Consider the following 55,334-nt stretch of genomic DNA (forward strand, 5'->3'; position numbering starts at 1 on the left):
ATTTCGGCTGGTTCTACTTCCTGACCAAGCCGTTCTTCTATGCGCTGGACTACCTGTTCAAGCTGTTCGGCAATTTCGGCATCGCCATCCTGGTCTTCACCGTGGCGCTGAAGCTCGCCTTCTTCCCGCTGGCCAATAAGGCCTACAAGTCGATGGCGCGGATGAAGGTGCTGACGCCGAAGATGCAGGAGATCCGCGAGCGCTATAAGGACGACCCGGCCAAGGCCCAGTCGGAGATGATGGCGCTGTACCGGTCGGAGAAGGTCAACCCGGCCTCGGGCTGCCTGCCGATCCTGATCCAGATCCCGGTCTTCTTCGCGCTGTACAAGGTGCTGTTCGTCACCATCGAGATGCGGCACGCGCCGTTCTTCGGCTGGATCCGCGATCTCTCGGCGCCCGACCCGACCAATCTGTTCAACCTGTTCGGGCTGATCCCGTGGGACCCGCCGGCGCTGCTGCACATGCCGGTCTGGGCGATCATCATGGGTATCACGATGTTCGTGCAGCAGAAGCTGAACCCGGCCCCGGCCGATCCGATCCAGGCCAAGATCTTCACCTGGATGCCGGTCATCTTCACCTTCATGCTGGCCAGCTTCCCGGCCGGGCTGGTGATCTACTGGTCCTGGAACAACCTGCTCTCGGTGGCCCAGCAGTGGTACATCATGCGGCATGAGCGCGAAGCGCGGCGCCAGGAGAAGGCGCTGAGCAAGACCGGCGCGAAGGCCAAGGGGTGAGCGGGGGCCTGCTGGAGGCGCGCGACGAGGCCGAGCGCGCCGAACTGATCGAGCAGGGGCGGCTGCTGTTCTGCCGCCCCTGCCAGTTCTTCTTCGCGGCCCAGCGGCTGGACCAGCTGCCGGAGCCGCGCCTGCCGGAGGTGGCCTTCTGCGGCCGCTCCAATGTGGGGAAATCCTCGCTGGTGAACGCGCTGACCGGGCAGAACAGCCTGGCGCGCGTCTCCTCCACCCCCGGCCGGACGAAGCAGCTGAACTTCTTCGACCTGGGCGGGCGCCTCACCCTCGTGGACATGCCGGGCTATGGCTATGCCCAGGCCTCCAAGAGCGTGAAGGAGGATTGGCAGGGGCTGATGTTCGAGTTCCTGCGCGGCCGGCCGGTGCTGCGCCGCGTGGTGCTGCTGCTGGATGCGCGGATCGAGACCAAGGAGAGCGACCGCGCCGCCATGAAGCTGCTGAACGAGGCGGCGGTGAACTTCCAGATCGTGCTGACCAAGGCCGACAGCGCCAAGCCCTACTGGCTGAAGCAGCGGCAGGAGGAGGCGGCGGCGCTGGTCAAGCAGCACACCGCCGCGCATCCGCTGGTCATCACCACCAGCAGCGAGACCGGGCTCGGCATTCCCGAGCTGCGGGCCGAGCTGACCGCCCTGGCCGAACCGGCCTGAGGCGAACCGCCCCGGGGCCTGTCCCCGGGGCGGTTCGCGCTTCAGAAGCGCAGCGCGCCGCCGACGAAGAAGCCCTTGGCCAGATCGGCCTCGCCGCCGCCCTCGCGCGTTTCCATCCGCTCGATCCGGTAGCCGCCCTGGACCGACAGGAAGGGCAGCACATTGGCCGTCAGCCGCGCCGAGGCGGAGCGGTAATCGCCACGGTCGCCGCTGGCCAGTTCGCCGGGCGCGTAGCTGGCATCAACCCCTGCCGACAGCAGCCCCGGGATCAGCCCGAGCGAGGCCGAGGCGCCGAGCCCGGCGCCGATCTCTCCATCGCCCCGCACCGGGCGGGTGTAGATGCCCTTGGCCTGCACACCCACCGTCAGCGGCCCGAGCCCGATGGACGGCCCGACCCCCAGATCCACCACATCGCCGCGCCCGTTGCGGTCGGTCCAGCCGGCGGAGAGGTCGACCGGCCCCAGATCGGTGCGGCCTTCGAAGCGCCGGTAATTCTCGCCCAGGCTGGCGGACAGGTCGGTGGCCAGGGCCGCCGGGGCCATGCCCAGCAGCAGCAGGGCAGGGAGGAGGACGATGCGCATGCGAAATACCTATGAAGCCGTGATAAGCAAGACGGCTAAGCGCTTAACATTGCTTGGACCTGGGGTGAAGCCATGCCCGGCCCGGCCCGCCATCCGCCACGCCTGCCGGGGCGTGGCCGTGGTCCTTACGCTTGCGGGCCTGGCGTGCCTGGCCGCCCCGGCAGGCCTTGCCGCGAGAGGCGCACCCTTCGCCCATGGCCCCCGGAGGCTTCCCGGAGACCGCCGGCGGCCCGGCTGGCCCGCCCTTGACCCCCCCGCCATGCTTCCCTATGGCGAAGCGCCACACGGGACCGGACAAGGCAAGGTCATGACCGACGACGCGCGCAACCAGATGGAAATCCTCGCCGGTTCGCTGCCCTTCCTGAAGCGATATGACGAGCAGATCGTCGTCGTGAAGTATGGCGGCCACGCCATGGGCGAGGAGGCGGCCGCCGCGCGCTTCGGCCGCGACATCGCCCTGCTGGAGCAGATGGGGGTGAACCCCGTGGTCGTGCATGGCGGCGGCCCGCAGATCAACGCCATGCTGAAGCGGCTGAATGTGCAGTCGACCTTCGTCAACGGCCTGCGCGTCACCGACGCGGCGGTGGTGGATGTGGTCGAGATGGTGCTCTCCGGCACCGTCAACAAACAGGTCTCCGATTGCATCACCCGCGCCGGCGCCATCTCGGTCGGCATTTCCGGCAAGGATGGCGGGCTGATCCGCGCCCGCAAGCTGACCCGCACCTATCGCGACCCGGAGAGCAACATCGAGAGGGTGCTCGACCTCGGCTTCGTGGGCGAGCCGGAGCAGGTCGACCCGCAGGTGCTGGAACTGCTGATCGCTGCCGACATCGTGCCGGTGGTGGCGCCCGTCGGCGTCGGCGCCGATGGCCAGACCTACAACATCAATGCCGACACGGCCGCCGGCGCCATCGCCGGCGCGCTCAGCGCCTCCCGCCTGCTGATGCTGACCGACGTGCCCGGCGTGCTGGATGCCGAGAAGAAGCTGATCCCGGAGATGACGGTGGCCGAGGCGCGCGCCGGCATCGCCCAGGGCTGGATCTCCGGCGGCATGATCCCGAAGATCGAGACCTGCATCTACGCCATCGAGCAGGGGGTGAAGGGCGCCGTCATCGTCGATGGCCGCGTGCCGCATGCCGTGCTGATCGAGCTGTTCACCGATGGCGGCGCCGGCACGCTGATCGTGCCCTGAGGCCAAGGGCAGCGCGGCCCTGCGCCGCGCTGCAGGGCCGCCGGGGCGGCCGAGGCTGCCGCCAGCGTTGACAGGGCCGGCAGCCACCCCGATACCCGCGCGACCTTTCTCCTCCGACGCGGGATGATCAGCCATGGACCTTGCCGCCACCATCGCAGCGCTGTGGGAGCGCCGCGCCGAGCTTTCGCCCGCCACCCGGGGCGCCGAGCGCGAGGCGATCGAGAGCGCGCTGGAGCTGCTCGATTCCGGCCGCGCGCGCGTGGCGGAGCCGGACGGGCAGGGCGGCTGGAAGGTCAATCAGTGGCTGAAGCAGGCGGTGCTGCTCTCCTTCCGCCTGGAAGACTCCAAGGTCATGCCGACCGGCTTCGGCGCCTATGACAAGGTGCCGCTGAAGTTCGCGGACTGGGGCGAGAACCGCTTCCGCGAGGCCGGCTTCCGCGCCGTGCCCGGTGCCGTGGTGCGCCGCTCCGCCTTCATCGGCAAGGGCGTGGTGCTGATGCCCTCCTTCGTCAATCTCGGCGCCTATGTCGACGAGAACACGATGGTCGACACCTGGGCGACGATCGGCTCCTGCGCCCAGATCGGCAAGAACTGCCACATCTCCGGTGGCGCCGGCATTGGCGGCGTGCTGGAGCCGCTGCAGGCCAATCCGGTGGTGATCGGCGACAATTGCTTCATCGGCGCCCGGTCCGAGGTGGCCGAGGGCGTGATCGTCGGCGAGGGCTCGGTGTTGTCGATGGGCGTGTTTCTCGGCGCCTCGACCAAGATCGTCGACCGCGCCACGGGCGAGGTCTTCATCGGCCAGGTGCCGCCCTATTCGGTGGTGGTGCCGGGCAGCCTGCCGGGCAAGGCGCTGCCGGATGGCAGCCAGGGCCCCGGCCTCTACTGCGCCGTCATCGTCAAGCGGGTGGATGCGCAGACCCGCAGCAAGACCTCGATCAACGAGCTGCTGCGCGACTGAGGAGCCGACGGCCATGGACCCGCTTCCGCTGCTGCAGGATCTGATCCGCTGTCCGAGCGTGACGCCCGCGGAGGGCGGCGCGCTCGGCGTGCTGGAAGCGGCGCTGCGGCCGCTCGGCTTCACCTGCACCCGGCTGGTCTTCGGTCCGGCCGGCGAGGAGGTGGAGAACCTCTTCGCCCGGCGCGGCAGCGGCGCGCCGCATCTCTGCTTTGCTGGCCATACCGATGTGGTGCCGCCTGGCGATGCCGCGCTGTGGAGCACGGACCCCTTCGGCGCCGAGCTGCGCGACGGCTTGGTGATGGGCCGCGGGGCCACGGACATGAAGGGTGGCATCGCCGCCTGGGTCGCCGCCATCGCCAGCCTGCCGGCCGACCTCCCCGGCAGCCTGTCGTTGCTGATCACCGGCGATGAGGAAGGCCCGGCCCGGTACGGCACCGTGAAGGTGCTGGAATGGATGGCCGAGCATGGCCACACGCCGGATCTCTGCATCGTCGGCGAGCCCACCAGCAAGGCGGTGCTGGGCGACACCATCAAGATCGGCCGCCGCGGCAGCCTGAACGCCGCCATCACCCTGCAGGGCGTGCAGGGCCACGCCGCCTATCCGCAGCGCGCCGACAACCCGGTGCACCGGCTGGTGCGGGTGCTGCACCGGCTGACGGCGCAGCCGCTCGATTCCGGCAGCGACTGGTTTGAGCCCTCGACCCTGCAGGTGACCAGCGTCGATGTCGGCAACCCGGCCACCAATGTCATTCCCGGCACGGCGCGGGCGCAGCTGAACATCCGCTTCAACGATCTGCACAGCAGCGACAGCCTGATCGCCATGCTGCATGCCGCCCTGCAGGCGGAGGAAGCGCGCTACACGCTGGAGGCCAGCTGCTCCGGCGAGAGCTTCCTGACCAAACCCGGCCCCTTTGTCGAGACGCTGCGCCAGGTGGTGGAGCAGGTCACGGGCGTGGCGCCGCAGCTCGACACCGGGGGCGGCACCTCGGATGCGCGCTTCATCACCCGCCACTGCCCGGTGGCCGAGCTCGGCGCCGTTGGCGCCACCATGCACAAGGCCGACGAATCGACGCCGGTGGAGGAGCTGCGCGCCCTGTCGCGCCTCTATGCCGGGCTCATCCAGGCGCTGCTGACACGCATCTAGACGGTTCCGGACGCGTCAGCGCGCCTGGGATCCGTCGCGGGCCCATGGCGCACCGGCCGATCGTTGCGGGCTGTGGCCGAACGGTCCTGTTGTGCTATGCTCGCGACAATGTCAGGTGCGTCCTGATCCGTCCCCGGGCTGCCCCCTCGGCACCCGCCCGTGGGCGGCGATCGGGCTGCGGGTCCGCAGCCCCATCCTCTTTCAGTGCAACATGCCCAGCAAAAGGCTGCGGCTCGGCCATGTCATGGGGCCCCAGCGGAGAGAGAACGAGCTGGCATGAGTGCGCGGATTCTGGTCGTCGATGATATCGCCGCCAATCTCCGGTTGCTGGAGGCGCGGCTGAACGCCGAATACTACGAGGTCGCCCTGGCCTCTTCCGGCCCCGAGGCGCTGAGCCGCGCCGAGGACTGGATGCCGGACATCATCCTGCTCGACGTGATGATGCCGGGCATGGATGGCTACGAGGTCTGCCGCCATCTGAAGGCAAGCCCGGCGACGGCGCATATCCCGGTGGTCATGGTCACCGCCCTGGTCGACGCGACCGAGCGGGTGCGCGGGCTGGAGGCGGGGGCGGATGATTTCCTCTCCAAGCCGGTCGACCATTCCACCCTGTTTGCCCGGCTGCGCGCGCTGCTGCGGGTGAAGCAGGTGATGGACGCGTTCCGGCTGCGCGCCGAGACGGCGCTGGATCTGGGTTTCGAGCCGACGCCGCCGCCCTCCGAGCAGATCGCCGGCGCCAGCATCCTGCTGGCGACCGAGGATGTGAACGAGGCCGAGCTGCTGACCGGCGTGCTGGCGGTGGATGGCGTGACGCTGCGGCTGACCGCGACCGCCGCCCAGGCCTGGCAGGCGCTGTCGGAGGGTGGCTTTGACCTGGCGCTGCTCAGCCTGTCGCTGGATGGCGGGGAGGGGCTGCGCCTCGCCTCGCGCCTGCGCGCCCAGGCCGGGACGCGCGACCTGCCGGTGCTGCTGATCGCCGATGCCGACCAGCGGGCGCTGGTGCTGCGTGGCTTCGACCTCGGCGCCAATGACCATGTGCTGCGCCCGGTGGACCCGAACGAGCTGCGGGCGCGGGTGCGCAACCAGGTGCGCCGCCGCCGCTACCAGGAGCGGCTGCGCGCCGAGCTGGATCGCTCGCTGGAGCTGGCGGTGACCGACAGCCTGACCGGGCTGCGCAACCGCCGCTATGTCACCCGGCACCTGGAAGGGCTGCTGCGCAACGGGCCGGCGGCATTGCTGATGCTGGATGTCGACCGCTTCAAGGCGGTGAACGACACCTATGGCCATGGCGTCGGCGACATCGTGCTGCGCGAGGTGGCGGCGCGCATGAAGCACCATCTGCGCGATGTCGATGTGGTGGCCCGTTTCGGCGGCGAGGAATTCGTCGTCGCCATGGCGGGCGCCACGCAGGAGGAGGCGCTGCAGATCGCCGACCGGCTGCGCCTGTCCATGGCGGAGAATCCGGTGCCGATCAGCCCGGAGCGCCGCCTGGGCATCACCGCCAGCATCGGCGTGGCCCTGGCCAAGGGGGGCGAGGCCCTGCCGCGGCTGATGGCAGCGGCGGATGCGGCGCTGTACCGGGCCAAGGCGAATGGCCGCAACCGGGTGGAGCTGGCCTGCGGCGAGGATTGGGCGCACCAGGACGGCGTCGCCTGAGCGGCACAGGCTGACCGGGAGCCCGGCCAGCCTGACTGCCCCGAAAAGCAGAAGGCCGCCCGGTGGGGCGGCCTTCGGCGTTCAGGCATCGCGCCGTGGCCGGCGCGGCACCTTACTTGATCTTGGATTCGCGGAACGCGACATGCTTGCGCGCGACGGGGTCGTACTTGCGCATCTCGAGCTTGCCGGTGGTGTTCCGGGTGTTCTTCTTGGTCACGTAGAAGTACCCGGTGTCAGCGGTGCTGACGAGCTTGATCAGAATCGTGTTCGACTTGGCCATGACATTCTTCCGTGGGCGCCGACGGGCACCCCAAGCCTGGCGGCAGAAGGCCGCGCACCCGGGTGCGACGCGAGAGGCCGCAACCTAGCCATCTGGGCCGGTCAGTCAAGGGAAAGGTGGCGCCGCGGCCCTGTCAGCGGGGCAGAGCGGCCCTGTAGGCACCGGGATTGTCGAGCAGCGCGCGCGCCGCCTGGAGGTCCAGCTCGCGCCCCTCGGCCGGCGGGCAGGTGCCGCGCAGCGCCGCCACCTCGCTGGCCGGCACCGGCGCGCGGGCGCGGCGCTGGCGCTGCAGCACCGCCCCCATCGGCGCCATGCCGGCCCCCAGCGCCTGCAGCCCGCTGCGCGCCGCCTCCAGCCCCAGCGAGGTGCAGAGCGCCGGCAGCACGCCAAGCCCCTGCACCGGCCAGCCGGCGGGCGCCAGGACACGCGACCAGGAGATCAGCACCTCCGCCCCGTTGGAGAGCGGGATGACCACCTGGATCAGCCCCTTGCCCAGCGTCGCGCTGCCCACCACCACGGCGCGGCCACGGTCGCCGAGCGCCGCCGCGACGATCTCGGCGGCGCTGGCGGTGCGGCCATCGACCAGCACCACCAGCGGCCGGCCCTGGGCCAGGTCGGTGCCGGCGGCGTCCCAGACCCGGCGGGCATCGGGGTGGCGGCCGATGCTCTGCGCCACCAGCCCATCCGACAGGAAGGCATCGGCCACGCTCATCGCCTGGCTCAGCACGCCGCCGCGATTGCCGCGCAGGTCCAGCACCAGCCCGCGTGGCGGGGTCGGCGAGGAGAAGGCATTGGCCAGCGCCTCGCTCAGCTCCTCCGTGCTGCTGGCGGAGAAGACAGGCAGGCGCATCCACAGGATGCCGTCCTGCAGCTCGGTCAGCAGCGGCTGCAGCGCCTGGCTGGCGCGGGCGCAGCACCACGCGCAGGCGCTGGCTGCCGCGGCGCAGCTCCAGCGCCACCTCGCTGCCCGGAGGGCCTTCCAGCATCTCCGCCGCCATGATGATGCGGCGGGCGCTGACCGGTACGCCATCGATGCTGCGCAGCTCGTCGCCCTCGCGCAGCCCGGCGCGGGCGGCCTCGCCCTCCGGCTGCAGCGTGGCGATCACCAGCCGGTCCTGCGCCCCGGCCGCGACCCGCAGGCCGAGGCCCGACTGGCCGACCCGGCGCTGCCGCGCCTGCCAGGCCTCCTCGGCGGTGATGTAGCGGCTATAGGGGTCGAGATGGTTGAACACCTCCTCGAACCCCGCCTGCATCACCCGCTCCACCCCGGCGCGGCGCAGGGCGGGGGAGGCGGTCCAGGCCTCGGCATAGAAGGCGGAGAGGCTGTCGGCCAGCGCATCGGCCGGGTTGCGCGGCGCGGCCGGGCGGCGCGCGCCCTCGGCGGGCGGCAGCGGCGCGTCGGGCAGCGGCGCCTCGCGCAGCGTGGCGCCGTCCTGGCGCAGCCTCAGCTGGCCGTTCTGCACATCGGCGGCGAAGCCGGTGTCGAGCGCGCCAAGGCCGCGCAGCGACCACAGCGCCAGCTCGCCTGGTGCCGCCACTTCCAGATGGCGCTCGAGGATGGCGGCAAAGGCCTCGCGCAGCACCAGACGGATCTGCGGCCGGGAGAAGCCGGTCTCCTGCTGCGCGGCGGCGGGAAGCGGCCAGGCCGAGAGGAGCAGCATGCCCAGCAGCAGCACGGCCAGCAGCAATCCTGACCGCGGGGCGAAGGCGGGGCGGGCTAGCGCGCCGTGCTGCCGCGCCCGGCGGTCGCGGCTCCCTTGCTGCGGTCCCTCTTCGTACCCTTCTCGTCCCTGGGCGCGATTCGCCGCACCCGGCTGCGCCGCGCGCCGGGGGGCGGCGCGCCTTGCAGCAGCTCGAAGACCAGCCCGCCCGTCAGCGGCATGGCGTCGGCCAGGCGCAGCTCCACCTCCTGCCCCAGGGTGAAGGCAAGGCGCGTGTAGCGACCGGAAAGCCGTCTTTCGGCTTCCTCGAAGATCCATTGATCGTCCGGCAGGGATGACAATGGCACGAGACCGCCCGCGCCATTCTCCTCAACCGTGACGAACAGACCGAAGCGTGTCACCCCCGAAATGCGCGCAGCGAACATGCTGCCGACGCGTGACGCCATGTGCAGCGTCAGATAGCGCTCCACCGCCTCGCGCTCCGCCGCCGCGGCGCGGCGCTCGGTGCGGGTGATGTGCTCGGCGGTGTCGGGCAGGCGGGTGATCTCCGCCTCGGTCAGCCCGTCGGGGCCGAGCTTCAGGCCGCGGATCAGCGCCCGGTGCACGACCAGATCGGCATAGCGGCGGATCGGGCTGGTGAAATGCGCGTAGCGGGACAGCGCCAGGCCGAAATGGCCGATATTGTCCGGCGCATAGGCGGCCTGGGACTGGGCGCGCAGCACCGTCTCATGCAGCAGCCGCGCCTCGGGCCGGCCTTCGACCTTCTCCAGCAGCCGGGCGAAGTGGATCGGCCGCAGCTCCCCCGCCGCCGGCAGGTCGAGATCGAGCGAATCGAGGAATTGCCGCAGCCCCTCCAGCTTGGCGTCGGAGGGGCGGTCATGCACGCGGTAGAGCAGGGGCTGGGACAGCCGCTCCAGCTCCTCCGCCGCGCAGACATTGGCGGCGACCATGAACTCCTCGATCAGCCGGTGGGAATCGAGGCGTTCGCGCGGCAGCACGTCGCGCAGCTGCCCATCCGGGTCCAGCAGCACGCGCCGCTCCGGCAGGTCGAGGTCGAGCGTGCCGCGTTTCTGGCGCGCCGCGTGCAGGGCGGCGAAGGCGCCGTAGAGATGCGCGATCTCCTCGCCCGGCAGCTCCGGCGGGGCGCCCTGGTCGCGCGCCGCCTGCACCTGCTCATAGGTCAGCCGGGCCAGGGAGCGCATCAGCCCGCGGCCGAAGCGGTGGCCGAGCTTCTGGCCGTTGGCGTCGAAGCGCATCTCGACGAAGAGGCAGCCGCGCTCCTCGCCCGGGCGCAGGCTGCACAGCCCGTTGGACAGGGCCTCGGGCAGCATCGGCACGACGCGGTCGGGGAAGTAGACGCTGTTGCCGCGGCCCCAGGCGGCGCGGTCCAGCGCGCTGTCGGGGCGGACGTAATGGGCGACATCGGCGATGGCAACGACCACGCGCCAGCCGCTGCCCTCCGGCGCCGCCCAGACGGCGTCGTCGAAATCCCGCGCATCCTCGCCATCGATGGTGACCAGGCGCAGGTCGCGCAGATCCTCCCGCCCGGCCAGCCCGACCGGCGCGGCGGCCTCGGCCTGGGCGACCGCCTCGGGCGGGAAGGCATCGGGAATGCCATGGGCGTGGATGCAGAGGATGGAAACGGCGCCCGCCGCCTGCATGGGTCCGAGGCGCTCGACGATGCGCGCCGGCTGCAGGCCGAAGGGGCGGCCGGGCAGGGGTTCGGCCAGCACCAGCTCGCCCGGCTCGGCACCGGCGGTATCCTCGGGCGCCACGCTCCATTCGGCCTTCTGGCGGCGGTCGGTCGGCTGCAGCCGGCCTTCCTGGTAGACGCCGAGGATCCGCGCCCCCTCCGAGCGGCCGAGCCGCTTGAAGCTGCGTCCCTCATAGCGAGAGGGGCCGATCGGCTTCAGCCGCGCCATCACCCGCTCGCCGGGCGCCAGCGCCGGCTGGCCCGGCCGCTCGGGCCGCATCAGCACCAGCGGCGGACGGCCCTCGCCCTGCCAGTGCAGCGGGCGGGCCATCGGCTCGCCATCCGGGCTGATGCCGAACACCTCGACCGGTGCCATTTCCGGCAGCGCCTCGCGGTGCCGCAGCTGCTTGCCGCCGGCGCGCAGCAGGCTGCCCTCGCGCTCCAGCTCGCGCAGCATGTCGCGCAGCGCCGGGCGCTGATCGGTGGTCAGGCCGAAATGGCGGGAGATTTCGGTCTTGCCGACGCGGCCGGGCGCCTCCCGCAGGAAGCGCCGCAGCGCGTCGCGCGAGGGCAGCGGGGCCGGGGGCGTCTCCCCGGCCACGCCTACGCCTTCGCCTTGGCGGCTGCCTTGGCCTTGGCCGGAGCCTTCGCCGCCGCCTTCGGCTTGGCCGCGACGCTCTTCGCCGCAGCCGCCTTCGGCGCGGCCTTGGTGGCGGCCGCCTTGGCCGGCGCCTTGCGGGCCGGCTTGGCCGTCTCGGTGCCCTCGGCCGCAGGGGCCGCCTTTGCGGTGCGCGCCTTGCCCTTGGCGGCGCCCTTCTTGGCGCCCAGCGGCGGCAGCTTCTTGCCCTTCTCGGCCAGCAGCTGCACCGCCTGCTCCAGGGAGATCTCCTCCATGGTCAGGTTGCGCGGCAGGCTGGCCACCATGCCGGCATGCTGGGCGTAGGGGCCGAAGCGGCCGCGCTTGATCTCCACCGGCTCGCCATCCCTCGGATGCGGGCCCATGCTGCGCAGCTTCGCCTTGGCGTCCGCCAGCAGCGCCACGGCGCGGTTGATGCCGACGGTCAGCACGTCGTCATCCTTGTCGAGCGACTTGTAGATGCTGCCCATCTTCACATAGGGGCCGAAGCGGCCGATGGCGGCGGAGATCTCCTCCCCCGTCTCCGGATGCAGGCCGACGATGCGCGGCAGGGCCAGCAGCGCCAGCGCCCGGTCGAGATCGAGTGTATCCGGGTCCATGCCGCGCGCCAGGCTGGCTCGCTTCGGCTTGGTCGGCTTGCCCTTGGCATCCGTGCCGCCCTCGCCGAGCTGCACATAGAGGCCATAGGGGCCACGGCGCAGCGTCACCGGCGCGCCGGTCACCGGATCGGTGCCCAGCTCCTTGATGCCGCCGGCCAGCGCGCCCTCCTGCTCGGCTTCCGCACCGGAAACCGACAGCGGGCGGGTGTGGCGGCATTCCGGATAGTTGGAGCAGCCGATGAAGGCGCCATTGCGCCCCAGCCGCAGGCCGAGCCTTCCATTGCCGCAGGCCGGGCAGGCGCGCGGGTCGCCGCCATCGGCCGGGGCGGGGAAGAAATGCGGCCCCAGCTCCTCATCCAGCGCGTCGATGACCTCGCTGATGGTGAGGTCCTTGGTGGCGGCGATGGCGGCGTTGAAGTCGCGCCAGAACTGCCGCATCACCTCCCGCCACTCGGCGCGGCCGCCGGAGATGTCGTCGAGCTGCTCCTCCAGCGTCGCGGTGAAGCCGGTATTGACGTAGCGCTCGAAGAAATTGACCAGGAAGGCGGTGACCAGCCGGCCGCGGTCCTCCGGCACGAAGCGCCGCTTGTCCAGCTTCACATAGTCGCGGTCCTGCAGTGTCTGCAGGATGGAGGCGTAGGTGGAGGGGCGGCCGATGCCGAGCTCCTCCATCTTTTTCACCAGGCTCGCCTCGGAATAGCGCGGCGGCGGCTGGGTGAAGTGCTGGTCGGCCTGGGCGGCGGAGAGCTTCGCCGGATCCTTCTCCCGCATCGGCGGCAGGGTGCGGGTGTCCTCCTCCTCGCCGGCGCTGGCACCGGCCGGGGCGTCGTCCACATCCTCGCGGTAGAGCTTGAGGAAGCCGTCGAAGGCGATGACGCTGCCATTGGCGCGCAGCCGCGCCCGGCCGGCCTCGTCGGCCAGATCGACCACGGTCTGGTCCAGCTCGGCCGACTGCATCTGGCTGGCCACGGCGCGCTTCCAGACCAGCTCGTAGAGCCGGCGCTGCTCGGGGTTCAGGAAGCGGGCCACCTGCTCCGGCGTGCGGGTCACGTCGGTGGGGCGGATCGCCTCATGCGCCTCCTGCGCGTTCTTGGCCTTGGAGGAATATTCACGCGGCGCGGCCGGGATGTAGTCGGGGCCGAAGCTCTCCTTCACATGGTCGCGGATGGCGAACATCGCCTCCCGCGCCATCTGCACGCCGTCGGTCCGCATATAGGTGATCAGGCCGACCGTCTCGCCCTGCATCTCCACGCCCTCGTAGAGCTGCTGCGCCAGGCGCATGGTCTGCTGCGCGCCGAAGCCGAGCTTGCGCGAGCTCTCCTGCTGCAGGGTGGAGGTGGTGAAGGGCGGCGGCGGGTTGCGCCGGCTGCGCTTCTTCTCGACGCTGGCGATGCTGAAGCGCCCGGCCTCCACCGCGGCCTTGGCGCGCATCGCGCCGGCCTCGTCCGGCAGGTCGAACTGGTCGAGCTTCTTCCCCTCAAGATGCGTCAGCCGGGCGGAGAAGGGGGCGGCGTCGGCGGTGAGGAAGCGCCCCTCCACCGTCCAGTATTCCCGGGCCCGGAAGACCTCGATCTCCGCCTCGCGCTCGCAGATCAGCCGCAGCGCGACCGATTGCACGCGCCCCGCCGAGCGGCTGCCCGGCAGCTTGCGCCACAGCACGGGGGAGAGGGTGAAGCCCACCAGGTAGTCCAGCGCGCGGCGGGCCAGATAGGCCTCGATCAGCGGGGTATCCAGGTCGCGCGGATGCGCCAGCGCGTGCTGCACGGCGCGCTTGGTGATCTCGTTGAAGGTGATGCGATGGACCTGCACCCCCTTCAGCACGCCCTTCTGGCGCAGCATCTCCTGGACGTGCCAAGAGATCGCCTCGCCCTCGCGATCAGGGTCGGTGGCGAGGTAGAGGTTGCGGGCGCCGCGCAGCGCCTTGGCGATGGCGGCGACCTGCTTCTCGCCCCGGTCCTCGGAGCTCCAATCCATCGCGAAGTCTTCCTCGGGACGGACGCTGCCATCCTTGGGCGGCAGGTCGCGCACATGGCCGAAGCTGGCCAGCACCGTGAAATCCTGCCCGAGATACTTGTTGATGGTCTTCGCCTTGGCCGGCGATTCGACGACGACGACGTCGGTCATGGCGGGTGCGGTGCGCTCTCTCTTGTCGCCTGCGGGCGTTGCGGCCTGGCGGTGTCTTTACCGTAATCCGCTGCGGACCACGCGGTTGCCTGGAAGGGTTTCGATCCGCCCTTCCAGCTCCAGATCGAGCAGGAGCGCCTGCACCGCAGCGGCAGAGAGGTGGCAGCGTCGCAACAGCTCGTCAACCACAACCGGAGAACTCCCTATCAGATCAAGCAGTTGTCCGGCCTCGTCGGAGGCGGCGGCCAGCGGCAGGGCGGCTTCCACCGGCGCCGGGCGGCGCGCCGCCACCCCTGGACGGCGCGGTGCGGCGGGCAGGGTGTCGAGCACGTCCTGCGCCCGCTCGGTCAGCTGGGCGCCGTGCCGCAGCAGGTCGTTGGAGCCGGCGCAGCGCGGGTCGAGCGGGCTGCCCGGCACCGCATAGACCTCCCGCCCGGCCTCCAGCGCCAGCCTGGCGGTCATCAGCGTGCCGGAGCGCAGCCCGGCCTCGATCACCACCACCCCCAGGCTGAGGCCGGCGATGATGCGGTTGCGGCGCGGGAAATGCCGGGCGATGGGCGCGGTGCCGAGCGGCGCCTCGGCCAGCACCAGCCCGCGCTCGGCGATCAGCGCCTGCAGCTCGGCATGCTCGGGCGGGTAGGCGCGGTCCAGACCGCCGGGGATGACGGCGATGGTAGCCCCGCCGCGCAGCGCGCCGCGATGCGCCGCCCCATCCACCCCGCGCGCCAGGCCGGATGTGACCACCAGCCCGGCTTCGGCCAGCGCCTCGGCCAGGTCTTCCGCCATGCGGCGGCCGAGGGCGGAGGCGTTGCGGGCGCCGACCAGCGCCACCTGCGGCTGCAGCAGCAGCGCCGGATCGCCGATGCAGGCCAGGGCCGGCGGGGCGCTGTCCAGCTCGGCCAGCAGGGGCGGGTAGCCGGGCTCGCCCAGGAAGAGGAAACGTCCGCCCATGCCCTCCACCTCCTCCATCTCGCGGTGGATGGCGTCGGCAGGGGGCGGGGCCAGGCTGAAGCCGCGCTGCGGCAGGGTGGGAAGGGCGTCCAGCGCGGCCTCGGCGGAGCCATGGCGTTCGAGCAGGCGGCGGAAGGTGAGGGGGCCGACCCCCTCCGTCCGCGCCAGGCGCAGAAGCGACAGCGCCGCCCTTGGCTTCACCTTTTCTTCTCGCCGATCCTCGGTTCGGTGCCGGCCATCAGGCGGCGGATATTCTCATGATGCCGGGCGATGATCAGCAGCGCCAGCACCAAGGCGAAACCGGCCAGCAGAAAATCACCCGAGAGGAGAGCGACGACCGGCGCCGCGGCGCAGGCGGTGAGCGCTGAGGCGGAGGAGATGCGCGTCACCCTGGCCATCACCAGCCACAGCACGGCGCAGATCAGCCCCACCCACCAGGCGGCGGCCAGCAGCACGCCGGCGCCGGTGGCCACGCCCTTGCCGCCCTTGAAGCCCAGCCAGACGGGAAAGAGATGGCCGATCAGCGCGGCGAGGCCGGCGACCAGCCCGGCCTCCCGCCCCCAGAGCGCCCCCAGCAGCAGCACCGGCACCACGCCCTTCAGCGCGTCCAGCAGCAGCGTCGCCGCCGCCACCTTCTTGTTGCCGGTGCGCAGCACATTGGTGGCGCCAATATTGCCGCTGCCGATCTGGCGGATATCGCCGAGGCCGGCGGCGCGCGTCAGCAGCAGCCCATAGGGCACCGAGCCGGAGAGATAGCCGAGCAGGGCCGCCAGCAGCAGCATCATGCGCCGAACACCCGGCGGCCGGCCTTCCAGGTGCCGAGCACCTTGCCCTCCAGCGCCCGCCCGTCGAAGGGCGAGTTCTGCGCCTTGCCGGGCAGCCGGCCGGATTCGACCTTCCAGGCCCGCTCCGGATGGAACAGCACCAGGTCGGCCGGCGCGCCGCGCTCCAGCCGCCCCACCGGCAGGCCGAGCAGGTCGGCCGGGCGGCTGGTCAGCAGCGCCAGCGCGGCGCTGAGCGAAAGATCGCCCCCATGCACCCGCGCCAGGGTGATGCCGAGCAGGGTGGCGAGCCCGGTGCCGCCGGCCGAGGCCTGGGCGAAGGGCAGGCGCTTGTCGTCCGGATCGGCCGGCTGGTGGTCGGAGGCGATGGCATCGATCGTGCCATCGGCGAGTGCGGCCACCACCGCCAGCCGGTCCGCCTCCCGCCGCAGCGGGGGCGAGAGCTTGGCATAGGTGCGGAAATCGCCGATCGCCGTCTCGTTCAGGTCGAAATAGGGCGGCGCGGTGTCGCAGGTGACGGCCAGCCCCTCCGCCTTGGCGCGGCGGATCAGCTCGAGCGCCTCGGCGGTGGAGACATGGGCGAAATGCACATGGCCGCCGGTGAGGCGGGCGAGCGCGATGTCGCGCGCCACCATCATCGATTCGGCCGCCGGCGGGATGCCGGGCAGGCCGAGGCGGGTGGCGAGTTCGCCCTCGGTCGCGGCGCCGCCGCGGGCCAGGCTCGGCTCCTCCGGATGCTGCACGACGAAGCTGCCGAAGGCCCGGGCGTAGGACAGGGCCAGGCGCATGGTGCGGGCGCTGGCGATCGCCTTGGTGCCATCGGTGAAGGCGATGGCGCCGGCCTCCTTCAGCAGGCCGAACTCGGCTATCTCCTGCCCGGCGCAGCCCTTGGTGGCGGCGCCATAGGGCAGGACGGACAGGCTGCCGGTGGCCTCGCCCTTGCTGCGGACGAATTGCACCAGGGCCGGATCGTCCAGCACCGGCTGGGTCTCGGGCAGGGCGCAGAGGGTGGTGATGCCGCCCGCCGCCGCGGCCTGGGCCGCCGATTCGATGGTCTCGCGATACTCGGCGCCCGGCTCGCCCAGGGCGGCGCGGAGGTCGACCAGGCCGGGGGCCAGCACGGCGCCGCCGCAATCGATCACCTCGGCCCCGTCGGGCTGGCCCAGGCTGCCGCCATGGTCGGCGATGACGCCGCGGCTGACCAGCAGGCTGCCCGGCGCGTCCAGCCCGGTGGCCGGGTCCAGTAGGCGGGCATTGACGAAGATCGTGTCAGGCATGGGGGTCATCACAGCCGGGAGTTCCGCCGCGCGTTGCGGGAGAGGATGTCGAGCACCGCCATGCGGACGGCGACGCCCATCTCCACCTGTTCGCCGATCACGCTGCGCGCCGGGTCGTCGGCGATGGCGCTGTCGATCTCGACGCCACGGTTCATCGGGCCCGGATGCATGACGATGGCATCCGGCCTGGCCACCGCCAGCTTGGCGGCGTCGAGGCCGTAGAAGCGGAAATACTCCCGCGCCGAGGGGATCAGCCCGCCCGCCATGCGCTCCTTCTGCAGGCGCAGCATCATCACGACATCGGCGTCCTTCAGCCCCGCCTTCATGTCGTGGAACACCTCGACACCGAGGCGGGTCGCCTCGGCCGGCATCAGGGTCGGCGGCCCGACCAGGCGGACGCGGCAATTCATCGCCAGCAGCAGATGGATGTTGCTGCGGGCGACGCGGCTATGCGCCACGTCGCCGCAGATGGCGACCACCAGATTCTCCAGCTGGCCCTTGCGGCGGCGGATGGTCAGCGCGTCCAGCAGCGCCTGGGTCGGGTGCTCATGCGTGCCGTCGCCGGCATTGATCACCGCGGCATCCACCTTGCGGCTGAGCAGCGCCGGCGCGCCCGACTGGGCGTGCCGCACCACCAGCAGGTCGCAATGCATGGCGTTCAGGGTGGCTGCGGTGTCGAGCAGCGTCTCCCCCTTGTTCACGCTGCTGGTGGAGACCGTCATGTTGACGATGTCCGCCCCCAGCCGCTTGCCCGCCAGCTCGAAGCTGGTGCGGGTGCGGGTGCTGTCCTCGAAGAACAGGTTGATCAGGGTGCGGCCCTTCAACAGGTCCCGCTGGGTCTTCCCGCTGCGGTTCAGCAGGGCATAGGATTCCGCCAGATCCAGCAGATCGGCGATGTAAGGCGGCTCCAGGCCTTCGAGGGCCAGGAGGTGCCGGTGAGGATATGGCAGCATGAGGACCAGTCCGGCTAGAGGCGGGGGACCATACCGACCTGCGGCGCCCACCGGAAGGCCCTGGCCGGGGGAGGCGGCTACTCCTCGGGCGGCGCCAGGCGCGGCAGGCTGAGCAGCAGGCGCAGCAGCTCGCCCTGCCGGTTGGTGCCGGTCTTGGCCAGCAGCGACTGCACCTGGCTGCGGATGGTGGTCAGACGCACGCCGCGCGCCATCGCCACCTCCTCGACGCTGAGGCCGGTGGCGAGGCTGGCGGCCACCTCCGCCTCCGCCCGGGTGACGTTGAACATGGCCATCACCTGATCGCCCAGCTGCCCCGGCGCGGCATTGGGGTCGGAGGCCAGCAGCAGCGCCAGGGGGCCCGGCACCTGCGGCCGGTCGGGCAGCGGCAGGCGGAAGGGCACCAGCATCAGCGCCAGCGCCAGATGCCCGTCGGCGCTGGTGCAGCGCATCGAGCCGGCGCGCGCCGGCTGGCCGGCGGTCGCCTGGCCCAGCAGCGTGGCGAACATCGCATCGGCCGAGGGCTGCAGCAGCCGCAGCCGCCCGCCGCCGGCCTGCAGCATCGGCCCGCCGCGGCGCAGCAGCATGCGCCGCCCGGCCCGGTTCATGAAGATGCAGCGCCGGTCGGCGCGCAGGATGGCGATGCCGCTCGGCAGCTCGTCCAGCGCGGCATAGCCGACCCGCGCGAGGGTGCGGCTGGCCAGCAGCTGCTCCTCCACCTTCAGCGCGCGCAGCAGATGCGGCCAGAGGATCTGCAGCGTGGCCATCTGCTCCGGCGTGTAGGGGCCCATCTCCCTCGCCCGGTGCAGGCCGAGGATCAGGGTCTGGTCGCCCAGCGGCGCCTCCCCCCCCGCGACATAGAAGGCATTGCCCATGCCCGGGCGCAGCAGGTCGTTGTAGAATTCGGAGGCCTCGACCTCGGCATCGGACAGGTAGTTCTGGGTGTAGAAGACCTGCCCCTGCATGTTGCGGTCCAGCCGCAGCAGGGCGATGTCGCGGCTGAAGAAATGCTCGCGATAGGCGCGCCTCACCTCGGGCGGGATGTTCAGCGTGGCCAGGATGGTGGGGCGGGAGAGCGTGCCACCCTCCCGGTGCATCGCCACATTCTGGGCGCCGATCAGCGTGGCCAGGCTGCGGAGTATGGCGTTCCAGCCCTCCTCCGGGCCGCCGCCCGTCGCGAGGTCGTAAAGATCGCCGATCAGACCGTGAAGACTGGCCTCAGCCATGCCGGACCGTGTCGTTCCGCATCGGGACACTATAGGGAAACGTCAAGAACCTGGCCAGGATTGCGCGCTGGCGTCGAGAGCCGCCTGCAGCATATAGGCCGCGGCGGCCGCATCCACCGCCTTGGCCCGCTTGGCGCGCGTCAGATCGGCCTCCTGGATCAGCATGCGGTTGACGGCGGAGGAGGAGAGCCGCTCATCCCACAGCGCGGAGGGCAGGCCGGTCGCCTCGGACAATGCGCGAGCCCAGTCCTTGGCGGCCTGCGCGGCCGGGCCGAAGCTGCCATCGAGGCCAAGCGGCAGCCCGACCACCAGCCCGCCAGCGCCCTCCCGCGCCGCGATGGCGCCGATCTCGGCCGCATTGGCGGCCAGCTTGCCGCGCGCCAGGCCGCGATAGGGGCTGGCCAGCATCAGCGTCACATCCGACAGGGCGATGCCGATGATCTTCTTGCCGGGATCCAGGCCGATCAGCCGCTGGCCGGGGGAAAGGGCGGCGCGAAGCTCGCTCAGGTTGATGATGGGCATGGCGGTGTTTATGGTCCGCCCCCGTTTGCGCGCAAACCTGACCTGACCATTTCCGGAAGAAAACACAGAATGTCGCTCGACACCGCCACAGTCCGGCGCGTCGCCTCGCTCGCCCGCCTCAGGGTGGAGGAGCAGGATCTGCCGCGCCTCGAGGCCGAACTGAACGGGATCCTGGGCTGGATCGAGCAGCTGCAGGCCGTCGACACCAGCGGCGTGGAGCCGATGGCGGGCGGCGGGGCCGAGCGGCTCCGCCTGCGCGAGGACAAGGTGACGGATGGCGACCTGCAGCAGCAGGTGCTGGCCAATGCCCCGGACCGTGCCGACGCCTTCTTCGCCGTGCCCAAGGTGGTGGAGTAAGCCATGACCGTGCCCACCGATTTCACCATCGCCGGCGCCCGCGCCGCGCTGGATGCGCGCGAGATCAGCGCCGTCGAGCTCACCCGCGCCCATCTGGACGCGGTGGAGCAGCTGAACCCGCAGCTGAACGCCTATATCACCGTCACGCCCGAGCTGGCGCTGGCCCAGGCCGAGGCCGCCGATGCGGCGATCGCCCGCGGCGAGGCCGGTCCGCTCGCCGGCATCCCGCTCGCCATCAAGGACCTGTTCTGCACCGCCGGCACCCGCACCACGGCCGGCAGCCGGATCCTCGGCAATTTCGTGCCGCCCTATGAGAGCACGGTGACCGCCCAGCTGCTGCGCGACGGCGCGGTCTTCCTGGGCAAGGCCAATCTCGACGAATTCGCCATGGGCTCCTCCAATCTCAGCTCCGCCTATGGCGCGGCCGAGAATCCGTGGAAGCGCGCCGGTGAGCCCGACACGGTGCTGGTGCCCGGCGGTTCCTCGGGCGGCTCGGCCGCGGCGGTGGCGGCGCGGCTGGCGCTGGGGGCGACGGCCACCGACACTGGCGGCTCGATCCGCCAGCCGGCGGCCTTCTGCGGCGTCACCGGCATCAAGCCGACCTATGGCCGCTGCTCGCGCTACGGCATCATCGCCTATGCCTCCAGCCTGGACCAGGCTGGGCCGGTGGCCCGCACGGTCGAGGACTGCGCCATCCTGCTGCGCTCCATGGCCGGGTTTGATCCGAAGGATTCGACCAGCGCCGACCGCGCTGTGCCGGATTTCGCCGCCGCCGTCGCGCGCGGCGTGAAGGGCCTGCGCATCGGCATTCCGCGCGAATACCGCCTCGAGGGCCTGTCGCCCGAGATCGACGCGCTGTGGCAGCAGGGCATGGACTGGCTGCGCGCCGAGGGCGCGGAGCTGGTCGAGATCAGCCTGCCGCATACCGGCCACGCGCTGCCGACCTACTACATCGTGGCGCCGGCCGAGGCTTCCTCGAACCTCGCCCGCTATGATGGCGTGCGCTTCGGCCTGCGCGAGGATGGCCGCGACCTCAAGGAGCTGTATGAGCGCAGCCGCGCCGTCGGCTTCGGCGCCGAGGTGAAGCGCCGCATCCTGATCGGCACCTATGTCCTCTCCGCCGGCTATTACGACGCCTACTACGTCAAGGCGCAGCAGGTGCGGGCGCTGATCAAGCGCGATTTCGACGCGGCCTGGGGCAAGGTGGACGCCATCCTGACGCCGGCCACGCCGACCGCCGCCTTCGGCCGCGACGAGACTCAGGACGACCCGGTGGCGATGTATCTGAACGACGTCTTCACCATCACCGCCAATCTGGCGGGCATCCCGGGCATGGCCCTGCCGGCCGGGCTGGACGCGAAGGGGCTGCCGCTCGGCCTGCAGATCCTCGGCCGGCCCTTCGACGAGGAAACCCTGTTCGCGATTGGCGGCGCCATCGAGCGCGCCGCGGATTTCAAGGCCACCCCGGCGGTGAGGGCTGCGGCATGAGCTACACGATCGAGGGCACGACCGGCCCCTGGGAAGTGGTGATCGGGCTGGAGGTGCATGCCCAGGTCACCTCCGAGGCCAAGCTGTTCAGCGGTGCCGCGACCGAATTCGGCGCCGAGCCGAACACCCAGGTCAGCTTCGTCGATGCCGGCTTCCCCGGCATGCTGCCGGTGATCAATGGCGAGTGCGTGGCGCAGGCGGTGCGCACCGGGCTCGGCCTGAACGCGCAGGTCAATCTGTGGTCGCGCTTCGACCGCAAGAACTACTTCTATGCGGACCTGCCGCAGGGCTACCAGATCAGCCAGTACCAGTTTCCGATCATCGGCACCGGCCAGATCGAGATCGAGCTGGCCGATGGCACGCGCAAGCCGATCGGCATCACCCGCCTGCATCTGGAGCAGGATGCGGGCAAGTCGCTGCACGACCAGCACCCGACCAAGAGCTATATCGACCTGAACCGGTCGGGCGTCGCGCTGATGGAGATCGTCTCCGAGCCTGATCTCCGCTCGCCCGAGGAGGCCGGCGCCTATCTGACGAAGCTGCGCCAGATCCTGCGCTATCTCGGCACCTGCGACGGCAATATGGAGCAGGGTTCGCTGCGCGCGGACGTCAATGTCTCGGTCCGCAAGCCGGGCGAGGGGTTCCGCACCCGCTGCGAGGTGAAGAACGTCAACTCCATCCGCTTCGTCATGCAGGCGGTGGAGGCCGAGGCGCGGCGCCAGGTCGAGCTGTGGGAAGCCGGCGAGGAGGTGGTGCAGGAGACCCGCCTGTTCGACACCAGCCGCGGCGTCACCCGCTCCATGCGCTCCAAGGAGGATGCGCATGACTACCGCTACTTCCCCGACCCCGACCTGCCGCCGCTGGTGATCGAGCAGGCCTGGGTCGACCAGCTGAAGGCCGCCCTACCGGAACTGCCCGATGCCCGCCGTGCCCGCTATGTCGGCGAGTTCGGGCTGACGCCCTATGACGCGCATGTGCTGACGCTGGAGAAGGAGACGGCCGCCTTCTACGAGACCGTCGCCAAGGGGCGCGACCCCAAGGTCGCGGCCAATTGGGTGACCGGCGATTTCTTCGCCGGCCTCAACCGAACCGGCCACAGCATCGGCGACAGCCCGGTGAGTGCCGGGAATCTCGGCGCGCTGCTCGACCTGATCGCCGACAACACCCTCTCCGGCAAGCTGGCCAAGGAGGTGCTGGAGGCGATGTTCGAGACCGGCAAGGCGCCGGGCGAGATCGTCGAGGAGCGCGGCCTGAAGCAGGTGACCGACACCGGCGCGATCGAGGCGGTGATCGACCAGGTGATGGCCGCCAATGCCGGCAAGGTCGAGGAATACCGCAGCGGCAAGGACAAGCTGTTCGGCTTCTTCGTCGGCCAGACGATGAAGGCGATGCAGGGCAAGGGCAACCCGGCCCTGGTCAACGAACTGCTGAAGAAGAAGCTGGGCTGATCCGCCGGGCCTGATACCGCCGCCGGGGCTGACGCGGGCCCCGGCGCGTGCTTCCCTCCCGGTCCTGCACCAACAGGGCCGGGAGGATTGCCGCGATGATCACCCTCTACAGCTGGGACACCCCCAACGCGCGCAAGATCAGCGTCGCGCTGGAGGAGATGGGGCTGGCCTACACCGTCAAGCCGGTGGACATCACCCGCAACGAGCAGTTCGAACCGGGTTTCCTCCGGCTCTCCCCCAACAACCGCATCCCCGCGATCCTCGACGCGGAGGGGCCGGACGGGCAGCCGATCAGCGTCTTCGAATCGGGCGCCATCCTGCTCTACCTGGCGGAGAAGACCGGGCGCTTCCTGCCGTCCGATCCGCGCGGCCGCGTCGCCGTCTGGGAATGGCTGATGTGGCAGATGGGCGGCTTCGGCCCGATGCCCGGCCAGGTGCATCATTTCCTGACCCGTCCCGAGGGCCCGGCGCGCGATTACGGGCTGGAACGCTATCGCACCGAGACCCGCCGCCTCTATGGCGTGCTGGACCGCCGCCTGGCGGGGCGCGACTTCGTGGCGACCGAGGGCGAGCCCAGCATCGCCGATTTCGCCATCCTGGGCTGGGCCTGGCGGCATGAGCGGCATCTCGGCAGCTTGCAGGATTTCTCCGCCGTGGCCGCCTGGTATGCGCGCATGATGGCACGCCCGGCGGTCGCCCGTGGCATGGCAGTGCCGCTGCGCTAAGGGCTTTTGGCGGAAAGCCGCGCCCGGCCGCGGCTTTCCGCCATCTATCCCCAGCTTTTTCGTGGCCGGTGCGCCCAGGCCGTTTGACGTGGTCGGCCCGGGACGCTAGAAGCGGCCTCGCATACGCCGTGCAACTTCAACACCCTGCGGAGGGGTGGCCGAGTGGCCGAAGGCGGCGGTTTGCTAAACCGTTAAACGGGGATAACCCGTTTCGTGGGTTCGAATCCCATCCCCTCCGCCACCCACCCTGAATTTCAGCGGTTTAGCCCGTTTCAGGCGTCGCAGCAGGAACGCGGCCAATGGGCTGCTACGCGGCTGTTCCGCCACACCCCGTCACAAGCCTGCCTGTCACTTTCTCCGCCTCAGGGGAGGGGGCGGGGGCCTGCCGAAACCCGGCCGATCCGCGCCGCCACTCCGGCCGTCGCCGCGGAGTGTCGTTGGCGGTGGTGCTCGCGTGGTGGCGGGCCGGCCATTCGCCTAGGGCGCCCCAGTCCACACCGGCGCTTACCAGGGCGGTGGCGCAGATGGGCCGCAGCAGATGCAGGCTGCTTCCCCAGGGAGGCCCAGCGCGTCGCGCCAGCGGCGGGACCGTTCATTGCAGGCGGCATACTCCAGCGGGAACACCGGTGGTGCGGCTGGTGTCCCGGGGCTTCCTGCGGGCCAGCATGGCGGCCACCGCCGGCGTCTGCGGGGCGAAGCCGTCATCCCCCTTCCTGGTATCGTAGAGGCGTGGCCGGCCGCTTGTCGCCAGCGGGCCCGCCGCCAGCGCCCCCGAAGCCATAACATTTGGTCATGGAGTCAATGCCTGGGGTCAGTTCCCCGGGTGGGGAGGTTTGCGCCACGGTCCGCCAACCGCATCCACCCCAGGAGCCTCCCATGCTCAGGACCATGTTGTCATGTCTGGCCGCAACGCTGCTCGCCACAGGCGCCTGGGCACAGGGCTCCGGGTCGCCCACCCTGGACGCCGTCCGGGCGCGGGGCGTGCTGAGCTGCGGTGTATCAGGCACCAATCCGGGCTTCGCCTTCGCCGACAGCCGCGGCGAGATACAGGGCAGCGAGGCGGAGTTCTGCCGCGCCGTTGCCGCCGCCGCGCTGGGCGACGCCAGGAAGGTCAGGTTCGTCACGCTGACCTCCACCAACCGCTTCACCGCCCTGCAATCCGGCGAAATCGACCTGCTCGTGCGCACGGCGACCTGGTCCCTGGGGCGCGAGGCCAGCCTCGGCCTGCTCTTCGCGGGCATCACCTTCTACGACGGTACGGCCTTCATGGTGCACAGCGCCTCGGGCATCCGCTCCGCCAGAGAGCTGGACGGCGCCACCATCTGCATCCTGCCGGGAACGACCACCGAACTCGCCGTCACCGACTATTTCCGCCGGACCAATATGCGCTTCACGCCCGTCCTCATCGATAACGTGTCCGAGCTGCGCGCCGTCTTCCGCAACGGTCGCTGCGACAGCTATTCCACCGACGCCTCAGCGCTGGCCTCCTTCCGCTTCGGCGAGGGCCAGGCGGCCGAGACCTACACCCTCCTGCCCGAAATCATCAGCAAGGAGCCGCTCGGCCCGCTGGTGCGCAAGGGCGACGACAAGTGGTTCGACATCGTCCGCTGGACGCATTTCGCGATGCTGGCTGCGGAGGAGCTGGAACTGACCCGTGCGAATGTCGAGGCCTCCCTGTCCAGCCCGAACCCCGACATCCGCCGCCTGCTCGGGGTGGATGGTGACCTTGGGCGGAGCATGGGGCTCGACAACCGGTGGGCCTTCCAGGTGATCCGCCAGGTCGGCAGCTATGCCGAGGTGTGGGACCGAGCCATCGCCCCGCTCGGGGTGCCGCGTGGCCACAACCGCCTCTGGACCCAGGGCGGGCTGCAATACGCGCCGCCCGTCCGCTGACCCTGGCCGCCTCCCGGTCAACCCTCTTCACAGCGCCGATCCGAGAAGAACCATGCACGACCTGACCCGCTGCGTTCAGCACCCCGAGGTGTCCCAGGATGGCTTCCGCAGCCTGGCGGTGCCGACCTACCGCGCCTCCACCATCATCTATGAAGACGGTGAGAGTTTCGCGGCCCGCGGCGAGCGCGGCTTCGACGGCTACACCTACGGACTGCACGGAACGCCGACCACACGCACCCTGGAGGCCCAGCTGACCGCGCTGCACAACGGTGTCCGCACCGTGCTGGTGCCGTCCGGCCAGATGGCGGTGGCACTGGTGTTCCTGACCTTCCTGCTCCCCGGCGACCATGTCCTGGTGCCGGACAGCGCTTACGGTCCGGTCCGCAATGTCTGCCGCGACTATCTGGCGCCGCGTGGCATCGCCTGCACCCTCTACGACCCTCTGATCGGCGCCGGGATCGCCGAGCTGATCCAGGACCGCACCAGGCTGGTCTGGGTCGAATCCCCTGGCTCCGGCACCATGGAGGTGCAGGACATTCCCGCCATCGTCCGCGCCGCCAAGGCCAGGGGCGTGCTGGTCGGCTGCGACAACACTTGGTGCACGCCGCTGCTGTTCAAGCCGCTGGACCATGGCTGCGACTTCGCGGCGGAAGCGCTGACCAAATATGTGGGCGGCCATTCCGACCTGCTGCTCGGCTCCGTCACGGTCAGGGACATGGATCTGCGCCAGCGCATGAAGGAGGTGCTGCGCAGCCTCGGCGTTGGCGTCTCCCCGGACGAGGTGGCGCTGGCGCTGCGGGGTATCGAGACCATGGGCCTCCGCCTGGCCCATGTCGGCCGGGTATCCGAATCCTTCGCCCGGCGCCTGCAGGAGCATCCGCTGGTGGAGCAGGTGCTGCATCCCTGCCTGCCTTCCTGCCCGGGCCACGCGTTCTGGGCGCGCGACATCAAGGGCTCCGGCGGAGTGTTCAGCATCGTGCTGAGGCCGGCCGCCGGGACGATGCTCAACCCGGCGCTGACGGCGATGAAGGTCTTCGCCATCGGCGCCTCCTGGGGTGGCACGCGCAGCCTGATCGCGCCCATGTCGGTGAAGGGCGAGCGAACGGTGAAGCCCTGGACGCAGGAGGGACCTGTCCTGCGCATCAGCATCGGGCTGGAGCAGGAGGAAGATCTCTGGGCGGATCTGGAGAGATTGCTGGCCGCGCTCACTCCCGCAGGCGCCGTGATAGCGGCCTGAGTCCGGCGCCGGCTTCGAAAGGGCGATGGGCGGGCCTAACGGGCCCGTCCGGCCCTGGAACGCGGCTGCGGGTCAGCCTTGCCGGGCCCGCGGTCGCGTGCCGCCAGCAGGGCGGCGACGAAGTCTTTCACCAGCATCGACTTCTGCGTGTCCGGCCGGAACAACAGGTAGGTCTTGAAGTAGACCTCGGGTTCGAAAGGCCGCATCACGAGGCCGCGTTCGGCGAATCCCTCCGCGGCAACGGCCTGTGCCAGCCCGATGCCGATGCCTTCCAGCGCCAGGGCGCAGACGGTCGCGGCGAAGGGCGTCTCCACGACAATCTTCGGTCGCGAACCAGCCGCGTCCAGCACCGCGTTGAAGCGTGCCCTGGCGCGGTCCTCGGCCGAGAGGGCGATGAACGGCATGCCGTCCAGGTCGGCGGGGCGGATCACCGGCTTCGCCGCCAGCGGGTGGCCCGGCGGCATGACGCAGCAGGCGCGGCCGCTGGAGAAGATCCGATGCTCCACGCCAGCGAGGTCAACCTCGTCCGCGGCCAGCCCGATGCTGAAATTGCCGTTCACCACCAGTTCGCGCACCTGCGCGGACATGGCGATCTGGAAGGTGATGGCGATGTCAGGGTGCTTGTCGCGGAAGATGCGGATGGCGCGCGGCAGCACGGTGTTGCCATAGGCAGCCAGGCTGGCGATGCGGATGGTCCCGGAGCCGAAATCGCGGATGCGTGCCGCCGAGGTCCGGAGGCGGTCGAGGCCGATGAAGCTGGACCGGACGTCGGAGAAGAACAGCTGGCCCTCCGGCGTCGGGACCAGGCGGTTGCGCACCCGGTCGAACAGGGAGAAGCCGATGGCCGCCTCAAGGTCCGCGATGGCGCGGCTGACGGCGGGCTGCGTGACTTGCAGCAGCTCCGCCGCCCGCGACGCGGATCCACTGATCATGACGGCGTTGAAGATCTCGAGTTGGCGATGGTTCACACCTTCGACTCCACTCCGCCGGGTCCGGTGGGGCGGCGTCCTCGGCAGGCCATACCGATCTCGGCGGGGAACCGCCTGGTGCTGCGGGGGCTCACCGCGCGAGACCCTACCAGCGTAGCCAGCGGCGCCCGATCAGCCACCCCACCGACGTGACGATGCCGATGGCCAGGCTGAACCAGAGCACCACGAAAAACGGGCTGTCATCCCCGCAGCGCAAGGCGTAGATGCCGCCTGCCAAGCCTCCGGAAGCCAGGCCGGTGACCAGTCCTGCCAGGTCGGGCCGCATGGGCGCTCCTTGCCGCACCGCCAGCATCAGGGCTGCCATGGGCATGCTGGCCAGCAGCGGGATCATGACGAGGCAGAACGCGGCGCTATGCCCCAGCATGCGATCGCGCCAGGCCTCAGCCGGGATGACACTGGCTTCCAGGGACAGGGCGGCCACGGCCAGCAGGCATGGCAGGAGCAGCCATCGAGGCCAGGCGCCAAGGGGCGCGCCGGGTTCCGCCAGGCGGCGCAGCATGCCCAGCGCAGGGGCCAGCAAAGACAGCATCAGGGCGAATTTGAAGCCGACACGGAGCGACCCCAGCGCGGTGCCCAGCCCGGGCCGAAAGCCCGCCACCATGGCCAGCAGCAGCAGGGCGACCATGCCCCCCGATACCACGGCCAATCCCAGAGCCGCCGCCAGGCCCAGTCGCGGCTGCCGGTGATCCGCGGCCAGAGCGGCGATGAAATCCTCCGTCCTCATGCGGTCTCCTTCCGGTGCAACGCCGCCAGCAGTTTCAGCGCCCGGTGCAATGTGACGCGAACCGCGCCCTCGCTCATGCGCAGCCTTGCTGCGGCCTCGCCTGCCGACCGGCCCTCGATCGACACCGCCTCGACGACCTGCCGCTGGCGCGGGGCCAGCTGCGCGAGCAGGCGGCCGATATCGTGGCGGATATCGGCCGCTTCGCCGTCTCCCGCGGCAAGGGTCTCGGCGACGAGTTCGAGCGACACGTCCGGCGGGCGGCCGCCGCGCCGGCGGACGGCATCGATCAGCCGGTTGCGGGCGATCGCCGCAAGCCAGGGGCCGATTGGCCGCGTCTGGTCCCAGCTATGCCGTTTGAGGTGGATCGCCAGCAGCACGTCCTGCACCACATCCTCTGCATTGTCCCGGGGAAACCCCGCACGCAGGCAACTCCGCCGCGCCAGGGCGCGCAGATAGGGCGCCACGCCCAGCAGGAACTGGCGATAGGCCTCCGCATCGCCCGCCCGCGCCGCACGCATCCAGGCAGCCCAGTCCTCTTCCCGGCGACTGATCGTCACGCCTCGCCTTGCCTCATCCATCCCTTCTACGGGCCCGGTGCCTCCGGTGTTACGGCCGGCCCACCAGAATTCTGGCCGAGCGCTGTAATGAATCACGCGCCGGCTGCGTAGGGCAGGGGAGCAACAGGCACGAGGCTCGGAATGGGCGAGGATCAACAGGAGCGGGAGGGCACGCCGATCACCGGCGTTCCCGCCCTGCTCAGGCTCGCGGGGATTGGCGTGGTGCTGGCGGCTGCCGCGGGTGGCTTTGCCTATGCGGGTGGGTGGCTGACCCCCTCCCGGCTGTCGCCCCAGCGCCTGGTCGGGCAGCTTGAGGCCAATGCGGGGACCCATCCCGGGTTCCGCCGCAACCACGCCAAGGGGGTCTGCATCGCGGGCAGCTTCACCAGCAGCGGCGCGGGGCGGGAATGGTCGCGCGCCACGATGTTCCAGGCGGGCACGGTGCCGGTGCTGGGCCGCTTCGCGCTGCCGGGTGGCAATCCCTTCGTGCCTGATGCCGCGGTGCCGGTGCGCAGCATGGCCTTGCAGCTGACAGGCCCGGATGGCGCCGTCTGGAGGACGGGGATGAACAGTTCGCCTGTCTTCCCCGTCCGCACGGCGGCCGACTTCTTTGCCCTGCAGCAGGCCAGCGCGCCCGATCCGGCCACCGGCCGACCCGATCCGGCGAGAATGCAGGCCTTCCTGGCCGGGCACCCCGAAACCGTCAGGGCGCTGGCGTCGGGGAGATCCTTCCCGCCCTCCTCCGGCCTCGGCAACGGTACCTATCACAGCGTCAACGCCTTCCTGCTGGTGAATGGCGAGGGGCGGCAGACACCGGTGCGCTGGGCCATGGTGCCCGAACAGCCCTTCGCCCCCTTCGACGCCCGGGCCTCCACTGGCCGAGACACGGTGTTCGAAGACCTCGCCGCAGAGGTCGCGAAGGGCCCGCTGCGCTGGCGCCTGGTCATGACGCTCGCCGGGCCTGGCGATCAGACCGCCGATGCGACGGTCATCTGGCCGGCGGATCGTCGCCGGGTGGAGTTCGGCGTCCTGACCATCTCCCGTGTGGAGAGCGAGGATGAGGGCGCCTGCCGCGACATCAATTTCGATCCGCTGACCCTGCCGGATGGCGTCGCCGCCTCCGAGGACCCGCTCCTGAGTGCCCGCTCGGCTGCCTATGCGCGCTCGGCCCGGCTGCGCGACGGGGAGGCGAAGTCACCCAGCGCCATCTCGCTGCATGCGGTCAGCCAAAGGACGACACCATGACACGCTTCGACCCTGTGGCGCGGCTGCTGCACTGGCTGATGGCGGTGCTGATCCTGGCCATGCTGCTCATTGGCGTCGGCATGGTATCGACCGTGTCGGAACGCTACGCGACGCTGGTTGCCATCCACCGGCCCTTGGGCGTGGCGATCCTGTGTCTCGCGGCCCTGCGCCTGGCGAACCGCCTGCGGCGCCCGGCGCCCCCGCTGCCCAGGGATCTGCCTGCCTGGCAAGGCTTCGCCGCGCGCGCATCGCACCTGTTGCTGTACGGGCTGATGCTGGGGCTGCCGCTGATCGGATGGGCCATGCAGTCGGCCGGTCAGGTGCCGATCCTGCTGTATGGGCAACTGTCCCTGCCACCCATCCTCCCGGCCTCGCCGGTCCTGCATGCCTTGCTGCGCTCCGCCCATCAGGTCCTGGCCTATGGCCTCTTCCTGCTGATCCTGCTGCATGTGGCAGCGGCGCTGATGCATCGCTTCATCCGCCGGGACGGCGTCTTCCGGAGCATGGCACCGTGACGCCGCCACGCCATCGCTGAGGGGAGGCCTGGCGGGCGCAGGATCCCAGCCCATCGCCGGCGAGGATGCGGCTGGGCGTCGGCCTGCTGTGCTTTGACGATCAGCGCCCCCGGTCACCAGCACCCCACGGCTCTGCGTCTTTCCAACCCGGCCGCGACAACCGCTCTGCCAGGAACTCCGCCAGCGCCTCGTCCTTCGCGGGCCGGTTCCGTGTCTTCGGTATGACGAAGTAGAGCCCGCCCGGCGCCAATCGCCAGTCGGCCAGCAGCGCTTCCAACCGGCCTGCGGCCAGATGCTCCGCCGCGATGAATTCCGGCAGCTGCCCGTGACTTCGCCCGGGGGAGGGCGGCGCTGTCGGGACGCGGTGCCAGGCGCCGGGTCTGGCTGATCCACCTCACCACCGATGGGATGGGCGCCCGGGGATGCCGGCGAAGGGGCAATTTGACGCTTGCGGCCCTCCTTCGAATTCGCCTATTTCGGAACGGCGTTACGTTTTTCGGCTTTACGAAACCGGAACCGTAACCCTGCCAAACGAAACGGCGCATCAGAAGGCGCCCACGCCCGGGAGGGGATCGGCCTTGGCCACTGGATTCCGCATTCTCCAGCGCAGCCGCGCGGTCGCGCCTGAGCGGGGCGAGCGCTTCCGCGCCCTGCCCGTGGCGAATGTCAGCGACGTGATGGCGCGCCTGGCGGCGGGCGGCGCGCGGCTGCGCCCGATGCATGCCCCGCGCGCGGCGCTGGCCGGCCCGGCGCTGACGGTGAAGACGCGCCCCGGCGACAATCTGATGATCCACAAGGCGATCGCCCTGGCCCAGCCCGGCGATGTCATCATCGTCGATGCCGGCGTCGACCTGGCCAATGCGCTGATCGGCGAGCAGATGGTGCGGCGCCGCCCGGGCGGCATCGTGCTGAACGGCACGATCCGCGACAGCGCCGCCATCCGCGCGCAGGATTTCCCGGTCTTCGCCACGGGCACCGAGTTCATCCACACCCCTGTGCCGGTGCAGGCCAGGTCAAGAACGCCGCCCCGGCGCGCCATATCGACGTGGCGGGCATTCATCTTGGCGAGATCGGCATGCTCGGCCAGGACAGGCCGGCGCTGCGGCCGCTGGCGGGGATCGGCGCGAAGTGCTGGGACATGAGTCCGGATGTGCCGACTTCCCGGGAGCTCGGCTACGAGGTGCGGATGACCAGCAAGCGCGGCATCGGCGTGCCGCGCGGCGCTCCGGACGCCATCGCCCTGCAACTGCAGGAGGCCATCGCCCGCACGGTGGCCAAGCCGGACTGGGCGGAGAGGGCGCGGCAGCTGGAACTGCCCCTGGCCTGTCTGCCCGGCGCGGAATGGGAAGCGCCGATGCCGGCGCAGGAAGCCCGCCCCCGTCAGATCTGGGAGAAAACTCCATGGCAACAGTGAAGCTGAACCGTCGCGCTGCGCTCCTGGCCGCTGCCGCCACCCTGGCGGGCGGCAGGGCCGTGGCCCAGTCCGACACGGGTGGCTGGCCCAACCGCAGCGTTCGGGTGATCGTGCCCTACCCTGCGGGAGGCACGGCGGATGTGGCCGCCCGGCTGTTCTTCGCCGCCGTCTCCGCCCGGCTCGGCCAGCCCTTCGTCATCGAGAACCGGTCGGGCGCCACGGGCACGATTGGCGCCGCTGCGGCCGTCCAGGCAGCGCCGGACGGCTACACCGTGCTCTACGATGCCACGGGCCTGTCGGTCACGCCCGCCCTGTTCCAGCGCCTGCCCTACGACCCGATGCGGGACCTGGTTCCGGTCTTCCGGGCCCTGACGGTGCCGCAGCTTGTGCTGGTGCATCCGTCCAGCCCCGCCAAGGATATCGCCGGGCTGATCAGGCTGGCCAAGGAGACGGCCCAGGGCCTGGATACCGGATCGGCCGGCAACGGCTCGATGCAGCACCTCGTCCTGGAGCGCTTCGCCCGGGCGGCGGGAGTGAAGTTGAACCATGTGCCCTATCGGGGCGGCGCCCCGGCGCTGAACGACCTCATCGCACGTCAGATCCAGCTCTACTTCGGCAATGTGAACGTCTCGACGACCTTCGTGCGCGACGGCGCCTTGCGCGCCCTGGCCCATACCGGCCGCGGGCGTTTGGCGGCGCTGCCCGAGCTCCCGCCGCTTTCCGAGACGCTGCCGGGCTTCGAGACCTATGAGTGGAACGGCGTCTTCCTGCCGAAGGGCACGCCGCAGCCGATCGTGGATGCCCTGAGCGCGGCGCTCAATGCGGTCGTCACGGATCCTGTGCTGGCGGAAAAGCTGCGCGCCGCAGACCTGGAGGCGGGGCCGAACTCACCGGCCGAATTCACCCGGTTCTTCCGTGACCAGAGCACCTTCTGGCAAGGCTTCGTCCGCGAGGCCGGTATCCGGCTGGAGTAGGGGCATGAGTGTCCCCAAGCATTCCTCTCCGCACATCCCCGTGCGGGAGGATTGGCTGGCGCAGGTGCGGGAGGAGATCCTGGACCCATCGCTGCCCATCGTGGACCCGCACCACCATCTCTGGGACCGGCCCGGGTCCCGCTATCTGCTCGACGAGTTGCTGCGCGACACCGGCAGCGGGCATGACGTCCGGGCCACGGTCTATGTGCAGGCGCGTGGCATGTACCGGGCCGGCGGTCCTGAGGATCTGCGCTCCCTTGGCGAGACGGAGTTCGCCAATGGCGTGGCGGCACAGAGCGCCAGCGGTCTCTACGGCCCGATCCGCGCCTGCGCGGGCATTGTTGGCATGGTGGACCTGATGCTGGGCGATGCCGTGGCGCCGCTGCTGGAGCAGCATCTCCGGGCGGGCGGGGATCGCTTCCGCGGCATCCGCAACCAGACCGCCTGGCATGAGCTGCCGGAGATCAACTCCAATCCGGTTCCACCGCGGAAAGGCCTGCTGTCGGAACCCGCCTTTCTGCGCGGCGCCGGTCGGTTGCGCGAATATGGCCTGTCCCTGGACGTCTGGGCCTACCACACGCAGCTCGACGAGGTGACGGCCTTGGCGCGCGCGCTGCCGGACCTGCCCGTGATTCTCGACCATGCGGGCGGGCCGCTGGGCGCCGGTCCTTACGCAGGGCGGCGGGATGAAGTCTTCGCGGAGTGGAGCGCGCGGATGCGCCATCTCGCGCAATGTCCGAACGTCACCGTGAAGCTCGGCGGGCTGGGCATGGCGGTGAACGGTTTTGGCTTCGAGCAGCAGCCCCTGCCGCCCGGTTCGGAGCAGCTGGCGAAAGCCTGGCGTCCCTATATCGAGTTCTGCATCGAGACCTTCGGCCCGACGCGCTGCATGTTCGAGAGCAATTTCCCGGTCGACAAGGGCAGCTACGGATACGCGGTGCTGTGGAATGCCTTCAAGCGTCTCGTGTCCGGCGCCTCCGCTGACGAGAAATCCGCCCTGTTCAGCGCGACCGCCACACGGGTCTACCGGCTGCAGCCGGAAAGCATGTCGTGATGTCAGGCGCGGAGCGGCGCGGCATCGGCGCCCCCGATGTCGCTATGGGAATGGGTGAGACGGAGGGTGCGCTCGGCGCGCCGCCGGGTTCCACCCGGCCAATGGTCCGCGAGGTGCCGCGGAGGATGCGGCGCATCCTCAGCCTGGACGATCTGGAGAAGGCGGCCCGGCGCCATCTGCCGCGACCGATCTTCGGCTATGTGTCCGGCGCGGCGGAGGACAATCTGTCCCGCGCCGACAACCGCCAGGCCTTCGCGGAGTACCGCTTCGTCACGCGCATCCTGCGGAACGTCTCCGGGCGCAGCCAGGCGACCGAGCTGTTCGGCCGCACCTACGCCATGCCGTTCGGCATTGCGCCCATGGGAATCAGCGCCCTGATCGCCTATCGGGGCGACCTCGTGCTCGCGCGGGCCGCTCGGCAGCTCGACATCCCGATGATCATGAGCGGCTCCTCGCTGATCCGGCTGGAGGAGGTGTTCGAGGCCAATCCGGAGATGTGGTTCCAGGCCTACCTGCCGGGGGAGCCGGACCGTATCGCCGGGCTGGTGGAGCGCGTGGCACGGGCGGGGATCGGCACCCTGGTGCTGACGGTCGACACCGCCGTGCTGGCCAACCGCGAGAACAACATCCGGAGCGGCTTCTCCACCCCGCTGCGCCCCAGCCTCCGCCTCGCCTGGGACGGGATGGTGCGGCCGGATTGGACGATCAACACCTTCCTCCGCACCCTGTGGCGGCACGGCATGCCGCATTTCGAGAACTCCTACGCCACGCGCGGCGCGCCCATCATGTCGGGCGCCGTCGTGCGCGACTTCGGACGGAAGGATCATCTGGACTGGGGGCACCTTGGACAGATCCGGCGGCAATGGAAGGGGCGCCTGATCATCAAGGGCATCCTGCATCCCGACGACGCGAGGATGGCGCGTGACGCGGGGGCGGATGGCATCATCCTGTCCAATCACGGCGGCCGGCAACTCGATGGCGCGGTGTCGCCGCTGCGCATCCTGCCCGCGGCCGTGGAGGCCGCGCGCGGCATCCCGGTGATGATGGATTGCGGCATCCGGCGTGGCACGGACGTCTTGAAGGCGCTGGCCCTGGGGGCCGCTTTTGTCTTCATCGGCCGCCCCTTCGTCTATGCCGCCGCGCTGGCCGGGGAGGCAGGGGTGATGCACGCCGCCAACCTGCTGGGCGCGGAGGTCATGCGGGACCTGGGATTGCTGGGCGCCTCGGCCCCGTCCGAAATCGGCGCGGATCAGCTGCTCCGCCTCGAAGCCGGCTCCCGTGTCTGACGGCTGCAGGCCGAACCGCCATGGGTCCGGGAAACATCCCTGCGCTGTCCGGCTGTGCCGCACAGCATGCCCGACGCCAAGGACCGCAAAGGTCCGCTGACCAGCCAGACATCGAAGGAGGCCAGCAGTCATGATCCAACGTCGAATTCTTTTCGCCACCATGGCTGCGGGCCTCGCGACGCCCGGGCTGGTGCGCGCGCAATCCTGGCCGACGCGGCCTTTGCGGATGGTGGTGGCGTATCCGCCCGGCGGCGCCGTGGATCTGGCGGGCCGTCTGATCGCCGACACGCTCGGCGCGCGGCTCGGGCAGCCGGTGGTGGTCGAGAACCGCACCGGCGGCGGCGGCACCATCGGCACGGCGGCGGTCGCGCATGCCGCACCGGACGGCTACACCCTTGGCGCCACCGCTGTGAACAGCCTCGCCATCAATCAGTACCTGTATCGCGATCTGCCCTACGCGCCGGAGAAGGATCTGCTGCCGGTGTCCCTCGCCTGGGAGGCGTCGCTGGTGGTGGTGGTGCCGGTCGACCATGTCCCGGCCAGGACGATCGCGGAGTTCGTGGCCTGGGCGAAGCAGCGGCGCGGCGGCATCGCCTTCGGCAGCTCCGGTGTCGGCACGACCGTGCACCTGTCCGGCGAGATGCTGTGTCGGCGCACGGGCATCCAGGGTGTCCATGTGCCCTTCCGCGGTGGCGCCGATGCCCTCACCAGCATGCTGAGGGGCGACACGCAGCTCACCGTCGACAACCTGCCGACCGCCTTGTCCAACCTGCGGGGTGGCAGGCTGCGCCCACTGGCGGTGACCTCGGCTGAGCGGTCGCCGGACCTGCCGGACGTCCCCACCATGGCCGAGGCCGGAATCCCTGACTTCGTGGTGACGTCATGGGGTACGATCACCGTGCCCGCTGGCACGCCGGAGGCGGTGGTGAACCGCCTGTCGGACGCCATGCGCCAGGTGGCGGCCGATCCTGCCGTGCAGGAGCGCTTCCGCCCAACCGGCAACAGGCCGCTCGGCACGACGCCGCAGGAGGCCGCAGCCCGGGCGGCCCGGGAACGGCCGATGTGGGAGCAGCTCGTGCGCCTCTCCGGGGCGACGCTGGATTGAACGGGATGCAGGACAGGCAGGTGAGAGCTCCCTGGTCGGCGGGCGAAGGGCCGCCCCGTCACCATGTGCCGCCCGGGGCCACGGATTGCCATTTCCACGTCTACGACGCCCGCATGGCCTCCGTGCCAGGCACGCCGCACCACCCGGACGCGATGGAGGAAGGTTACCGCGCGCTGCAGCAGCGCCTTGGCCTGTCGCGGGGGGTGCTGGTGCAGCCTTCGGCCTATGGCACGGACAACAGGCGTCATCTGCGGGCCTTGGAAAGCCTGGGCCGTGCATCCTTCCGCATGGTGGCGGTGGTCGCCGCCGAGGTGACGGATGCGGAGCTGCGCGGGCTGGATGCGGCGGGGGTGTGCGGCGTCCGCTTCAACGTCACCATGCCCGGCGTGCTGGGGCTGGCGGATCTGGAGCCCCTGGCGAAGCGCATCTCGGCGTTGGGCTGGCACATCCAGCTCAATGCGTCCGAGGCGCAGTTGCGTATGGCCCAGGATGTGCTGGCGCGGCTTCCCTGTCGGCTGGTGCTGGACCATCTGGGGCATGTTCCTCAGCCAGCCGGGCTGGACAGTGATGCCTTCGGGATCATCGGGCGGCTGCTCGACGCGGGAAACACCTGGGTCAAGCTGTCCGGCCCCTACATCCGCAGCCAGGTCGGGGGGCCAGACTATCCGGATGCCGGTGGCGTGGCGGCGGCGCTGGCGCGCCGGGCGCCCGAGCGCATCCTCTGGGGCACGGACTGGCCGCATCCGACCCGGCCTGTGGATGCGAAGCCAGACGATGCCAGGTTGCTTGACCTCGCGATGGAATGGGCGGGGTCCGACGCGGTGCGGCGCCGGATGCTGGTGGAGAACCCCGCCGAAGTCTACGGCTTCAGCGGGGTGTGACGTTTCCGGCGCCCGCCGCGCGCTATGATGCTCTCCGGGCTTCCCTCGTCGCCCGGGCGCATTCGTGCATCACGGCCAGCGCCCGCATGGTTGGGTCGGTGCCGATGACGAAGGGGTTGCTGGCGGCCCTCGGCTTTGCGGCGAGCTTCGTGATCGCCTCACGGACGTCGGCCTCGCTCGGCTCATCAGATTCTGGGCAGCACCAGATTCTGGGCAGCACCGGCGAACAACCTGGGGCGCCGAAACGTCTCGGCGGGGGGAGGGGGCCTTGCGGGCTGGCGACCTGCACCTTGGGGATGGCGTGCATTGCAGCGCCCGTCGCCGCCGTCTTGGTCCTTACAAAATTGCCGGAGGGGAATTCAGAGGCGGTCAGATCCGTGGGCTACGACCGTGGGCGGAGTGGCCTGGACTTGAAGGCGTGGCGTTTCAGAAAGCGCGTGGTGGGGTGTGATGGGGGTGTCCCTCCGCCGCCATTCTCCCCGGGAATCTGGCGGCACATGATCAGCCCGGCGGCAGCGGTGTCATGCCGCGTGCATCCATCTCCGGGTTGCTGGCCGGCGCGCCCAGCGGCTGGCCGCGCCCCGCATGCCAGTGGCGCAGCGCCCAATGCACCGAGGGGAAGGCGATCTCGTCCCAGGGGATCTCCTCCCAGGCGAAGAGCTTGACCTCCAGGCTTTCGGGCCCGGCGGCATAGCCTGGTTTGGCCAGATGGGCGCGGAACAGGATCTGCACCTGGCCGATGCGGGCGATGGAATAGACCGCCAGGATGCCCTCCAGCGCGATGCGCGCCTGGGCTTCCTCCCAGGCCTCGCGCTGCGCCGCCTCGGCCACCGTCTCGCCCAGCTCCATATAGCCGGCGGGCAGCGTCCAGAAGCCGGCGCGCGGCTGGATGGCGCGGCGGCACAGCAGCAGCTTGCCTTCCGTCTCGACCACGGCGCCGGCCACGATCTTCGGGTTCTCATAGGCGATGAAGCCGCATTCGGCGCAGGTCAGCCGCTCGCGGTCCTCGCCCTCGGGGATGGTCCGGTGGAAGCGCTGGGTCATGCGGGCAGGGTGCGGCCGGGGCAGGGCGGCCGCAAGCCCCTGCCTCATCCCGTCAGCGCCAGTCCAGCGGCTCCGGATAGCGGGCTTCCAGGAAGGTCAGGCCCTCGGCCGGGGCGGTCTGCCCGGCCTGGCTGCGCTCGCGCGCCTCGAGCAGCCGGCGCGGCCAATCGACGCCCTGCCGCCCCAGCCCGACCTGCGCCAGCGTGCCCACCATGTTGCGCACCTGGTGGTGCAGGAAGCTGCGGGCGGCGGTGTGGATCACCACCTCCTCGCCCTGGCGGCGGACATCCAGCCGGTCCAGCGTGCGCAGCGCGCTCTTCGCCTGGCAGGAGGCGGCGCGGAAGGCCGAGAAATCATGCTTGCCCAGCAGCCCTTGCGCCGCTTCGTGCATCGCCGCGGCGTCGAGGCCAGGGCCGATATGCCAGACCCGCCCGGCCTCCAGCGCCGGGCGCGGACGACGGTTCAGGATGCGGTAGCGATAGGCGCGGCCGATGCAGGAGAAGCGCGCCGACCACTCCGCCGGCGGCACCGCCACGCCGAGCACGGAAACCGGATGCGGCCGGGTGTGGTAGTTCAGCGCCTCACGCAGCCGCACCGGGTCGAGTGTCAGGGCGATGTCGATCTGCACCACCATGCCTTCGGCATGCACGCCGGAATCGGTGCGCCCGGCGGCCTGGGTGGCGGCCGCCACGCCGCCATTCAGCGGCGCCGCCGCCTCCTCCAGCACCTGCTGGATGGACAGGCCTGAGGGCTGGCGCTGCCAGCCGACGAAGGGCGCGCCGTCGAACTCGACGAGCAGGGCGTAGCGCGGCATCTCAGCCGAGGCGGGTGCCGGCGGGCAGGGGATAGCCGCGCAGGAAGGCCTCCGCCGGCAGGGCGCCACGGCCGGCCCGCTGCAGCGCCAGCAGGCGCAGCGCGCCCTGGCCGCAGGCCACCAGCGCCGCATCGTCCAGCAGCGTGCCAGGCGCGGCGGCCGGGGCCTTCTCCACCGGCTCCGCCGCCAGCACGCGCAGCGTCTCGCCCTGATGCTCGAAATAGGTGCCGGGCCAGGGATTCAGGGCACGCACCCGGCGGTCCAGCGACGCGGCGTCCTGCGCCCAGTCCAGCCGGCCATCCGCCTTGCTGAGCTTGGGCGCGTAGGTGACGCCCTGCTCCGGCTGCGGCACCGACGCCGGATTCTCGGCGAGCGCGCGCAGGATCAGCTCGCCCCCCATGGCGGCCAGCGCGTCATGGATGGCCGGCGTGCCGTCGCGCGGGCCGATCGGGATGCGCCCGGCCAGCAGCATCGGGCCGGTGTCGAGCCCTTCCTCCATCTGCATGATGGTGATGCCGGTCTCGGCATCGCCCTCCAGGATGGCGGCCTGGATCGGCCCGGCGCCGCGCCAGCGCGGCAGCAGCGAGGCATGGATGTTCAGGCATCCCCGCCGCGGCGCCTGCAGCATGGCCGCCGGCAGGATCAGCCCATAGGCGGCGACCACCGCGACATCGAGATCGAGCGCCGCGAATTCCGCCTGCGCCTCGGCGTCGCGCTTCAGCCGCACAGGGTTGCGGACGGGCAGGCCGAGTTCCAGCGCCACGCGGTGGACGGGGCAGGGGGTCTGCTTCTGCCCGCGGCCGGAGGGGCGCGGCGGCTGGGTATAGACCGCCGCGACCTCATGGCCGGCCGCGTGCAGCGCCCGCAGCGCGGGCACCGCGAAATCCGGGCTGCCCATGAAGGCGAGGCGGAGGCGGCTCATTCGCTGTCCCGCGCCTGGGCCTTGAGCTCCTTGGCCAGCTTGCGCAGCAGCATGTTGCGCTTCAGCGCCGAGATGTGGTCGACGAACAGCACGCCGTTCAGATGGTCGATCTCATGCTGGATGCAGGTGGCCAGCAGGCCATCGGCCTGCATCTCCCGCTTGCTGCCGTCCAGCTCCAGCCAGCGCACCTTGATCTCGGCCGGGCGGGTCACCTCGGCATATTGGTTGGGCAGCGACAGGCAGCCCTCCTCGCGCGAGGACAGCTCGGTGCTGGCGGCCACGATCTCGGGATTGATCATGACATAGGGCTCGGGCTTCTCGTCCGGCTGCAGGTCGACCACGACCAGGCGCAGCAGCTCGCCGATCTGCGGCGCCGCCAGGCCGATGCCGGGCGCCTTGTACATGGTGGCGAGCATGCGCGGGGCCAGGGCGCGCACCGTCTCGGTGTCGCCGGGGCCGACGGGGCGGGCCTTGGCGCGCAGCCGCGCGTCGGGCACCAGCAGGATGGGCAGCAGGGAGGTGTCGGACATGGAGCGGCTGCTCTACCCCCTGCATCGCGGCGCTTCAACCATTCTGCCCGCAGCCCCGCCATGGCCTGCCGGCCATGGGCCCGGCCCCTTGCATTCAGGCCGGTTGTGCACAAACTGATGAGGCATGGCGGGGTGCTTCGGGCCCCGCCAACCGCTCGCTCATCGCTGAGGAGTCCTTCGCTGCCATGTCCCGCTCGTCCCTGTTCGGATCGCCCCTGTTCCTCGGTTTCGACCATCTGGAGCAGATGCTCGATCGCGTCGCCAAGAATTCGGACGGCTACCCGCCCTACAATATCGAGCAGACCGGCGAGAACCGGCTGCGCATCACCCTGGCGGTGGCGGGCTTCAGCATGGACGAGCTGCAGCTGACGCAGGAGGACAACCAGCTGGTGGTCCGCGGCAAGCAGCGCGACGAAAGCGAGGGCCGCATCTTCCTGCATCGCGGCATCGCCGCGCGGCAGTTCCAGCGCGCCTTTGTCCTGGCCGAGGGGATCGAGGTGGAGGGCGCCTGGCTCGACAATGGTCTGCTGCATATCGACCTGAAGCGGCCGCAGCCGGCGGTGCGGGTGAAGGCGATCCAGATCGGCACCCGCAATGGCGGCCCGGCCCGGCCGCTGGTGCACACCCAGCTGGGCGAGGGCGAGAAATCCGGCGGCTGAGCCGCCGCCGGGCTTTCGCGCACGAAACCGTTCAAAACCATTCCTGCCCCGGGCGCATTGATAAGGAAGACCTGCCGCATCGGCGGCAGGAGGACCGACGCGGGGGCGGATCGCGGCGCAGCGCAGCTGGCCGCACAACGCCGGGCCCCGACGGGACGGCAACAGGAGAGTCCCTCATGAACAAGGCAGGTCCCACACGTCCTTTCGCCGCCGCCGACGCTCTGCGGCAGCTCGCCCCCGCCGACTGGGCGCGATTCGGTGCCGAGCGCATCGCCTATATCCGCCCGGTGACGGTGGATGGCGTGGCGGCGGTGGCCATCCACGCGGCCGACGGCACGCAGATCGGCGCCGCGCCCGACAGCAACCTGGCGGCGGCCGCCATCCTGCAGCATGAGATGCTGCCGGCCCTGGTGCACTGATCTGGGCCGCGCCCGGCCGGTGTCATCCGGCCGGGCGCGGAACGTTCAGGAAGGTGGTTGCCCTGGCGCCGCAATCCCGCTAGAGAGCGGCCCGCGCGCCGACGTAGCTCAGCGGTAGAGCAACTGATTCGTAATCAGTAGGTCCCCGGTTCAATCCCGGGCGTCGGCACCACACAGATTTCAGCGCCCCACCCCGAGATCCCAGTCCCTGCGAAGCCCGAGGCGATCTCTGGGCCGCAGCCGGGCGCGGTCGCACGTCGACCTTGGCTAGGTGGCTTCATCCCCTTCGAAGACCTGCCGCGGAACTGTCCATACTCCCGTTCTGGCGGGCCCGCTCCGGCTTCTTCGGGGGCGGGAGAGGGGCAGGTATGACCGCCCCGAATTCGAGCACGCGCCTGCCATCAAGGTGACGGTAGGGATGGCCATGCCCGCCCCGTGCGCCCCCATCCGCTGCCGACATGCGCTGCTGAGGGCACTCGCGCGCCGATCGCAGGCTGAACTTGTGCCGGCATGTGGGCCCGACTATGTTCGCGGCCCTGGCAACCCGAGCAAAGAGGAGGGCCGCAGTGTATCATTGCCATCACAACCGGCGCGGCCCTTTCCCGGCCCTGCAAATGCGTTTGCAGGGCTGATCAGGCGGCGGAGCCTCCAACTCCCTTTCCCCTGTCAGCCTGTCTTCTGACGGATGTGTTGTGCCTGGGCCTTGGGTCCGGCCAGCACGGGGAAAGATGTTCTCATGTCCCTGATGAGCCTCGAAGGCCTTGGCATTGCGCTGGGCCAAATTCTGTTTTCCGACCTGGATCTCACGGTCCATCCCGGTGACCGCATCGGCATCGTGGCCCGCAATGGCAGCGGCAAATCCACCCTGCTGCGCCTCCTGGCGGAGCGGGCCGAGCCGATGGCCGGACAATGCCGCTATGGCCGCAACCTCCGCATGGCGCTGATGCCGCAGGACCCCGAGCCGGCCCTGCTGCCGCTGCCGGTGCACGCGGCGGTGCGGCAGGCCCTGCCGGCGGAAAGCCAGGACTGGGAAGGCTGGCGCGTCGATGTGGCACTCGACGAGGTGGGCATGCCCGGCGCGATGCGGGAGCAGCCGCTGGGCACCCTCAGCGGTGGCTGGCAGCGCATGGCCCTGCTCGCCAGGGCCGGATTGGTCGAGCCTGATATCCTGCTGATGGATGAGCCCACCAATCATCTCGACCTGCAACGGATCGGGCGATTGCAGCGCTGGATCGCGGCCTTGCCGTCGGAGACCGCGCTGCTGGTTGCCAGCCATGACCGCGCCTTTCTGGATGCGGTCACGCGGCGCACCCTCTTCCTGCGGCGCGAGGCGTCGGTGGTGTATGCGGCACCCTATTCCGCGGCGCGCGCCAGCCTGGCGGAACGCGATGCCGCGATGGCGCGGCGCCACGAAACCGAGCTCCGGCAGGCCACGCGCCTCAGGCAGCAGGCGGCCAGGCTGCACAATATCGGCGTCAACTCCGGCTCCGATCTGCTGAAGGTCAAGACCCAGCAGCTGCGCGCACGGGCCGAGCGCATCGAGGCCGCCGCCCGCCCCGCCCACCGCGAAGGGGCGGCCGGCCAGATCCGGCTGGCGGAGAGCGCCACCCATGCCAGAACGCTGCTGACGCTCGATGGCGCCCGGGTGGCGGCCCCGGATGGCCGGAGGCTGTTCACCACGGGGCAGCTGCGGCTCCATCCAGGCGACCGCGTCGTGCTGCTGGGCGCCAATGGCGCGGGCAAGTCGCGCCTGCTGGGCATGGTGGCGCAAGCCCTGGCGGGGCAGCCGCAGCCCGGCCTCACCGTCAGCGCGACGGTGGTGGCGGGGATCTGCGATCAATCCCTCAGCCATCTGCGCCCGGAGCAGACGCTGCACGATGCCATCCGCAGCCGCTTCGCCCTGGGGGACCAGCGGATCCGCACGCTTCTCGCCGCGGCGGGCTTTGCGCCGGAACAGCAGGGGCGTGCGACCGGGCAGCTGTCCGGCGGCCAGCGGACAAGGCTGGCCATGCTGATCCTCCGCCTCCAGGAGCCGAATTTCTACCTGCTCGACGAGCCGACGAACCATCTCGACATCGAAGGCCAGGAAATGCTGGAGGCGGAATTGCTGCGCCAGGACTGCGCCGGCCTGATCGTCTCGCATGACCGGCGCTTCGTCGAAACCGTCGCCACGCGGTTCTGGTGCGTCGAGCGCGGGGTGCTGCGGGAAACCGACGAGCCTGGGCGTTTCTTCGAGGCCGCCCTGGCGGAATAGGCCAAGCCCCGGGGCGGCTCTGCGGGGTTCTGCTGGCGGGGGGCGAGGGGCCTGCCGCCTGCAGCGCTGCATTGAGAGTCATTCGCATTGCAACTGTCTCTCAATAGCGTCATAAGCCCCCGCAGATGCGAAAGGGTTTCCGCCACATGCCGCTCCGCCGGATCCTCCCCGCGCTGGCCGCCCTGGCCGCGCTCAGCCTGCCCGGCCTCGCCGCGGCGCAGTCGGAACCGCGGATCGGTCTGGAGCTGAACCGTCTGGAGAGCCGCCCCGAGGGCTGCCGGGTGTGGATGCTGCTGCGCAACCCCTCCGACGAGGCGCTGGACCCGCTGCGGCTGGATCTGCTGGTGTTCGGCAAGGAGGGCGTAATCGCCCGCCGCCTGGCGCTCGATGTCGGGCCGCTGCCGCAGCAGAAGACCATGGCGCGCATCTTCGACCTGGCGGGGCAGAGCTGCGACGGCATCGGCTCCCTGCTGCTGAATGATCTTCTGGCCTGCGGCGCCGGCCCCGAGGGCCGCGCCGCCTGCCTGCCTCGCCTGGCGCTCAGCTCGCGCGTCGACGGCGTTTCCTTCGAGAAGTGAGGAGGTCGCGATGAACCCGACCGATACCACCGCCCTCCCTGACGTCGCGAATATCGGCCTGCATGGCGGGCCGGACATGTCGATGCTCGGCCTGTTCATGCAGGCCGACTGGGTGGTCAAGGCGGTGATGATCTCGCTGGCCCTGGCCTCCATCATCTGCTGGGCCATCATCGTCGAGAAGTCGCTGCTGCTGGCCCGGCTGCGCCGCGAGATCGCCCAGATCGTCGCCGCCGCCGCGCCGGCCGGTCAGTCCGGCATCGCCGCGCCGCAGGGCGAGGGCGTCGCCGCCCGTGTGCTGCGGGCCGGCACCCGCGAATGGCGCGACGGCCGCGAGCAGGGCGAGAGCCGCTTCGAGTACCGGCACCGCATGGAGCATGCGATGCGCCATGTGCTGAGCATCGAGCTGCGCCGGGTCGAGCCGGGGCTGCCCTTCCTGGCGACCACCGGCGCCGTCGCCCCCTTCATCGGCCTGTTCGGCACGGTCTGGGGCATCATGAACAGCTTCGCCGGCATCGCGCAGAGCAACGACACCAGCCTGGCCGTCGTCGCCCCCGGCATCGCCGAGGCGCTGTTCGCGACCGCCATCGGGCTGATCGCCGCCATCCCGGCCGTGATGGCCTATAACCGCCTGCTGGTGCGGCTGGGCCGGCTGCGGCAGGACGGGCAGGCGGCCGCCGCCGATCTGGCCGCCGGCCTGTCGCGCCGCCCGCCCGCCCTGGCCGGGGCCCGCGCCAGCGCCGCGGCCGAGTAAGCCGCCATGGCCTTTTCCGGTCCCAGCATGGGCGGCGACGATGACGGCCCGCTGCCCATGGCCGACATGAACGTCACGCCGCTGGTCGACGTCATGCTGGTGCTGCTGATCGTCTTCATGGTCCGGCGGCGCCGATGATGGTGGTCGGCGTGCCGGTGAACCTGCCCAAGACCGCCGCCCCGCGCGCCGCGGCGCCCCGCCCGCCGGTGGTGCTGACGGTGACGACCGAGGGCAAGGTGTTCCTGCGGCAGGAGGAGATCGCCGCCGCCGAGCTGGTCGGCCGGCTGACCCAGCTGCACCGCGACGATCCCGAGGCGCCGGTTTATGTGCGGGGCGACCGCGCCGTGCCCTATGGCGAGGTGCTGCGCGTGATGGGGCGCGTCACCCAGGCCGGCATCACCCGCGTCTCGCTGATTGCCGAGGCGGAGGCGGGCGCCGCCGTCACCCGGGCGCGCTGAGCACCTGGCCATGAGCACGCAGAGCCTCTCCCTGCCACGCGGCCTCGGCTGGGGCGCGTCGGTCGCGCTGCATGGCGGCGCCGCCATCTTCCTGCTGTTCGGCCTGCCGCAGCACGAACCGCCGCCGGTGATCGTGCCGCTGGAAGTGGCGCCGCCGGCGCCGGTGGTGCAGGAAGCCGCCGCGCCGACCGAAGTGGCCGAGGCGGTGGAAGCCGTGCCGCCGCCGGCCGAGACCGTGACCACCACTGCGCCGCCGCCGGACGCCGTGGCCGCGCCGCCCCCCGAGCCGGCCACCGCCGCGCCGCCGGAGATGGTGACGGCCGAGCCGCCGCCGCCCACCGACCAGCCGCCGCCCGAGACGGCCCGCACGGCCGAGCCGGAGATCGTCGAGGCGACGCCGCCGGAGCCCGAGCGCGCCCCCGAGCCGGAAAGCGTGCCGCTGGAGCAGGCGGACATCCCGCCGCCGCCGCCGGCCCCCCCGCCGCCGCCGGTGCAGGCGCGCCCGCCCGCGCCGCCGCGCCCGACACCGCCGCGCCCCGCGCCGCAGGCCCCGGTCGCCGCCCCGGTGGCACCGGCCCCGCCGCCCGTCGCCGCCCCCGTGGCGCCGGCCCCGGCCGCCGTGCCGCGCGCCGCCATGGCGCCGCCCTCGACCTACAACAACCGGCTCTTCTCGGCGCTGGAGCGGGCCAAGCGCTACCCGAACAGCGCCCGGCTGCGCCGCATCCAGGGCCAGGCGCTGCTGCAGTTCACCGTGCTGGCGGATGGCAGCGTCGCCAATTGGCGCCTGCTGCGCAGCAGCGGCCACGACATCCTGGACGAGGCGGTGGTGGAGATGATCCAGAACGCCCGGCTGCCGGCCTTCACGCCGGAGATGGGCACCGACCCGGTGACCATGTCGGTGCCGGTGACCTTCACTCTACGCTGAGCCCGGCTCCGCCGGGGGCGCTGAGCCCGGCTTCGCCGGATGCGCTGAGCCCGGCTCTGCCGGGAGGGCCGGCTGGGATGTCATGAAAAAGGCCGGAAGGGCGATGCCCTCCCGGCCTTTCGTGTCACTCGGCGGCGCGTGCCGGGGCCTTGCGCCGGGCCGGCTTGGGCTGCGGCAGCAGCGGTCGCAGGAAGCGCCCGGTATGGCTGGCGGGGATCGCCGCCACCTGCTCCGGCGTGCCCTCGGCGACGATCTGGCCACCGCCATCGCCGCCCTCCGGCCCCATGTCGAGGATCCAGTCGGCGGTCTTGATGACCTCCAGATTGTGCTCGATCACCACCACCGTGTTGCCCTGCTCGACCAGCTGGTGCAGCACCTCGAGCAGCTTGCGCACATCCTCGAAATGCAGCCCCGTGGTCGGCTCGTCCAGGATGTAGAGGGTGCGGCCGGTGGCGCGGCGCGACAGCTCCTTCGACAGCTTGATGCGCTGCGCCTCGCCGCCCGACAGCGTCGTCGCCTGCTGGCCGAGATGGATGTAGCCGAGCCCCACCTCCCGCAGCACCCGCAGCTTCTCGCGGATCGCCGGCACGGCGGAGAAGAACTCGACGCCCTCATCCACCGTCATCTCCAGCACGTCGGAGATCGACTTGCCGCGGAACTTTACCTCCAGCGTCTCGCGATTGTAGCGCTTGCCCTTGCAGGTGTCGCAGGTGACGTAGACATCGGGCAGGAAGTGCATCTCGATCTTCAGCACGCCATCGCCCTGGCAGGCCTCGCAGCGCCCGCCCTTGACGTTGAAGCTGAAGCGGCCCGGCTTGTAGCCGCGCGCGCGGCTTTCCGGCAGCTCGGCGAACCAGTCGCGGATCGGCGCGAACAGCCCGGTATAGGTGGCCGGGTTGGAGCGCGGGGTGCGGCCGATCGGCGACTGGTCGATGTCGATGATCTTGTCGAGATGTTCCAGCCCCTCGATCCGCTCATGCGGGGCGGGGACGGTGCCGGCGCCCATCAGCCGGCGCGCCACGGCCTTGTAGAGCGTCTCGATCACGAAGGTCGATTTGCCGCCGCCGGAGACACCGGTGACGCAGGTGAAGGTGCCGAGCGGCAGCCCCGCCGTGACGCCGCGCAGATTGTTGCCGGTGGCACCGACCACGCGCAGCATGCGCGCGGGGTCCGGCGCGCGCCGCTTCTCCGGCACGGCGATGTGCCGGCGGCCCGAGAGATAGGCGCCGGTGATGCTGTCCGGATGCGCCGCCACCTCCTCCGGCGTGCCCTGGGCGATGACACGACCGCCGCCGGCGCCGGCCGCCGGGCCGATATCGATCAGATGGTCGGCGGTGCGGATGGCGTCCTCGTCATGCTCGACGACCAGCACGGTGTTGCCGAGGTCGCGCAGCCGCCGCAGCGTGGTCAGCAGGCGCTCATTGTCGCGCTGGTGCAGGCCGATCGAGGGCTCGTCGAGGACGTAGAGCACGCCGGTCAGGCCGGAGCCGATCTGGCTGGCCAGACGGATGCGCTGGCTCTCGCCGCCCGACAGCGTCGCCGAGGAACGGGCCAGCGACAGGTAGTCCAGCCCGACATCGAGCAGGAAGCGCAGCCGCTCGATGATCTCCTTCAGGATGCGGCGGGCGATCTCGGCCCGCTGGGGCGTCAGCGTGGCCTCGACCCCCTCGAACCAGGGCAGGGCCTTGCGGATCGACAGGTCGCTGGCCTCGGCGATGTGCCGGCCGGCCACCTTCACCGACAGCGCCTCCGGCTTCAGCCGGGCGCCGCAGCAGGCATGGCAGGGCCGCTCCGCCTGGTAGCGCGAGAGATCCTCGCGCACCCAGGGATTGTCGGTCTCGCGCAGCCGGCGGGCCAGGTTGGGCAGCACGCCCTCGAAGGGCTTCTTCACCTCATAGGCGCGCAACCCGTCCTTGTAGCGCAGGGTGACGACCTCATCCCCCGTGCCGTTCAGGATGCCGCCGCGCACCTTGGCCGGCAGCTCGCCCCAGGGGGTGCTGGTCTTGATGCCGAAATGCTTGGCCAGGCTGGTCAGCGTCTGGTCGTAATAGGGCGCGCTGTTGCCGGCCCAGGCGGCCACCGCCCCATCGGCGATGCTGCGCCCCTCATCCGGCACCACCAGCGCGGCGTCGAAGAAGCTCTCGGTGCCGAGTCCGTCGCAGGCCGGGCAGGCACCCTGCGGCGAGTTGAAGGAGAACAGCCGCGGCTCGATCTCCTCCAGCGTGAAGCCGGAGACGGGGCAGGCATAGCGGCTGGAGAAGACGGTGCGCTCGGGCTCCGCGCCCTCCTTCGCATCGGCGGCCTCGGCATAGGCGACGCCATCGGCCAGGCCGAGCGCCGTCTCGAAACTGTCGGCCAGGCGCTGGGCCAGCCCGTCATTGCCGACCACGACGCGGTCGACCACCACCTCGATATCGTGCTTCTTGCGCTTGTCGAGGGCGGGGGCGTCCTCGATCCGCATCAGCGTGCCGTTGATCTTCACCCGCTCGAAGCCGCGGCGCTGGTATTCGGCCAGCTCCTTGCGGAACTCGCCCTTCTTGCCGCGCACCACGGGGGCCAGCAGCAGCAGCCGGGTGCCCTCCGGCATGGCCAGCACGCGATCGACCATCTGGCTGACCGTCTGCGCCTCGATCGGCAGGCCGGTGGCCGGCGAATAGGGCACGCCGGCCCGCGCCCAGAGCAGGCGCATATAGTCGTGGATCTCGGTCACCGTGCCGACGGTCGAGCGCGGATTGTGGCTCGTCGTCTTCTGCTCGATTGAGATGGCCGGCGACAGGCCCTCGATGGAATCGACATCCGGCTTCTGCATCAGCTGCAGGAACTGCCGCGCATAGGCCGAGAGGCTCTCGACATAGCGGCGCTGGCCCTCGGCATAGATGGTGTCGAAGGCGAGCGAGGATTTGCCCGAGCCGGACAGGCCGGTCAGCACCGTCAGCGTGTGCTTCGGGATGTCGATGTCGATGTTCTTGAGGTTGTGCTGACGCGCGCCGCGGATGCGGATCTGGTCGTTTTGGCCGGTGGGCGTTTGCGGCTTCGTCACGTCAGGCTCCTGGGGGCGAGCGTTCGCATTGTGTTCCTGTTGTGCCAGGATTAATATACGGGGGGAAGAGGGCGCAACAGGCCCCGCGCTGCCAGACCGACCGGCGAGACGACCTCGGGGGGTGGCAACGTGGCAGCGGGATGGCTAGGTTGCGCCGACGCGCCCCGAAGGGCGCACATCAAGGTGATGATCCGCCCCGCCGGCCGGAACGCCAGCCCCGTTTGCAGGGGACGGGCCCCGGCCGCGCAGGGCCAGAACGGGTGAAGGACCAGACGGCATGGCCGGCAGCGTCAACAAGGTGATCCTGATCGGCAATCTGGGGAAGGACCCGGAGGTGCGGAATTTCCAGAATGGCGGGCGCGTGGTGAATCTGCGCCTCGCCACCACGGACACATATAAGGACCGCGAGGGCAATCGCCAGGAGCGGACCGAGTGGCATTCGGTGGCCATCTTCAACGAGAAGCTGGGCGAGATCGCCGAGAAGTATCTGCGCAAGGGCAGCAAGGTCTATATCGAGGGCAAGCTCGAGACCCGGAAGTGGCAGGACCAGTCCGGCCAGGACCGCTACTCGACCGAGGTGGTGCTGCGCAATTTCGGCGGTGAGCTGACCCTGCTCGACGGCCGCGGCGAGGGCGGCGGCATGGGTGGCGGCGGCGGCTCCGAGGGCGGCGGTGGCTATGGCGGCGGTGGCCGCTCCTCCGGCGGCTATGGCGGCGGCGAGCGCAATGGCGGCTCGGGTGGCGGCGGCCGGCCGCAGCGCGGCGGCTGGGACGCGCCCAAGGGCGGCGGCAGCGACCTGGACGACGACATCCCGTTCTGAGCGGCCTTGTGCCGCCCTGGCAGGTGCGGAGACCCAGCCCGCAGGCATCATCGATGCCTGCGGGTTTTTTCATTCCCGGCTGGCCTCCGGAGGCGGCCCGGCCGGTCTCCGCACCGGGCACACAGCTTCGGCATCTGGCTGACAAGGCCGGGAAGGGGCATTGCCGGGCCTGCCGGCTCTGCCAAGCTCCGCGCGCCATCGCCCCGGCGCCGCCATCGCTCGGGGTGGGAGCCGGACGCGGCTTCCGGATGGCGTCGTGTCCGGGGAGAGCAGAGCGTGAACGCTGCCGAGTTTCTGGAAGGGCTGAGGGCCGATCCGCTGGCCTTCCTGCGCCGCCATGTCTTCTACGTCGTCGGCCTGCCCTCGGGCACGGCGCACCGGCGCGAGCATTTCCCGTCCTTCCGCGCCGCCGGCGCCGCGGAGACGCCCAGCCTGACCATCCCGACCCGCTCCGTGCCGCCGCGTCGCGGGCTGTTCGAGATCGATGAAGACACCGCCAGCTTCGAGGGCTTCCAGACCGGCCTGGCCGGGCAACTCGGCCGCAGCCGGAGCCGCGACAAATTCACCCTGCGGCCCGCCGGTGGCGGCGCGGCCGACCGGCAGCTGGACGCCTGGTATGTGCCGATGAGCGACCAGCAATCCGGCGCTGTGACCTCCTATGTCGTGCTGCCCGGCGAGGGCGGGCCCGACATCGCGCTGACCTCGCAGCTTTCCGGCTGCACCTTCGGCCTCGGCATGGCGGCGCGGGATGGCAGCCGGATCGTCTCGCACACCAGGCCCGACCCGTCCTATGCGGGCGGGGCCGCCGGCAAGGCCGCCTTCGGCCCGATGGCGGACATCTTCGACCGCCAGTCCCGGCCGGGGCCGCGCGCCTATGGCAACCCGGACAACCGGGCGACCATCATCGGCCTGCGCCAGCAGGGGCAGTGGCGCTTCTTCGCGCAGACCTACCAGACCCTGCCGAACCGGCTGCTGAGCGTCGAGCGGCTGAACGGCTGAGGCCCGGCCTCAGGCCGCGCCGCCGGCCTCGGCCGCCAGCCAGTCGCGCAGCCGGGCCAGCGCCGGCTCGCCGGCGCGTTCGGCATCGTGCAACAGGGTGAAGTGGCGCGAGGTCGGCCGCAGATAGGGGTGCGGCGCCGCCACCCGCCCGGCGGCCAAATCCGGCCCGACCAGGGCCTGGATGGCCAGGGCGACGCCCAGCCCCTCCGCCGCCGCGTCCAGCGCCAGAGCGATGCTCTCGAAGCGCGGGCCGCGCCTTGCATCCACCCCCTCGATGCCGGCGGCGGCCAGCCAGCGCGGCCAATCCTCCGGCCGCTGCCGCGAATGCAGCAGCGGCTCCCGCCGCCAGTCGAAGCCGGCCAGGCGGGAGGGGGCGCAGACCGGCAGTATGGCGATCGGCACCAGCGGCAGCATGGCCAGGCCCGGGCGCGGCCTGGCATCGGTCACCGCGATCACCGCGTCGAAGGCACCGGGGGAGAGCTCCAGCGGGTCGGCGCTGGTCTCGAGCTCGATCTCCAAGCCCGGATGGGCGGCGCGCAGCCGGCTCCAGCGCGGGATCAGCCAGCGGCTGGCGAACAGGGTGTAGGCGCCGATGCGCAGCCGCTGCGGCGCCGCGTGGCGCATGGCGCCCAGGCCGGTGGCGATGCGGTCCAGCCCCTCCCGCGCCGCGGCGAACAGCGTCTCCCCGGCCGGGGTCAGCTGCAGCCCGGCGGCCGTGCGGGTGAAGAGCGCGGTGCGCAGCTCCTCCTCCAGCGCCCGCACGCCGCGGCTGACGGCGCCGGGTGTCACCGACAGCTCGGCCGCCGCGCGGGTGACGCTGCGGTGGCGCGCCGCCGCCTCGAAGCTGCGCAGCGCGACCAGGGAGGGAAGGCGGCGATAGGTCATGCGGCGTTGAGCCTAGCTCAACGAGGGCTGCGAACAAATCGATTGGCGCCGGCGGGGGCTGCGGCCAGCCTTGCCGGGCCGGCGCGCTCCGGCCCAGCACCAAGAGGAAACGCCATGCATCTCCGTCCCCCCGGCCCGCCCGCCGGTGCCGAGGCGATTCCGGACAGCCACGGGCTGAACCTGTTCCGCGCCGATCCGGTGCTGGGGCGGCTCGCCTCGCTCTATCTGCCGCCCGACCTCGCCGCGCATCTGGCGCCGCAGCTGGACCGGCTGGGCGGGTTGGCCGGCGGCGCGCTGGACATGCTGGCCATGGCGGCGGACCACAATCCGCCGGTGCTGCGCATGCGCAACCGCCGTGGTGAGGACGCCCAGAGCATCGACTACCACCCCGCCTACCGGGAGATGGAGCGGCTGGCCTTCGGCGAGTTCGGCCTGGCCGCGCTGTCGCATCGCGGCGGTGTGCTGGGCTGGGACGCGCCGATGCCGCCGGCGGCCAAATACCTGCTGACCTATCTCTTCGTGCAGGCGGAGTTCGGCCTGTGCTGCCCGGTCAGCATGACCGACAGCCTGACCCGCACCCTGCGGAAATTCGGCGACCCCGCGCTGGTCGCCCGCTACCTGCCGGCGCTGACCAGCCAGGATCTGGACAGTCTGCACCAGGGCGCGATGTTCATGACCGAGCAGGGCGCCGGCTCTGACATCGCCGCCACGGTGGTGCGCGCGGCCCCGCGCGAGGATGGCAGCTGGGCGCTGAGCGGCGACAAATGGTTCTGCTCCAACCCCGATGCCGGGCTGGCCATGGTGCTGGCGCGGCGGGAAGGGGGGCCGCCCGGGCTGAAGGGTGTTTCCCTGTTCCTGCTGCCCAGGACCCTGCCGGATGGCACGCCCAACCATCACCGCATCGTCCGGCTGAAGGACAAGCTCGGCACCCGCTCCATGGCCTCGGGCGAGGTCAGCATGAACGGCGCCATCGCCTGGCTGGTAGGGGAGCCTGAGGCCGGCTTCCGCCAGATGGCCGACATGGTGAACAATTCCCGCCTGTCCAACGGCGTGCGCGCCGCCGGCATGATGCGCCGCGCGGTGACCGAGGCGTTGTTCATCGCGCATCGCCGCGTCGCCTTCGGCAAGCGCCTGGTCGAGATGCCGCTGATGCAGCGCCAGCTGGCCAAGATGCTGCTGCCGATGGAGCAGGCCCGCAGCATGGTGTTCCAGGCGGCCGAGGCGCTGCGCCGCGCCGATGCGGGGGAGGAGGGCGCCTACGCCCTGCTGCGCATCCTGACGCCGCTGCTGAAATTCCGCGCCTGCCGCGACGCCCGCAAGGTGACGGGCGACGCGATGGAGGTGCGCGGCGGCTGCGGCTACATCGAGGAATGGTCGGATGCCCGGCTGCTGCGCGACGCGCATCTCGGCAGCATCTGGGAGGGGACGAGCAACATCGTCGCCCTCGACGTGCTGCGCGCCGCGGCGCGGGAGGGGTCGCTGCCGGTGCTGCGCGCGCATGTGCATCAGCTGCTCGGCAATAGCGGCGCCCTGCCCGAGGCGCTGCCGGCGCTGGACCGCGCTGTGGCCCTGGCCGAGGCGGCGCAATCCGACCCGGCGCTGGCCCGCCAGGCGGCCTCGGCGCTCTATCACGTCACCTCCGCTGCCAGCCTCGCCTGGGAGGCCGCGCGCCTCGGCGAGCCGGCGCGGCACGAGATCGCCCGGCTGGTGCTGCGGCACCGGGTCCTGCCGCGCGATCCGCTGGATCCGGCATCGCCCGATGCCGCAACGCTCCGGGGCCTGCTGAACGATCCCGGCGCGACCATGGGAGAGACCGCATGATCGGACGTCGCATCCTTCTTGGCACCGCGGCGCTGGCGCCGCTGGCCCGGCCGGCCCTGGCGCAGCCGGGTGGCCGGCCGGTCACCCTGGTGGTGCCCTTCTCGCCCGGCGGCCCCACCGACCTGATCGCCCGCCGCCTGGCCAACAGCCTGGGCGAGACGCTGGGCCAGGTGGTGGTGGTGGAGAACCGCGCCGGCGCCGGCGGCAATATCGGGGCGGAGCTGGTGGCGCGCAGCGCGCCGGACGGGCAGACGGTGCTGTTCGGCACCTCCGGCCCGCTGGCCATCAACCGCATGCTCTATCCGGGCCAGGCCTATGACCCGGCGAAGGATTTCGCCGCCATCGCGCCGCTCGGCCGGATCCCGAACGTGCTGGCGGTGAACGGCAGCGTGGCGGCGAACAACGTCCAGGAACTGATCGCGCTGTCGAAGCGGGAGCGGCTCTCCTACGGCTCCTCCGGCAATGGCGCCTCCTCGCACCTGGCCGGGGCGCTGTTCAACAGCATGGCGGGCACCCGCATCGAGCACATTCCCTATCGCGGCACCGGCCCGGCGCTGAACGACCTGCTGGCCGGGCATATCGCCATGGTCTTCACCGATGTGCTGACGGCGCTACCGCATGTGCAGGGCGGCCGGGTGCGGGCGCTCGGCATCACCACGCTGGAGCGATCTTCCGTGCTGCCCGACCTGCCGACGGTGGCCGAGCAGGGGCTGCGCGGCTACGACGCCTCGGTCTTCTTCGGTCTGGTGGTGGCCGCCGCCACCCCGGCGCCGCTGCGCGAGCGGCTGCGCGCCGCGATGGACCGCGCCGTCGCCCAGCCCGAGACCCGCGGCTTCCTGGAAAGCCAGGGCATGCAGATCGCGCCCGCGCTGACGCCGGAGGCCCTGACAG

53 protein-coding genes, 2 tRNA genes and 1 pseudogene (2 of these 56 only partly in view) are annotated in these 55,334 nt (G+C 71.0%); 35 read left to right on the forward strand and 21 right to left on the reverse strand.

Annotated elements, in window-relative coordinates; all coding sequences use genetic code 11:
- Nucleotides 1-734: the 3' end of a membrane protein insertase YidC gene (gene yidC / locus QE401_RS08055; RefSeq protein ID WP_307137711.1), read on the forward strand. The gene continues 1,036 nt to the left of window position 1, outside the view; the window shows 734 of its 1,770 coding nt (coding positions 1,037-1,770); the start codon falls outside the window, past its left edge; its stop codon occupies nt 732-734.
- The gene (gene yihA / locus QE401_RS08060; RefSeq protein WP_307137712.1) at nt 731-1,396 is read left to right on the forward strand and encodes a ribosome biogenesis GTP-binding protein YihA/YsxC; all 666 of its coding nucleotides are present in this window, start codon (nt 731-733) and stop codon (nt 1,394-1,396) included. Before yidC ends, yihA begins: the two co-directional genes overlap by 4 nt.
- A gap of 41 nt (nt 1,397-1,437) precedes the next feature.
- Here the strand turns inward: yihA and QE401_RS08065 are convergent, their stop codons facing one another.
- Nucleotides 1,438-1,977, reverse strand: coding sequence for a YfaZ family outer membrane protein (locus QE401_RS08065; protein WP_307137713.1), 540 nt, complete (start codon nt 1,975-1,977; stop codon nt 1,438-1,440).
- A 307-nt stretch (nt 1,978-2,284) separates the two neighbouring features.
- Here QE401_RS08065 and argB point away from each other — a divergent pair, with 307 nt between their 5' ends.
- From argB to QE401_RS08085, 4 genes are all read left to right on the forward strand, one after another.
- Nucleotides 2,285-3,169, forward strand: coding sequence for an acetylglutamate kinase (gene argB / locus QE401_RS08070; protein WP_307137714.1), 885 nt, complete (start codon nt 2,285-2,287; stop codon nt 3,167-3,169).
- A gap of 133 nt (nt 3,170-3,302) precedes the next feature.
- A complete protein-coding gene (gene dapD / locus QE401_RS08075; RefSeq protein WP_307137715.1) occupies nt 3,303-4,130 on the forward strand; it encodes a 2,3,4,5-tetrahydropyridine-2,6-dicarboxylate N-succinyltransferase in 828 nt (275 codons plus the stop codon).
- Nucleotides 4,131-4,143: 13 nt separating this feature from the next.
- On the forward strand, nt 4,144-5,274 hold the full coding sequence (gene dapE, locus QE401_RS08080; protein ID WP_307137716.1) for a succinyl-diaminopimelate desuccinylase: 1,131 nt from the start codon (nt 4,144-4,146) through the stop codon (nt 5,272-5,274).
- 276 nt (nt 5,275-5,550) lie between these two features.
- Nucleotides 5,551-6,930, forward strand: a complete 1,380-nt coding sequence (locus QE401_RS08085; RefSeq protein WP_307137717.1) for a PleD family two-component system response regulator — start codon at nt 5,551-5,553, stop codon at nt 6,928-6,930.
- A 112-nt stretch (nt 6,931-7,042) separates the two neighbouring features.
- Here the strand turns inward: QE401_RS08085 and rpmG are convergent, their stop codons facing one another.
- The 11 genes and pseudogenes from rpmG to ruvX form a co-directional block, all read right to left on the reverse strand.
- Nucleotides 7,043-7,210 (reverse strand): 50S ribosomal protein L33, encoded by a 168-nt coding sequence (rpmG, locus tag QE401_RS08090; protein WP_007002299.1) that lies wholly within the window; start codon nt 7,208-7,210, stop codon nt 7,043-7,045.
- A gap of 133 nt (nt 7,211-7,343) precedes the next feature.
- Entirely contained in the window at nt 7,344-8,060 is a 717-nt protein-coding gene (locus QE401_RS08095; RefSeq protein WP_307137718.1) for a S41 family peptidase, read from the reverse strand.
- Between the two features lie 148 nt (nt 8,061-8,208).
- Nucleotides 8,209-8,871: pseudogene (locus tag QE401_RS22970) on the reverse strand (PDZ domain-containing protein); the annotation flags it as partial.
- 56 nt (nt 8,872-8,927) lie between these two features.
- Nucleotides 8,928-11,165 carry a ribonuclease R gene (rnr, locus tag QE401_RS08105; protein WP_307137720.1) on the reverse strand — a complete coding sequence of 746 codons (2,238 nt, stop codon included), beginning with the start codon at nt 11,163-11,165 and terminating at the stop codon, nt 8,928-8,930.
- 2 nt (nt 11,166-11,167) lie between these two features.
- On the reverse strand, nt 11,168-13,924 hold the full coding sequence (topA, locus tag QE401_RS08110) for a type I DNA topoisomerase (protein ID WP_307137721.1): 2,757 nt from the start codon (nt 13,922-13,924) through the stop codon (nt 11,168-11,170).
- Between the two features lie 57 nt (nt 13,925-13,981).
- On the reverse strand, nt 13,982-15,076 hold the full coding sequence (gene dprA / locus QE401_RS08115; RefSeq protein WP_307137722.1) for a DNA-processing protein DprA: 1,095 nt from the start codon (nt 15,074-15,076) through the stop codon (nt 13,982-13,984).
- Complete coding sequence (gene plsY / locus QE401_RS08120) at nt 15,073-15,660, reverse strand: glycerol-3-phosphate 1-O-acyltransferase PlsY (RefSeq protein WP_307137723.1); 588 nt, start codon at nt 15,658-15,660, stop codon at nt 15,073-15,075. The genes dprA and plsY overlap by 4 nt, the downstream gene beginning before the upstream one ends.
- Complete coding sequence (locus QE401_RS08125; protein ID WP_307137724.1) at nt 15,657-16,934, reverse strand: dihydroorotase; 1,278 nt, start codon at nt 16,932-16,934, stop codon at nt 15,657-15,659. Before QE401_RS08125 ends, plsY begins: the two co-directional genes overlap by 4 nt.
- 8 nt (nt 16,935-16,942) lie before the next feature.
- Nucleotides 16,943-17,887: an aspartate carbamoyltransferase catalytic subunit gene (locus tag QE401_RS08130; RefSeq protein ID WP_307137725.1), complete on the reverse strand. Its 945-nt coding sequence runs from the start codon at nt 17,885-17,887 to the stop codon at nt 16,943-16,945.
- 77 nt (nt 17,888-17,964) lie between these two features.
- Nucleotides 17,965-19,110: a helix-turn-helix transcriptional regulator gene (locus tag QE401_RS08135; protein WP_307137726.1), complete on the reverse strand. Its 1,146-nt coding sequence runs from the start codon at nt 19,108-19,110 to the stop codon at nt 17,965-17,967.
- A gap of 42 nt (nt 19,111-19,152) precedes the next feature.
- A complete protein-coding gene (ruvX, locus tag QE401_RS08140; RefSeq protein WP_307137727.1) occupies nt 19,153-19,632 on the reverse strand; it encodes a Holliday junction resolvase RuvX in 480 nt (159 codons plus the stop codon).
- A gap of 69 nt (nt 19,633-19,701) precedes the next feature.
- Here ruvX and gatC point away from each other — a divergent pair, with 69 nt between their 5' ends.
- From gatC to QE401_RS08175, 7 genes are all read left to right on the forward strand, one after another.
- Nucleotides 19,702-19,989 carry an Asp-tRNA(Asn)/Glu-tRNA(Gln) amidotransferase subunit GatC gene (gene gatC / locus QE401_RS08145; RefSeq protein WP_307137728.1) on the forward strand — a complete coding sequence of 96 codons (288 nt, stop codon included), beginning with the start codon at nt 19,702-19,704 and terminating at the stop codon, nt 19,987-19,989.
- Between the two features lie 3 nt (nt 19,990-19,992).
- Complete coding sequence (gatA, locus tag QE401_RS08150) at nt 19,993-21,477, forward strand: Asp-tRNA(Asn)/Glu-tRNA(Gln) amidotransferase subunit GatA (protein WP_307137729.1); 1,485 nt, start codon at nt 19,993-19,995, stop codon at nt 21,475-21,477.
- Nucleotides 21,474-22,925, forward strand: coding sequence for an Asp-tRNA(Asn)/Glu-tRNA(Gln) amidotransferase subunit GatB (gatB, locus tag QE401_RS08155; RefSeq protein WP_307137730.1), 1,452 nt, complete (start codon nt 21,474-21,476; stop codon nt 22,923-22,925). The genes gatA and gatB overlap by 4 nt, the downstream gene beginning before the upstream one ends.
- 95 nt (nt 22,926-23,020) lie before the next feature.
- Nucleotides 23,021-23,650 (forward strand): glutathione S-transferase family protein, encoded by a 630-nt coding sequence (locus QE401_RS08160; RefSeq protein WP_307137731.1) that lies wholly within the window; start codon nt 23,021-23,023, stop codon nt 23,648-23,650.
- Between the two features lie 148 nt (nt 23,651-23,798).
- A tRNA-Ser gene (locus QE401_RS08165) sits at nt 23,799-23,891 on the forward strand.
- 740 nt (nt 23,892-24,631) lie between these two features.
- Nucleotides 24,632-25,543, forward strand: a complete 912-nt coding sequence (locus tag QE401_RS08170; protein WP_307137732.1) for an amino acid ABC transporter substrate-binding protein — start codon at nt 24,632-24,634, stop codon at nt 25,541-25,543.
- Between the two features lie 52 nt (nt 25,544-25,595).
- Nucleotides 25,596-26,780 (forward strand): trans-sulfuration enzyme family protein, encoded by a 1,185-nt coding sequence (locus QE401_RS08175; RefSeq protein WP_307137733.1) that lies wholly within the window; start codon nt 25,596-25,598, stop codon nt 26,778-26,780.
- Between the two features lie 35 nt (nt 26,781-26,815).
- Here the strand turns inward: QE401_RS08175 and QE401_RS08180 are convergent, their stop codons facing one another.
- The 3 genes from QE401_RS08180 to QE401_RS08190 all read right to left on the reverse strand — a co-directional run bounded on the left by QE401_RS08180 (nt 26,816) and on the right by QE401_RS08190 (nt 29,050).
- A complete protein-coding gene (locus QE401_RS08180) occupies nt 26,816-27,748 on the reverse strand; it encodes a LysR substrate-binding domain-containing protein (RefSeq protein WP_307137734.1) in 933 nt (310 codons plus the stop codon).
- A 106-nt stretch (nt 27,749-27,854) separates the two neighbouring features.
- On the reverse strand, nt 27,855-28,493 hold the full coding sequence (locus QE401_RS08185) for an NrsF family protein (protein ID WP_307137735.1): 639 nt from the start codon (nt 28,491-28,493) through the stop codon (nt 27,855-27,857).
- Entirely contained in the window at nt 28,490-29,050 is a 561-nt protein-coding gene (locus tag QE401_RS08190) for a sigma-70 family RNA polymerase sigma factor (protein ID WP_307137736.1), read from the reverse strand. Before QE401_RS08190 ends, QE401_RS08185 begins: the two co-directional genes overlap by 4 nt.
- A gap of 141 nt (nt 29,051-29,191) precedes the next feature.
- On the opposite strand from QE401_RS08190, the gene QE401_RS08195 reads away from it, so the two are divergent.
- The 9 genes from QE401_RS08195 to QE401_RS08235 all read left to right on the forward strand — a co-directional run bounded on the left by QE401_RS08195 (nt 29,192) and on the right by QE401_RS08235 (nt 37,524).
- Complete coding sequence (locus QE401_RS08195) at nt 29,192-30,295, forward strand: catalase family peroxidase (RefSeq protein WP_307137737.1); 1,104 nt, start codon at nt 29,192-29,194, stop codon at nt 30,293-30,295.
- The gene (locus QE401_RS08200) at nt 30,292-30,810 is read left to right on the forward strand and encodes a cytochrome b (RefSeq protein ID WP_307137738.1); all 519 of its coding nucleotides are present in this window, start codon (nt 30,292-30,294) and stop codon (nt 30,808-30,810) included. Before QE401_RS08195 ends, QE401_RS08200 begins: the two co-directional genes overlap by 4 nt.
- 578 nt (nt 30,811-31,388) lie before the next feature.
- Entirely contained in the window at nt 31,389-31,952 is a 564-nt protein-coding gene (locus tag QE401_RS08205; RefSeq protein WP_307137739.1) for an RraA family protein, read from the forward strand.
- The gene (locus QE401_RS08210; RefSeq protein WP_307137740.1) at nt 31,949-32,224 is read left to right on the forward strand and encodes a type 2 periplasmic-binding domain-containing protein; all 276 of its coding nucleotides are present in this window, start codon (nt 31,949-31,951) and stop codon (nt 32,222-32,224) included. Before QE401_RS08205 ends, QE401_RS08210 begins: the two co-directional genes overlap by 4 nt.
- Nucleotides 32,212-33,198: a tripartite tricarboxylate transporter substrate-binding protein gene (locus QE401_RS08215; protein ID WP_307137741.1), complete on the forward strand. Its 987-nt coding sequence runs from the start codon at nt 32,212-32,214 to the stop codon at nt 33,196-33,198. The genes QE401_RS08210 and QE401_RS08215 overlap by 13 nt, the downstream gene beginning before the upstream one ends.
- A gap of 4 nt (nt 33,199-33,202) precedes the next feature.
- A complete protein-coding gene (locus QE401_RS08220; RefSeq protein WP_307137742.1) occupies nt 33,203-34,252 on the forward strand; it encodes an amidohydrolase family protein in 1,050 nt (349 codons plus the stop codon).
- Between the two features lie 125 nt (nt 34,253-34,377).
- Nucleotides 34,378-35,538, forward strand: a complete 1,161-nt coding sequence (locus QE401_RS08225; protein WP_307137743.1) for an alpha-hydroxy acid oxidase — start codon at nt 34,378-34,380, stop codon at nt 35,536-35,538.
- A 130-nt stretch (nt 35,539-35,668) separates the two neighbouring features.
- The gene (locus QE401_RS08230; protein WP_307137744.1) at nt 35,669-36,643 is read left to right on the forward strand and encodes a Bug family tripartite tricarboxylate transporter substrate binding protein; all 975 of its coding nucleotides are present in this window, start codon (nt 35,669-35,671) and stop codon (nt 36,641-36,643) included.
- Nucleotides 36,644-36,648: 5 nt separating this feature from the next.
- The gene (locus tag QE401_RS08235) at nt 36,649-37,524 is read left to right on the forward strand and encodes an amidohydrolase family protein (RefSeq protein ID WP_307137745.1); all 876 of its coding nucleotides are present in this window, start codon (nt 36,649-36,651) and stop codon (nt 37,522-37,524) included.
- Nucleotides 37,525-38,025: 501 nt separating this feature from the next.
- Here the strand turns inward: QE401_RS08235 and QE401_RS08240 are convergent.
- Genes QE401_RS08240 through def form a run of 4 tightly spaced genes read right to left on the reverse strand, consistent with a single transcriptional unit; the run spans nt 38,026 to nt 40,834 of the window.
- Entirely contained in the window at nt 38,026-38,568 is a 543-nt protein-coding gene (locus QE401_RS08240; RefSeq protein ID WP_307137746.1) for an NUDIX hydrolase, read from the reverse strand.
- A gap of 52 nt (nt 38,569-38,620) precedes the next feature.
- A complete protein-coding gene (gene truA, locus QE401_RS08245) occupies nt 38,621-39,382 on the reverse strand; it encodes a tRNA pseudouridine(38-40) synthase TruA (protein WP_307137747.1) in 762 nt (253 codons plus the stop codon).
- Between the two features lies 1 nt (nt 39,383).
- Entirely contained in the window at nt 39,384-40,304 is a 921-nt protein-coding gene (gene fmt / locus QE401_RS08250; RefSeq protein ID WP_307137748.1) for a methionyl-tRNA formyltransferase, read from the reverse strand.
- Nucleotides 40,301-40,834: a peptide deformylase gene (gene def, locus QE401_RS08255; RefSeq protein WP_307137749.1), complete on the reverse strand. Its 534-nt coding sequence runs from the start codon at nt 40,832-40,834 to the stop codon at nt 40,301-40,303. Before def ends, fmt begins: the two co-directional genes overlap by 4 nt.
- Nucleotides 40,835-41,019: 185 nt before the next feature.
- On the opposite strand from def, the gene QE401_RS08260 reads away from it, so the two are divergent.
- From QE401_RS08260 to QE401_RS08300, 9 genes are all read left to right on the forward strand, one after another.
- Nucleotides 41,020-41,493, forward strand: coding sequence for an Hsp20 family protein (locus QE401_RS08260; RefSeq protein WP_271135162.1), 474 nt, complete (start codon nt 41,020-41,022; stop codon nt 41,491-41,493).
- Nucleotides 41,494-41,669: 176 nt separating this feature from the next.
- Entirely contained in the window at nt 41,670-41,912 is a 243-nt protein-coding gene (locus QE401_RS08265) for a hypothetical protein (protein WP_271135161.1), read from the forward strand.
- A gap of 97 nt (nt 41,913-42,009) precedes the next feature.
- Nucleotides 42,010-42,084, forward strand: a tRNA-Thr gene (locus QE401_RS08270).
- 564 nt (nt 42,085-42,648) lie between these two features.
- A complete protein-coding gene (locus tag QE401_RS08275; protein WP_307137750.1) occupies nt 42,649-44,166 on the forward strand; it encodes an ABC-F family ATP-binding cassette domain-containing protein in 1,518 nt (505 codons plus the stop codon).
- 146 nt (nt 44,167-44,312) lie between these two features.
- Nucleotides 44,313-44,744 carry a Tat pathway signal protein gene (locus QE401_RS08280; RefSeq protein ID WP_307137751.1) on the forward strand — a complete coding sequence of 144 codons (432 nt, stop codon included), beginning with the start codon at nt 44,313-44,315 and terminating at the stop codon, nt 44,742-44,744.
- Between the two features lie 10 nt (nt 44,745-44,754).
- Nucleotides 44,755-45,495 (forward strand): MotA/TolQ/ExbB proton channel family protein, encoded by a 741-nt coding sequence (locus QE401_RS08285; protein ID WP_307137752.1) that lies wholly within the window; start codon nt 44,755-44,757, stop codon nt 45,493-45,495.
- A 6-nt stretch (nt 45,496-45,501) separates the two neighbouring features.
- Nucleotides 45,502-45,633, forward strand: a complete 132-nt coding sequence (locus QE401_RS08290) for a hypothetical protein (protein ID WP_307137753.1) — start codon at nt 45,502-45,504, stop codon at nt 45,631-45,633.
- On the forward strand, nt 45,630-45,953 hold the full coding sequence (locus QE401_RS08295) for an ExbD/TolR family protein (protein WP_307137754.1): 324 nt from the start codon (nt 45,630-45,632) through the stop codon (nt 45,951-45,953). The genes QE401_RS08290 and QE401_RS08295 overlap by 4 nt, the downstream gene beginning before the upstream one ends.
- 10 nt (nt 45,954-45,963) lie before the next feature.
- Nucleotides 45,964-46,878, forward strand: coding sequence for an energy transducer TonB (locus tag QE401_RS08300; RefSeq protein WP_307137755.1), 915 nt, complete (start codon nt 45,964-45,966; stop codon nt 46,876-46,878).
- A 124-nt stretch (nt 46,879-47,002) separates the two neighbouring features.
- On the opposite strand, the gene uvrA is transcribed toward QE401_RS08300, so the two are convergent.
- The gene (gene uvrA / locus QE401_RS08305) at nt 47,003-49,918 is read right to left on the reverse strand and encodes an excinuclease ABC subunit UvrA (protein ID WP_307137756.1); all 2,916 of its coding nucleotides are present in this window, start codon (nt 49,916-49,918) and stop codon (nt 47,003-47,005) included.
- Between the two features lie 277 nt (nt 49,919-50,195).
- Here uvrA and ssb point away from each other — a divergent pair, with 277 nt between their 5' ends.
- Entirely contained in the window at nt 50,196-50,738 is a 543-nt protein-coding gene (gene ssb / locus QE401_RS08310; RefSeq protein WP_307137757.1) for a single-stranded DNA-binding protein, read from the forward strand.
- Nucleotides 50,739-51,014: 276 nt separating this feature from the next.
- On the forward strand, nt 51,015-51,737 hold the full coding sequence (locus tag QE401_RS08315; RefSeq protein WP_307137758.1) for a hypothetical protein: 723 nt from the start codon (nt 51,015-51,017) through the stop codon (nt 51,735-51,737).
- Between the two features lie 9 nt (nt 51,738-51,746).
- Here QE401_RS08315 and QE401_RS08320 read toward each other — a convergent pair whose 3' ends face one another.
- On the reverse strand, nt 51,747-52,622 hold the full coding sequence (locus tag QE401_RS08320) for a LysR substrate-binding domain-containing protein (protein WP_307137759.1): 876 nt from the start codon (nt 52,620-52,622) through the stop codon (nt 51,747-51,749).
- A gap of 114 nt (nt 52,623-52,736) precedes the next feature.
- On the opposite strand from QE401_RS08320, the gene QE401_RS08325 reads away from it, so the two are divergent.
- Nucleotides 52,737-54,443 (forward strand): acyl-CoA dehydrogenase family protein, encoded by a 1,707-nt coding sequence (locus QE401_RS08325; RefSeq protein WP_307137760.1) that lies wholly within the window; start codon nt 52,737-52,739, stop codon nt 54,441-54,443.
- Nucleotides 54,440-55,334, forward strand: partial view of a Bug family tripartite tricarboxylate transporter substrate binding protein gene (locus QE401_RS08330; protein WP_307137761.1) — the 5' portion only. 68 nt of this gene lie beyond the right edge of the window; the window shows 895 of its 963 coding nt (coding positions 1-895); the start codon lies at nt 54,440-54,442; the stop codon falls past the right edge of the window. The genes QE401_RS08325 and QE401_RS08330 overlap by 4 nt, the downstream gene beginning before the upstream one ends.

Source organism: Pseudoroseomonas cervicalis (genome assembly GCF_030818485.1).
Lineage (GTDB): Bacteria > Pseudomonadota > Alphaproteobacteria > Acetobacterales > Acetobacteraceae > Pseudoroseomonas > Pseudoroseomonas cervicalis_A.

What these genes read in the sequence shown, in the direction of transcription:
- QE401_RS08065 (WP_307137713.1), bottom strand. Translation starts at nt 1,977, where the DNA reads ATGCGCATCGTCCTCCTCCCTGCCCTGCTGCTGCTGGGCATGGCCCCG.
- QE401_RS08275 (WP_307137750.1), top strand. Translation starts at nt 42,649, where the DNA reads ATGTCCCTGATGAGCCTCGAAGGCCTTGGCATTGCGCTGGGCCAAATT.
- QE401_RS08160 (WP_307137731.1), top strand. Translation starts at nt 23,021, where the DNA reads ATGATCACCCTCTACAGCTGGGACACCCCCAACGCGCGCAAGATCAGC.
- QE401_RS08290 (WP_307137753.1), top strand. Translation starts at nt 45,502, where the DNA reads ATGGCCTTTTCCGGTCCCAGCATGGGCGGCGACGATGACGGCCCGCTG.
- QE401_RS08175 (WP_307137733.1), top strand. Translation starts at nt 25,596, where the DNA reads ATGCACGACCTGACCCGCTGCGTTCAGCACCCCGAGGTGTCCCAGGAT.
- QE401_RS08230 (WP_307137744.1), top strand. Translation starts at nt 35,669, where the DNA reads ATGATCCAACGTCGAATTCTTTTCGCCACCATGGCTGCGGGCCTCGCG.
- QE401_RS08320 (WP_307137759.1), bottom strand. Translation starts at nt 52,622, where the DNA reads ATGACCTATCGCCGCCTTCCCTCCCTGGTCGCGCTGCGCAGCTTCGAG.
- QE401_RS08265 (WP_271135161.1), top strand. Translation starts at nt 41,670, where the DNA reads ATGAACAAGGCAGGTCCCACACGTCCTTTCGCCGCCGCCGACGCTCTG.
- def (WP_307137749.1), bottom strand. Translation starts at nt 40,834, where the DNA reads ATGTCCGACACCTCCCTGCTGCCCATCCTGCTGGTGCCCGACGCGCGG.
- QE401_RS08260 (WP_271135162.1), top strand. Translation starts at nt 41,020, where the DNA reads ATGTCCCGCTCGTCCCTGTTCGGATCGCCCCTGTTCCTCGGTTTCGAC.
- QE401_RS08325 (WP_307137760.1), top strand. Translation starts at nt 52,737, where the DNA reads ATGCATCTCCGTCCCCCCGGCCCGCCCGCCGGTGCCGAGGCGATTCCG.
- dapD (WP_307137715.1), top strand. Translation starts at nt 3,303, where the DNA reads ATGGACCTTGCCGCCACCATCGCAGCGCTGTGGGAGCGCCGCGCCGAG.
- plsY (WP_307137723.1), bottom strand. Translation starts at nt 15,660, where the DNA reads ATGATGCTGCTGCTGGCGGCCCTGCTCGGCTATCTCTCCGGCTCGGTG.
- QE401_RS08295 (WP_307137754.1), top strand. Translation starts at nt 45,630, where the DNA reads ATGATGGTGGTCGGCGTGCCGGTGAACCTGCCCAAGACCGCCGCCCCG.
- QE401_RS08085 (WP_307137717.1), top strand. Translation starts at nt 5,551, where the DNA reads ATGAGTGCGCGGATTCTGGTCGTCGATGATATCGCCGCCAATCTCCGG.
- QE401_RS08280 (WP_307137751.1), top strand. Translation starts at nt 44,313, where the DNA reads ATGCCGCTCCGCCGGATCCTCCCCGCGCTGGCCGCCCTGGCCGCGCTC.
- QE401_RS08285 (WP_307137752.1), top strand. Translation starts at nt 44,755, where the DNA reads ATGAACCCGACCGATACCACCGCCCTCCCTGACGTCGCGAATATCGGC.
- topA (WP_307137721.1), bottom strand. Translation starts at nt 13,924, where the DNA reads ATGACCGACGTCGTCGTCGTCGAATCGCCGGCCAAGGCGAAGACCATC.
- QE401_RS08135 (WP_307137726.1), bottom strand. Translation starts at nt 19,110, where the DNA reads ATGGCTGAGGCCAGTCTTCACGGTCTGATCGGCGATCTTTACGACCTC.
- QE401_RS08095 (WP_307137718.1), bottom strand. Translation starts at nt 8,060, where the DNA reads ATGCGCCTGCCTGTCTTCTCCGCCAGCAGCACGGAGGAGCTGAGCGAG.
- ruvX (WP_307137727.1), bottom strand. Translation starts at nt 19,632, where the DNA reads ATGCCCATCATCAACCTGAGCGAGCTTCGCGCCGCCCTTTCCCCCGGC.
- QE401_RS08240 (WP_307137746.1), bottom strand. Translation starts at nt 38,568, where the DNA reads ATGACCCAGCGCTTCCACCGGACCATCCCCGAGGGCGAGGACCGCGAG.
- QE401_RS08125 (WP_307137724.1), bottom strand. Translation starts at nt 16,934, where the DNA reads ATGCCTGACACGATCTTCGTCAATGCCCGCCTACTGGACCCGGCCACC.
- QE401_RS08235 (WP_307137745.1), top strand. Translation starts at nt 36,649, where the DNA reads ATGCAGGACAGGCAGGTGAGAGCTCCCTGGTCGGCGGGCGAAGGGCCG.
- gatB (WP_307137730.1), top strand. Translation starts at nt 21,474, where the DNA reads ATGAGCTACACGATCGAGGGCACGACCGGCCCCTGGGAAGTGGTGATC.
- QE401_RS08225 (WP_307137743.1), top strand. Translation starts at nt 34,378, where the DNA reads ATGCGGCGCATCCTCAGCCTGGACGATCTGGAGAAGGCGGCCCGGCGC.
- gatA (WP_307137729.1), top strand. Translation starts at nt 19,993, where the DNA reads ATGACCGTGCCCACCGATTTCACCATCGCCGGCGCCCGCGCCGCGCTG.
- QE401_RS08210 (WP_307137740.1), top strand. Translation starts at nt 31,949, where the DNA reads ATGAGTCCGGATGTGCCGACTTCCCGGGAGCTCGGCTACGAGGTGCGG.
- dapE (WP_307137716.1), top strand. Translation starts at nt 4,144, where the DNA reads ATGGACCCGCTTCCGCTGCTGCAGGATCTGATCCGCTGTCCGAGCGTG.
- QE401_RS08185 (WP_307137735.1), bottom strand. Translation starts at nt 28,493, where the DNA reads ATGAGGACGGAGGATTTCATCGCCGCTCTGGCCGCGGATCACCGGCAG.
- ssb (WP_307137757.1), top strand. Translation starts at nt 50,196, where the DNA reads ATGGCCGGCAGCGTCAACAAGGTGATCCTGATCGGCAATCTGGGGAAG.
- QE401_RS08300 (WP_307137755.1), top strand. Translation starts at nt 45,964, where the DNA reads ATGAGCACGCAGAGCCTCTCCCTGCCACGCGGCCTCGGCTGGGGCGCG.
- fmt (WP_307137748.1), bottom strand. Translation starts at nt 40,304, where the DNA reads ATGAGCCGCCTCCGCCTCGCCTTCATGGGCAGCCCGGATTTCGCGGTG.
- argB (WP_307137714.1), top strand. Translation starts at nt 2,285, where the DNA reads ATGACCGACGACGCGCGCAACCAGATGGAAATCCTCGCCGGTTCGCTG.
- QE401_RS08195 (WP_307137737.1), top strand. Translation starts at nt 29,192, where the DNA reads ATGGGCGAGGATCAACAGGAGCGGGAGGGCACGCCGATCACCGGCGTT.
- QE401_RS08200 (WP_307137738.1), top strand. Translation starts at nt 30,292, where the DNA reads ATGACACGCTTCGACCCTGTGGCGCGGCTGCTGCACTGGCTGATGGCG.
- gatC (WP_307137728.1), top strand. Translation starts at nt 19,702, where the DNA reads ATGTCGCTCGACACCGCCACAGTCCGGCGCGTCGCCTCGCTCGCCCGC.
- truA (WP_307137747.1), bottom strand. Translation starts at nt 39,382, where the DNA reads ATGCCGCGCTACGCCCTGCTCGTCGAGTTCGACGGCGCGCCCTTCGTC.
- QE401_RS08220 (WP_307137742.1), top strand. Translation starts at nt 33,203, where the DNA reads ATGAGTGTCCCCAAGCATTCCTCTCCGCACATCCCCGTGCGGGAGGAT.
- rpmG (WP_007002299.1), bottom strand. Translation starts at nt 7,210, where the DNA reads ATGGCCAAGTCGAACACGATTCTGATCAAGCTCGTCAGCACCGCTGAC.
- QE401_RS08215 (WP_307137741.1), top strand. Translation starts at nt 32,212, where the DNA reads ATGGCAACAGTGAAGCTGAACCGTCGCGCTGCGCTCCTGGCCGCTGCC.
- QE401_RS08130 (WP_307137725.1), bottom strand. Translation starts at nt 17,887, where the DNA reads ATGCTGCCATATCCTCACCGGCACCTCCTGGCCCTCGAAGGCCTGGAG.